The organism is Kitasatospora sp. NPDC050463 (assembly GCF_040655255.1).
Taxonomy (GTDB): domain Bacteria; phylum Actinomycetota; class Actinomycetes; order Streptomycetales; family Streptomycetaceae; genus Kitasatospora.
Genome location: NZ_JBFAJO010000035.1, coordinates 1 through 57232 on the forward strand (window position 1 = coordinate 1; position 57232 = coordinate 57232).

Here is a 57232-nt window from a genome sequence, read left to right on the forward strand (position 1 = left end):
CAAGCCGTTCACCTGGACCAAGACCGCCGATGAGATCCTCGACTCCCTCGCCCGCTTCTGCCGACGGATCTCCGGCGCAGGACACTAGTGCCGCGTCAGGCGACCGGTGCCCGTCGGGGCGAAGGCCGCCTGACGCGGCAGTAGTTCTGCTTGCCCGGCCGGGTGTGCGCCCGGCCGGGCGGGGACCGGCCCGTACCGGAGGCCGGAAGGACGGACAGCGGTGGGGCCGCGCTCGTCAGCGCAGGCTCCCACCGCTGTCCGCTGCCCGTTCCGTCAGCAGTTCACCGGGATCTCGGTGGTGACGGGGTTGGCGAGCCATCCGGCGGAGGCGACGGAGAACGAGGCGTGCACGGTCGAACCGCAGGCCACCGCTCCGTGGACGCCCTCGACCAGCACCGGCTGGCTCTGGAAGGTCAGCGTCTGCTGCGTCGTGCCGAGGGTGAGTCCGCCGGCGGCGCTGCCGGTCAGGACGACCTCGAGCTGCTGCGGCCGGGGGAGCGGGCTGCCGGGGCTCGGCGGGCCGGCCAGGCCGATGTGGCCGGTGAACTCGACGTTGTCTCCGCTCACCGTGGCGCAGATCTTGGTCGCCAGACCGGCCTGCAGGCCGTAGTTGTCGCAGATCACCGTGGGGGCGTCGGTGGCGCCGGAGGCGGTTGCCGCACCGGCCGGAGCCGCGACGACCAGAGCCGTTCCCAGGGCGACCGCAGCGGCGGCCGTCGTCAGGATCTTGCGAGTCATGGGGAGCCTTCTCCTGTGTGAAGGGGCCCTCCCGGTCCATCCGGGAGGTCGTTGCAATGTGATATTTCACTATGCTCCTTGACCTGAGGAGTCGTCAAATTGAACGCCACAAGACGAGTTGACAGAGGAATGTGGTCCTCCGACGGCGCGAACGGCTGCGGAGTGCAGGTGGGGCGGAAGTGAAAGAAGGGCGTGTACCGGACGCGGCACCGGCCGGAGTCCCGGGGGGCTCCGGCCGGTGCGCGCATTCCGGGCTCAGGTCGCGATGCCGCAGTACTGCTGCTGCTTGCCGATCGCGCGGTACATGCAGTCGGCCGTTTCCACCAGCCGCAGCACTGCCTCGCGGTTGCGGCTGGTCTCGCGCCCGATCACCTCGTCGGGCGGGTAGAAGCCGCTGCTGCCGTTCGGGCCGGGGTACATCTCGAAGGTGTAGGCGAAGATCCGGTGCGCGCCCCACAGCCAGTCGTCGATCGCGCCGTCGGTGATGTAGAGGTCACTCGACTGCTCGGGCGTGTAGCCGTTGGTGCCGGCCATGGTCTTGCCGAAGGTGGCGAAGGTGTTGTACTCGTCGGCGGTCATCCCGGTGGCGGTGTTGGCGGTGGTCCAGCCGAACGGCCAGAGCACCAGCTGGCTGTAGGTGTGGAAGTCGATGGCCGCGGTGATCTGCTGCTTGCCGCCGACCACCCGGGTGCGGACGAAGTCGGCGACCACCTTGGTCTCCCTGGCGGACTCGGGGGCGGTGCCCCGGTAGGTCTCGCTGGAGGTGGAGCCGGAGGAGCCGCCGCAGCAGCCCCACTTGTAGTCCCAGTTGCGGTTCAGGTCGGTGCCGGTGCTGCTGCTGCCGGCGTTGGGCTGGCGGTCCTTGCGCCAGCTCCGGTAGCGGCCGGTGGCGATGTCGTACTCGCCGCCGTCCGGGTTGACGTCGGGGACCACCCAGATCTCACGGCTGTTGACGGCGTTCGCGATCCGGCTGTCGGTGGCGTACTTGTCACCGAACTCGTGCAGCAGGTAGAGCGCCATCTCGACGGTGAGGTGCTCGCGGGCGTGCTGGTGGGCGGTGAACAGCACCTCGGGCTCGTTCTCGTCGGTGCCGACGTTGTCGCTGATCTTCACGGCGACGATCGCCCGGCCCTCGTAGGAGGTCCCGATGACGCGCTTGCTCATGATGTCGGGGTGCGCGGCCACGACGGCGTCGATGTCGGCGGTGGCCTCCGCGTAGTTGTGGTAGCCGGAGTCGGCGGACGGGAAGTCGTACACCGCTGCGCCGACGCTCTGTTCGCCGGCCCCGGCTCCGTACGTCGGGTCCGGCAGCGGGCTGGGGGACCAGCCGAGCGCGCGCAGGCGGTCGACCTCGGCGGCGGTGGCGGTGACCACCACCGAATCGGTCCGCACGGCGTCGACGGACGCGCCGGTGGCGGCGACGGCGGTGCGTTCGGCGACGGTGCGGGGGCCGTCGAGGACGTACTGCCGGACGGTGTCGGCCGCGGTGGCGGCCGTCGCGGCGGTGACCGGGTGGGCGATGGCCTGGGAGGTGAGGGGGGAGGCGAGTGCGAGGGCCAGCACGACGGCGGTGACCGCGGCGGGCTTCCCTCGGCGGGGCAGTCGCATGACTGTCCTCCTGTGGGGGATCCGTAGGGACGGAACGGGGGAGGAACTGCGGCGCGCGCGCCAGCATGATGGTCCGTCAGTGTCATGGATTCGTCAAGGAGGTGGGTGGTGGTGACCGCTGCCGTGGCCCCGGCGTCAGCCTGTCCCGCCGGCGGCGGCCCGGCGGTCGGGTGCCCGGTCTGCGCCGCACAGAGGCCGGCCCCACGATCTCTCCGTCGACCCCCGGACCCGCGCTGATCAGCGAAGACGGGGGTTCCGGTCGGCAGGCGGCGGTGGGTAGGTTGGTGGCCACCGACCGAGGAGTTGCCCCGTGCCCGCCCGCCCCAGCGTTCTCTTCGTGACCGATCTCGCCTACCAGGCCCGGGGCCGGCGGTACTGCGACGAGGACATCCGGCTGTCCGCCCGGCTCCGCGCGGACTTCGACATCGCCCTCTGCCACCCCTTGGACGCGGTCGCGCTGATGGACGGCTTCGACGCGGTGGTGGTCCGCAACAGCGGCCCGGTCCTGCACTACCAGGAGCAGTACGAGGCCTTCCGGACCGAGGCCGCGGCGCGTGGCACCCGGGTCTACAACCCGCTCTCCGGGCGGGGCGACATGGCCGGCAAGCAGTACCTGCTGGACCTGACCGCGGCCGGATACCCGGTGATCCCCACCGTCGACCGGGTCGAGGACCTCGGCCGGCTGCCCGTGTCGGCTCAGTACGCCGTCAAGCCGAAGGCCGGCGCGGACTCCATCGGCCTGACCTTCGTAGCCCCGGACCGGCTGGCCGGCCTCGCGTACGGCGACATCCTCGTCCAGCCGCGCGTCGACTTCCGCTACGAGGTGTCGTTCTACTTCGTCGACGAGGAGTTCCAGTACGCCCTCCACGCGCCCGATCCCGATCGGCGCTGGGTCCTGGAGCCGTACCGGCCCACCGACGCGGACCTCGGGTTCGCCCGGCGGTTCATCGAGTGGAACACCCTGGACCACGGCATCCAGCGGGTGGACGCCTGCCGCACCCGGGACGGTGACCTCCTCCTGGTCGAGCTGGAGGACCTCAACCCCTACCTGTCGCTGGACCGCGTCGCCGAGCCGGTCGGGGACGCCTTCGCCACCGCCGTGACGGCCTCGCTCCACCGGTTCCTGGCCACCCCGCTCGGAGGCTGAGGCGGCGGCCGCTCGGGGCCGGCCGGGGTCGAGCGGCCGTCCGGCCCCGGCCGGTCAGCGCCGGACCAGCCGCACGTCGCGGACTTCGAGCAGGCCGTCCAGCTCGACCCTGCCGACGGTCTGCGCCGGGTTCACCACGAGACCGTCCCGGCGCACGATGTCGAGGAGCCGTTCGGCCAGCGGCATCACCATGTGCCGCCCCCAGCAGCGCTCGTTCACATGGCCGAACGGGAGGTACCCGGGCTGGTCGTCGGGATCGAGGTCGCCCCAGCGTTCCGGGCGGAAGGCATCCGGGTCCTCCCAGAGGCTTGGGTCGCGATGGCTCAACAGCGGGAGTATCAGGAGGTCGTCCCGCGTGCCGATCCGGTCGTCCACGGCGGGGAACTCGGGGGAGGCCACCCGCAGGATGTTCCAGGACGGTGGCAGCAGCCGGAGCGCCTCCAGCAGGATGTCCCGGTTCGACTCACCGTCGTCGAAAGGCGATCCCAGCCAGAGCGCATTGGTGACGAGGGCGGACACGGTGAAACAGATCGGCGCGGCCACCCGCCGGTAGAGATACATCGCATAGCGCCGGTCGTCGTAACTCTCGGCATCCAGCACGCGGGCCGCCAGATTCGACAGCGGAACTTCCGTGCCGGGTTTTCCGAGCATGGCCGTCCCGGCCGCTACGGCCGCCCAGGTCAATTTCGGGGTGAGTTCCAGCCGGCGGTCCACGAGGACGCGGAACCGGAAACTCTCGCGGCCGAAAACGAGATCCCGGAGATAGACGTGGGCGACGTGCGGCCATTTCCCGGAGAGGTCGACCTCGTCGCCCAGGGGTTTCTTCAGGGCGGCTCGGACGTCGGCGGAGACGGCCTGCATGAGCGCGGACGCGTCCGTCCGGGAGACCGACCTGCCCTGGACGGGCTTGAAGGTCGGGCGCTCGGAATCGTTGGCGGGCCTGCCCCGGAGCAGGCTGTCCATCAGGTCGGCGCCGGCGACGCCGATGGTGTCGGGCTCCAGGCGGAAGAGGTCCGCCCCGCGGTACCGGCGGAGAAGTTCCTCGATCCGTGGTGCGAAGACGGTGGCCCGGGCGCTCCTGCCAGTGCTGGACATGGGCATCGGTGAACTCCAAGGGTGAAAGGCCCGTGCCCGGTGAGACGGGGCTCACCGGGCACGGACCCGGCAGGCGAACTACCCGATTAGATCCAGCCGTACCAGGAGTAGGCCTTCAGGCTCTTCTCCGGCATGACCTTCTTCACGAAGTGAACGAGCTTCATGACAGTACCTCCGTCTGACGATGAACCGGACAAGTCGTGCAATGACCCGACGGTTTGCGGTGGTTACTCGACAGAATTCTTCGATCCGCTTCCGTCGCCCAGCAGTGAAGCCCGGTGCGAAAAGAGCGTCAAGTGACGCAGCTCACTCGTCGAACGGGGGTGCCGGCAGGTTTCACGGCCGGCCGCCGCCCGATTGCCCGCGGAACGAACGAAATGGTCCGGCTTGGACGGATCGTGCTCATCGGGGCGGTTGTAAAGGCCGGCCGGTCGCGCGTCGGCGCTGGTCGGGGCCCCGTTCCGGGTGGCGGCCGAGTGAACGGAGCGCGTCCGGGGACCGGCGGTGGAGGGTCGGGGAGGTGCGACCGACGCCGACCGAACGTCAGGTCTGCCCGTTCGGGCACGGCGGGTGCCCTCACGGATCGGACCGCGGACCTCCCGGCCGAGGTGCACGGTCACGCCGTGGTCACCGGTGTGGGCGGGAGGTGGCCGGCCGCCCCGCGGCGGCTCACGCCCAGGGCAGCGCGGCGCGCGTGCGCCAGTACTCCTCGGCGGGCTCGGCGAGCGGGGCGAGCGCGGCCAGCTCCGCGGGAGCGAGGTCGATCCCGGCGGCGGTGAGGTTGGAGGCCAGCTGCCCGGGGGTGGCCGCCCCGGAGAGCACCACGTCGGCCCAGGGGTGGGCGGTGGCCGCGGCCAGGGCGAGCGCGTCGCAGGAGGCGCCGGTGCTGGCGGCCAGAGCGCGCAGCGCGGCGGTGCCGGGGCCGGTGGCGTTGCGGTCGGCGAGGCGCCCGTTGGCCATCCCCTCCTTCACCACCACCAGCCAACCCGCCGCGTGCGCCTCGGCCAGGGCCGGCCCGGCGGACGGCTCCAGCAGGTTCCAGGTGGACTGGACGGCGGTGAACAGCGGCCGGCCCGCCACCGTCACCTCCAGCGCGGTCCGGACGGTGGCGGCCTGCGCCGGGCCGCTGGTGGAAAGGCCGATCCGGACGCCCTCGGCGGCCAGCCCCGCCAGCCGCGCGTGCAGGGCGGGGTCGGTGAGCGCCGGGCTGTCGGGGGTGACCGAGTGCACCAGGTACACCTGCAGCCGCGTGCCCAGCAGCGCCCTGGTCTCCTCGATCTGACGGTCGAACACCGCCGTGGAGTGCTCCTTGACCTCGTGCACCGGTACCCCGGAGGTCTGCCAGTCGGCGGTGTAGGTGTAGCCCCACTTGCTGGCGACCACCACGTCGGAGGCGGCGGGCCGGGCCGCGAGCCACTGGCCGAGGAACTCCTCGGCCCGGCCGTACGACCGGGCGGTGTCGAAGTACCGCACCCCCGCCGCGTAGGCGGCGTCGAGCAGGGCGTGCGTCCGCTCCCGCAGCGCCTCGACGCTGCGCCCGGCCGGCAGGTCGAGGTCGCGCCCGAGCGTGATGTAGCCGGGCCGCCCGACGGCGGCGGTACCCAGGCCGAACCGCGCGAGCGACGGTCCGGCGGCGGGTCCGGTGACGGGTGCGGTCGGCATGGCGAGGGTCCCTTCGGCGGTACGGGCGCGGTGGCGGTGATCGTCCATCCGCATCCGAACCCTAGCTTCCGCCGGCGGACCAGCCCTGACCTGGCCCGACCCGTGCCCAGGCCGCCCGGCCCGCCCGGACCCGGCGGCGCGTGGCCCGCCCCCGGTCCCTCAGGGCCGGGGGCGTCAGCTGTACCAGGAGGCCTCGGACAGCCGTGCCCGGTGGGGCACGTCCCGGGCGGGCATGGGCAGGCGGGTGTCGCCGTCGACCAGGGTGGCGGCCGGGACGCCGCTGACCGCACCCGGCAGGTCCACCTCGACGGTGATCGGGAGCGGCGGGTCGGTGGGCAGCGTCGTGCTGATCGCACTCGGCTGGGCGTGATGGCCGTGGACCTGGCCGACCGCGACCTCCTTGCCGTCGACCAGCAGCTCCAGCTGCCGCGTTCCGGCCAGCCGGACGCCGACGGTGACCGAGCAGCCGGCGTACTCGCAGTGGAAGTGGTACTCGCGGCTCATGGGACCGCCTCCCTGTCGCGGCGGACGTGGATGACTCGTCTCCATCGTGGCACCGGTGGGTCGGCGAGGGCGGGCCCCGGGCGCCGGCGCCGGCCCGGCCCGCCGGCCCGGGCCGGTCGCGGTCGGTCAGGAGCCGAGCAGACGGGCCTTCTGTTCCGCGAACTCCGCCTCGGTGAGCAGACCTTGGTTCTTGAGCTCGCCGAGCTGCTTGAGCTGGTCGAGTTTGGCGGCCATGTCGTCGGGCGCGGCGGCCGGTGCCGCGGCGGGTGCGGGCTGGGGGGCGGGCTGCGCCGGAGCCTGCACGGCCTCCTGCTGGGCCCAGCGGCCGGCCTGCCGCCGGGAGACCCGGTTGGAGACCGCGGTCGCGGTCCCGGCGACGACGGCGGTACGGGCGACGCCGCGAAGAAGTCCTGGCATGGGAATCTCCTTGACTCTCGAGGTGGGCCGACTCCCGGGGCGGGCCTGCCGGCCGTCCGGCGGGTTCAGCTCCCGTCCTTGCCCTCGGCCGCTTCGAGGGAGGCGAGGATCGCCTGGACGGGGATGCGGCCGTCGGCGACCAGGCGTCCTCCACCGCGCCGGAGGGCGGCGGCGAGGGGACCGGCCCAGGCGTTCTCGTAGACGAGGATGCCGGCGGAGCTGCCGGGTGCGAGGACGGCGCCGGCGTTGGCGATGTCCTCCTCGTCGAGCAGCCCCGAGGAGGCGCCCTCGAAGACCGCGAGGTCAAGTTGGCCGTCACCGGTGAGGTCGGCGAGTTCGATCCCGGTGACCGAGCCGTCCGTCTCCTTGCGGATGAAGACCAGGTCGAGGATGCGGATGATGCCCCGGTCGACGAGGTCGACCAGCAGCGGCAGCCCCTCGCCGGTCATCCGGCTGCCGGGGAACTCCACGACGATGTAGTCGATCGGTCCGGTCTCGTTCAGCTCGTCGCTCACGTCGGCTCCTCTCCGGTCGACCGGACGGAGGTTGCCGGCCGACGCCGTGGCGGTGCGCGCCCGGGAGGGTGGCACGGGCGGGACCGCTCCCGCGGCTCCCACTCCTGCCATTCCAGCAGTGCCCGTACCACCGCGCATCTCGGCTCGGTGCCGGTGCCGACCCCGGTGGCGTCGGGCGCGGGGCGTTCAGGCGCCGGCCGGCGGACCGGTGCCGGAGACGCCGCCCGGGCCCGAGGAGGAACCGGAGGCGGCGGAGGGGGTGCCCGGGCCCGGGTCGGTGTCGAGGAAATCCCGGATCGGGAAGGCCGAACAGCACCTCGCGCAGGGCCCCACCATGCGGCGGCAGGCGGTGCGAATCGCGACGGCGGCTCTGGAGGGCCCGATCAGCAGCGCGCCCAGGGCCGTCACCACGGCCACCGCGAAGACCACCCTTCCTCTGGAGTCGAGCGCACGTGGCTGTAGCTCGCCGCCAGCAGAGCCGCGCTCGTCCCGGCCCACCAGCGGGAACAGCCGTACGACTGGTGGCCGGTGGCTGCGGGGCCCCGCACCCCGACGGTGCCCGGGCGAGCGAGCCGTCGGCCTCCCGGCACGGGGCGCGCGTCCGGCAGGGCTGTGGAACGCTGGAACGTGGAGCCGCTGTCGGGCCCGGACCGATGGGCCCGCGCGCTCCCCGAGAGTTCGGAGGCCCCCATGGCCGGAAACCTCAACCCCCCAGCCGCAGGCGCCAACCCGCCACCGTCCGCAGGCGTCGCCACCGGTTCCTCCGGGCACCTGCTGCGGTCCGGCTGGATCGTGCTCGCGGCGGTTCTCATGATCTTCGGCGGGACGATGGCGATCTTCGAAGGGATCGCGGCCATCGCCAAGGACGACCTGTTCGTCCGGACGAGCGACTACGTGTTCCGCTTCAACCTGACGGGTTGGGGCTGGATCCACCTGATTCTCGGCATCGTCATCGTGCTGGCCGGGGTCATGGTGTTCACCGGAGCCGTCTGGGCGCGCGCCGTCGGCGTCGTTCTCGCCGGGCTGAGCCTGATCGCCAACTTCCTGTGGCTGCCGTACTACCCGTTCTGGGCCATCGTCCTGATCGCCGTGAACATCTTCATCATCTGGGCCCTGTGCGCGGGGACGCTGCGAGGACGGGACGTGGTCTGACGCCGGGGCGCGGGGCGCGGGGCGCGGGGCGTCGGGCGTCGGGCAGCGGGGCGTCCGGCGTCCGGCGTCCGGCGTCCGGCGCCCGGTCCCGGGGGCGGCGGGTCGCGGGCCAACCGGCTGACATCGTGGTGCGTCGCGCGGCCGTGCTCCGCGGCCGCTGGGACGATGCCGCCCATGGCATCCAGAGCAGGCACTGACGGCGGGTCCGCCGCGACCGGGCTCGTCCTGCCGACCCTCGCGGCCGGGCAGTTCCTGATGGCGCTCGACAGCTCCGTCATGAACGTCTCGATCGCGACGGTGGCGGACGACGTGGGGACGACGGTCGCCGGGATCCAGGGCGCGATCACCGCGTACACGCTGGTGATGGCGATGTTCATGATCCCGGGAGGCAAGGTCGGGGCGCTGATCGGCCGCCGGCGGGCGTTCATGATCGGCTGCGTCATCTACGGCTGCGGATCCCTGACGACGGCGCTCGCACCCAATCTGCCCGTACTCCTGTTCGGCTGGTCCTTCCTGGAGGGGATCGGGGCGGCGCTCATCCTCCCGGCGATCGTGGCGCTGGTCGCCGGCAACTTCGCCGCCGAGCGCAGACCGGCCGCCTACGGGTTCGTCGCCGCGGCGGGAGCCGTGGCGATCGCGCTGGGGCCGCTCATCGGCGGTGTCGCGACGACGTACTTCTCCTGGCGCTGGGTCTTCGCCGGCGAGGTCGCCCTCGTGTTCGCCATCCTGGTGTTCGCCCGCCGGCTCGCCGACGCCCCGCCCGGCGATCGCGCCCGGATCGACCTGGTCGGCACCCTGCTCTCGGCACTCGGGCTCGGGCTCTTCGTCTACGGGGTGCTGCGCTCCAGTGCGTGGGGGTGGTTCCTGCCCAAGCCCGGCGCGCCCGCCTGGTTGGGCATCTCGCTCACCGTGTGGATGCTGCTGGCCGGTCTGCTGCTGATCCGGCTCTTCCTCCACTGGGAGGCCCGGGTGGTGGCGCGCCGCGGCGACCCGCTGGTCGATCCGGAACTGCTCCGCAACCGCCGGCTCACCGGCGGCCTGACGATGTTCTTCTTCCAGTACTTCATCCAGATGGGCGTGTTCTTCGTCGTCCCGCTCTACCTGTCCGTCGCCCTCGGCCTGTCCGCGCTGAAGACCGGCGCCCGTCTGCTGCCGCTGTCGCTGACCCTGTTGGCCGCCGCGATCCTGATCCCTCGTCTGTTCCCCGATGTCTCACCGCGCAGGGTGGTACGGCTGGGGATCCTCGCCCTGCTCGCGGGCGCCGTCGCCCTGCTGGCCGCGCTGGACGCGGACGCGGGTGCGGAGATCGTCACCGTGCCCCTGCTGCTGATCGGGCTCGGGATGGGCGCGCTGGCCTCCCAGCTCGGAGCCGTCACCGTGTCCGCCGTCCCGGACGAGAAGAGCGCGGAGGTCGGCGGCATCCAGAACGCCGTCACCAATCTCGGCTCCTCGATCGGTACCGCCCTCGCCGGCTCGATCATGATCGCCACCCTGACGAGCTCGTTCCTGACCTCGGTCGAGCAGAACCCGGCGGTTCCGGCCGAGGTCGCCGGCCAGGCGGCCGTCCAGTTGGAGAGCGGCGCGCCCTTCCTGTCGGACGTCCAGCTCCAGGCGGCGCTGGACGAGGCCGGTACCAGCCCGGAGGTCGCGCAGGCGGCCCTCGACGCGAACGCCGCCGCCCGTCTCGACGGTCTGCGCGCCGCCCTCGCCGTCCTCGCCCTGACCGCCCTCGTCGCCCTGTTCTTCACCCAGCGGATTCCGGACACCCAGCCCGGCGGCGACGCGGCGCCGGCGTAGGCACGGGGCCGCCCGGTCCTACGGCACGGGCGGTCCGGGTCCTACGGGCACGGTGCTGGGAGGCTGCCCGAGGACGCCCCGGTCGGCGGGGCTGTGGCCGCTCCGGCTCTGGTCGTGTGACATGTGAAATGGTAGTTTCTCCGTGAATCGGACCACGGTGATCGGAGACGAGTGGTGGAGCAGCAGGACCGGGCGCGCGGTACCGGGAGTCACGATCGCGCGGTGTCGACCGCGTTGGCCGACTGCCTCCAGCAGGGGTGGGCGGACACCGGTGTGACGCTGCCGCCCCTGCCCGGGGCGGCCTTCGCAGCCAAGCGACGCGCGGCGCTCTCCGAGCGGTTCCCCGGCGAGCGGATCGTCGTCCCCTCGGGCGGGCTCAAGGTCCGGAGCAACGACTTCGACTACACCTTCCGCCCGCACTCCGCGTTCGTCCACCTCACCGCCGAGCAGGGGACGCAGGCCGTCCCCGACAGCGTCCTCGTCTTCGAGCCCACCGGGAGCGGGCACGAGGTCACCCTGTTCACCCGGCCGCGCTCGCCGCGCGACGGCGGGCCGAACAGTGCGGAGTTCTACAGCAGCCGGCAGCACGGCGAGTTCTGGGTCGGGCGGCGCCGGACCCTGTCGGAGACCACCGACGCCGTCGGCGTCCAGGCCGCCGCGCGGGACGACCTGGAGCGGGCGCTCGCCGGGCACGTCCCGACCCGGGTGGTGCGCGGGGAGGACGCGCTCGTCGACTCGCTGGTCCGACCGGCCCGCGAGGCCGAGGCCGAACTGCTCACCTACCTCTCGGAGTCACGGCTGGTCAAGGACGAGTGGGAGGTCGAGCAGCTGCACACGGCCGTCCGGTCCACGGTGGCCGGCTTCCACGACGTCGTCGGCGAGCTGCGCCACGCCACGAGCCTCGCGCGGGGCGAGCGCTGGATCGAGGGCACCTTCAACCGCCGGGCCCGCCTCGACGGTTACGGCCTGGGGTTCGAGACCATCGCGGCGGCCGGCGCGCACGCCTGCGTCCTGCACTGGATGCACAACGACGGCCCGGTGCGGGAAGGCGACCTCCTCCTGCTGGACGCCGGCGTCGAGGCCGACTCCTTCTACACCGGCGACGTCACCCGGACGCTGCCGGTCGGCGGACGCTACACCGACGTCCAGCGCCGGGTGTACGACCTGGTCTTCGCCGCCCAGTCGGCGGGTATCGCCGCCCTGCGGCCCGGCGCCCGTTACGGCGCCTTCCACGACGCGGCGATGAGCGTGATCGCCGAGGGCCTCGACGCCTGGGGCCTGGCGCCCGACGGCGGGCAGTCCCTCGCCGAGTCCGGCCTGTACCGTCGGTTCACCGTCTGCGGTTCGGGCCACATGCTGGGCCTCGACTGCCACGACTGCGCCGGCGCCCGAAGCCAGACGTACCTGGACGGCGTCCTGGAGGCCGGCCACGTCCTGACCGTCGAGCCCGGCCTGTACTTCCAGCCCGACGATCTGACCATCCCCGAGGAGCTGCGCGGGATCGGTGTCCGGATCGAGGACGACTTCCTCATCACGGCCGACGGTGCGCAGTGGATGTCGTCGGGCCTGCCGCGCGAGGCGGACGAGGTCGAGGCCTGGATGGCGTCGCTGCGCTGACCTCGGGCGCCCGCCCGCCCGCCAGGGCGGGTGCCGGGCGGGGCGGGGCGGGTGCGGGCGGGTGCCGGGCTCAGGGCAGGAGGGCACCGCCGCCGCGGCTCGCGGGCGCGATCTCCTCCAGGACGTGCGCGGGCGTGGCGAAGACGCCGGACTCGCGCGGGTAGTGGACCACGAGCTCGGTGAAGCCCAGCTCCGCGCAGCGCCCCACGACGTCCTCGAAGGCCGCTGCCGACCGCATCGTCGGCAGCGGCGAGAACCCGGTCAGCAACGTGCGGCCCAGCGACTTCGGGTCGCGGCCCTCCTTCTCGCACGCCGCGTCGAGGCTCTCCAGCCGGTCCGCGAGCGCGGCCCAGGTCGAGGCCTCCGTCCGTTCGACGTCCTTCGGCACGTCGGCGTCGTCGGTGACGGCCCAGTCCGCGCCGTACCGCGCCACCGTCCGCATGCCGAGCGGGCCGCTCGCCGCCAACAGGAACGGCACCCGGGGCCGCTGGACGCACCCGGGCTCCAGCCGGGCGTCGATCGCATCGAAGTGCCGGCCGCGGAACGTGGTCCGCGTCCGGCCCTCGGGCGCCCCGGTCAGCAGCAGGTCCAGCAGCTCCACCGACTCGCGGAACCGGCCGCCGCGCTCCTTCACCGACCAGCCCCTGCCGGGTTCGCCCTGGCCGAGCACGATGCCGTCGGCGTCGGGCGCCCCGGCGCCGTAGCCGAGGACGAACCGGCCCCCGCTGATGGTGTCCAGCGTCATGACGTCCTGGGCGAGCGGCACCGGGTGGCGGTAGTTCGACGACGACACCAGGGTGCCGAGCCGGATCCGGGAGGTGGCCGTGGCGGCAGCCGCCAGCGTGGGCACGGCGCCGTACCAGGCGCCGTCCGGCAGCCCGCCCCAGCTGACGTGGTCGTAGGAGTAGGCGGCGTGGAAGCCCAACTCCTCGGCGTGGCGCCACATCGGGGCCGCCTCGGGAAACGGCCGGTCGGGCAGGATGCAGACGCTGATGCGCACGGTGGACTCCAGATCGTCGGTCGGTGCTTCGGTCCCGCTGCTCGACGACCTCGGCCTCGCCGTGCAGCCACGTGCGGGCCGCCTCGGCCTAGGGCCCGACGTAGCGAGACGGAAGGGGGCCGAGAAGAGTATCCCCGAGGATGCGCTCGCGCAGGGTGTCCTGGTCGGCATGGAGGACGAAGTGCCTCACTGGAGTGCCATGGTGGGAGAGGCCTGTGCTGATCTCGCGCCAGTACTGCTCGACAGGACGGTCATGGGCACCACCAGCGTGCCGCCGGTGAGTCGAGTACGCGGCGGGCGGTCTCGACCACAGGTGGCCGCCATGGCGGCCAGTACTGGAAGTTGTCCGTCGAGGGCAGCCCGGCTGCTTGCACCCTACGGTGAATTGCCGTTCACCCGGCGGGTGATGACCGCCGCGCACATCACCAGGGCACTACTCCAGCGTCTTCGAAGAACTTGCCGGTCGGGCCGTCGTCGGGCAGGGTCGCGAGTTTGATGGCGATCTCCGCGCCCTGTGCGGGGGAGCGCACGCCGCGGAAGCCGTTGAGGTCGGTCGCGACGTAGCCGGGGCAACCGACGTTGATCAGGATGTTCGTGTCGCTCAACTCCCGGACGTACTGGAGGGTGACGGCGTTCAGGAAGGTCTTCGACGGCGAGTACGCTGCGGCCACCGGCCCCGTCGTCAGCTCAGCGGCGGTTCCCGACTGCCGAGTCAGGGAGCCGACGCTGCTGGACATGTTCACGATCCGCGGTGAGGCGGAGCGGCGCAGCAGCGGCAACATCGCGTTGGTGACGCGGATGACGCCGATCACGTTGGTCTCCACGACCGTCCGGATGGTGGCGGGATCGACCTTGGTGGGCTCCTGCGGCATGCCGCCGGCGACGGCGGCGTTGTTGACGAGCACGTCGAGGCGCCCGGCCCTTTCTTCGATCAACCGTGCGGCGGCGCTCACGCTCGCGTCGTCGGTCACGTCCAGCGGTACGCCGAACGCCTCGACGCCGCACGCTCGCAGCTTCTCCACCGCGGCTGCACGGCGCTCGTCGTCGCGGGCGCCTACGCCGACTCGCCAGCCGAGGGCACCCAGGCCCACGGCGATCTCGTAACCGATTCCCTTGTTGGCGCCGGTGACCAGCGCAATCGTTCGTTCGCTCATGGGGACCATGCTGCCCTCGGGCCCCGGCGGGGGTCCAAGACCGATCGGGTGGCCGACGATACCGTCCGGGTATTGATCCGGGATAGCGTGGCGCCATGGAGACCCGGGAACTGCGATACTTCGTCGCCGTCGCTGAGGAACTGCACTTCGGGCGCGCCGCGCAGCGGCTCGGGATCGCGCAGCCGCCCTTGTCGCGGGCGATCCAGCAGCTCGAACGCCGAATCGGGGCGGCACTGCTGGACCGGACCAGCCGCACCGTCACGCTGACCGAGGCGGGCTCGGTGCTGTTGGTCGAGGGCCGGGCGGCCCTCGACGCGGTCGACGCCGCCGAGCGCCGGACCCGCCGCGCCGCCCTTTCCGCGACCGGCCGTCCCGGTCTGGCCCTGGTCGCGAAAGCCAGCGCGTCCCGCGAACTGCTGGCGAAACTGCTCGACGCCTACGCCACCGAACCCGACGCGGTCCCCGTCGACGTCATCCTGTGCGGCCCGGCCGAGCAGCAACGGCTCCTGCGCGACGGCCGGGCCGACGTGGCGCTGCTGCACCGGCCGTTCGACTCGACGGCCGGGTTCCACACCGAAGAACTCAGCACGGAGGGCCAGGTGCTGGTCCTGCCAGCCGGGCATCCGCTCACCGCCCGGGCCCATGTGCACATGGCCGACATCACCGGGCTGCCGGGCCTGCCCCTGCCACGCTGGCCCGACCCCGACGGCACCTACCCGCCCGGCCCCGGCCCGCAGGTCCGCGACCACGCGCAGTTGTTGCAGCTCGTCGCGCTCGGCCGTGCTTGCGCACTCTCACCGGAGTCGTGCCGAGCCCAACTGCACGGTGACCTCGCCGCCGTGCCCGTGCTGGATGCGCCGACGGTCACCACCGTGATCGCCTGGCCGCCGCACAGCCGGTCCAGAGCCGTCGCCGACCTCGTCCGGACTGCGACACGTCTCTAGTGGTTCCCACATGCCTGGCCGGGTTCCACCTGTCGCGTCCCGGCTCATTCGCCACTCGCCGTAACGAGACCGGCGAGCCGCCACCTGTCGGTTCCAACCGCCTATCAGTTCCAGTCACCGTCGTCGCCCCGGGAGGAGGAGGTAGGCAGTGCGGTTCGGAAAACAAGCAGGCGTGATTGCTTTTTCTTCGTCCCGGTGCCACGCTGCTGCCCGACGGCAAGCGTGGCAGGCGTTGGGCCACCGGTAGGGGAGGCGCACCTGTGGGGTCGCGTTCGGTACTGCGGATCGGCAACGCGTCGGGCTTCTACGGGGACCGCTTCTCGGCGGTTCGCGAGATGCTCACGGGTGGGCCGCTGGACGTTCTGACCGGGGACTACCTGGCCGAGCTGACCATGCTCATCCTGGCCCGGGACCGGCTCAAGGATCCCTCGCTCGGCTATGCGAGGACGTTCCTGCGGCAGATGGAGGAGTGCCTCGGCCTGGCGCTGGAGCGCGGGGTGCGGATCGTGGTCAACGCCGGCGGGCTCAATCCGGCCCGACTCGCGGACGCGATACGCGAGTTGGCGCGAAGTCAGGGACTGTCGCCCGCCGTCGCCCACGTCGAGGGGGACGACCTGCTGCCCCGCCGGGCCGAACTCGGGCTCCCCGAGGGCCTGCTGGCCGCCAATGCCTACCTCGGCGCCTTCGGCATCGCCGAGTGCCTCGCCGCCGGGGCCGACCTGGTCGTCACCGGCAGGGTCACCGACGCGGCGTTGGTCGTCGGCCCGGCGATCGCCCGATTCGGCTGGGGCCCGGGGGACTTGGACGCGCTCGCCGGTGCCGTGGTGGCCGGGCACGTACTGGAGTGCGGCGCGCAGGCGACCGGCGGCAACTACGCGTTCTTCCGCGAGCACGACGTCACCCGGCCCGGCTTCCCGATCGCCGAGCTCTCGGCGGACGGCTCCAGCGTCATCACCAAGCACCCGGGCACCGGCGGCGCCGTCACCACCGGGACCGTCACCGCCCAACTCCTCTACGAGACCGGCGACGCGCGTTACCTCGGTCCGGACGTCACGGCCCGGCTGGACACCGTGCGGCTCACCCAGGAGGGACCGGACCGGGTCCGGATCCACGGCGTGCGCGGCGAGGAGCCGCCGCCGACCCTCAAGGTCGGGCTGAACCGGCTCGGCGGCCACCGCAACGAGGTGGTGTTCGTCCTGACCGGGCTGGATGTCGAGGCCAAGGCCGCATTGGTGCGGCAGCAGTTGACCGACGCGCTGGCACCCCGGGATCGCCCCGCCGAGCTGCGCTGGACCCTCGCCCGCACCGACCACCCCGACGCCGCAACCGAGGAGAGCGCCTCCGCGCTGCTGCGGCTCACCGCCCGGGACCGCGACCCGGCCAAGGTGGGGCGAGAACTCGGTAAGGCCGCAGTGGAGTTGGGGCTGGCCGGCTATCCCGGGTTCCACCTCACCGCGCCGCCCGGGGCGGGCTCGCCCTACGGGGTGTTCACCGCCGCGTACCTCGACGCCAAGACGGTGGAGCACACCGCGGTACTGCCCGACGGGCGGCGGATTGTCGTGCCGCCCGCGCCGGTCACCGGCCCGGCCGAACCGCTGCCGGCGTCTCCGCACCCCGATCCGGCGTCACCGCACCCCGACCCGGCGCTGCCGGCGCCGCCGGAGGCCGGTCCGACCGTCCGGGCGCCGCTCGGCCGGGTGGTCGGAGCCCGCAGCGGCGACAAGGGCGGCGACGCCAACCTCGGTGTCTGGGCCCGCGACCCGGCCGGCTGGCGCTGGCTCGCCCACACCCTCACCGTCGAGCGGCTGCGCGAACTGCTCCCGGAGACAGCCGAGTTGCCGATCACCCGACAGCTGCTCCCGCATCTTCGCGCGGTCAACTTCACCATCACCGGCCTGCTCGGCGAGGGCGTCGCCGCCCAGCACCGGTTCGACCCGCAGGCCAAGGCGCTGGGGGAGTGGCTGCGCTCCCGCCACCTCGACATCCCGGAGGCGCTGCTGTGACCGTCCTGCCCACCCGCCTCGACCCGGCCGGCGCCGACTACGCCGAGCACCGTGCCGCGATGCTCGCCAGGCTCACCGAGCTGGACGCCGAACACGCCAAGGCGCTGGCCGGCGGCGGACCCAAGTACGTCGAACGACACCGCGGCAGGGGGAAGTTGCTGCCGCGTGAGCGGATCGAGCTGCTGATCGACCAGGACTCGCCGTTCCTGGAACTCTCCCCGCTCGCCGCCTGGGGCAGCGACCACCCGGTCGGTGCGGCGCTGGTCACCGGGATCGGTGTGATCGAGGGCGTCGAGTGCGTCGTCACCGCCAACGACCCCACCGTGCGCGGCGGGGCCAGCAACCCCTGGACGCTTCGCAAGGCCCTACGCGCCAACGAGATCGCCCTCGCCAACCGCCTCCCGGTGGTCAACCTGGTCGAGTCCGGCGGCGCCGACCTGCCCAGCCAGAAGGAGATCTTCATTCCCGGGGGCGCCCTCTTCCGCGACCTCACCCGGCTCTCCGCGGCCGGAATCCCCACCGTGGCGGTGGTGTTCGGCAACTCCACGGCCGGCGGCGCCTACGTGCCAGGGATGTCCGACCACACCGTGATGGTGAAGGAACGGGCCAAGGTCTTCCTGGGCGGTCCGCCGCTGGTCAGGATGGCCACCGGCGAGGAGTCCGACGACGAGTCGCTCGGCGGCGCCGAGATGCACGCCCGTACCTCCGGCCTGGCCGACCACTTCGCGGTGGACGAGCCGGACGCGCTGCGGCTGGCCCGGCGGATCGTCGCCCGGCTCAACCACCGCCGGCCGGGCCCCGGCCCGGACCCGCTCGCCGAGCCGCCGAAGTACGCCGAGGACGAGCTGCTCGGCATCGTCCCCGGCGATCTCAAGATCCCGTTCGACCCGCGCGAGGTGATCGCCCGGATCGTCGACGGCTCGGACTTCGACGAGTTCAAGCCGCTCTACGGCACCAGCCTCGCCACCGGCTGGGCCCGGCTGCACGGCTACCCGGTCGGCATCCTCGCCAACGCGCAGGGCGTGCTGTTCAGCCCGGAGTCGCAGAAGGCCGCGCAGTTCATCCAACTGGCCAACCAGCGCGACATCCCACTGCTGTTCCTGCACAACACCACCGGCTACATGGTCGGCAAGGACTACGAGCAGGGCGGCATCATCAAGCACGGCGCGATGATGATCAATGCCGTCGCCAACTCCACGGTGCCGCACCTGTCGGTACTGATGGGTGCCTCCTACGGCGCCGGTCACTACGGCATGTGCGGGCGGGCGTACGATCCGCGGTTCCTGTTCACCTGGCCGAGTGCCAAGTCGGCGGTGATGGGCCCGCAGCAGCTCGCCGGGGTGCTGTCGATCGTCGCCCGGCAGTCCGCAGCGGCCAAGGGGCAGCCGTACGACGAGGACGCCGACGCCGCGATCCGGGCGATGGTCGAGCAGCAGATCGAGGCGGAGTCGCTGCCCGTCTTCCTCTCCGGCCGGCTCTACGACGACGGGGTGATCGATCCCCGCGACACCCGGACCGTGCTCGGCCTCTGCCTCTCCGCGATCCACAACGCGCCCGTCGAGGGCGCGCGCGGCTACGGCGTCTTCCGCATGTGATCCGACTCTGAGAGGGACCGACGTGATCACCAACCTGCTGGTCGCCAACCGGGGCGAGATCGCCCGCCGGGTCTTCCGCACCTGCCGGAGCCTCGGGATCGCCACCACCGCCTTGTACGCCGACCCGGACGCCGACGCCCCGCACGCCCGGGAGGCCGACGCCGCCGTCCGTCTCCCCGGTGCGGCGCCCGCGGACACCTACCTGCGCGGCGACCTCATCGTCAAGGCCGCGCTGGCCGCCGGCGCCGACGCCGTCCATCCCGGCTACGGCTTCCTCTCCGAGAACGAGGAGTTCGCCCGGGCGGTGCTCGACGCCGGCCTCACCTGGATCGGTCCGCCCCCGGCCGCGATCGCCGCGATGGCCTCCAAGACCGCCGCGAAGCGCCTGATGGCCGCCGCCGGCGTGCCCGTCCTGGACGCCGTCGCCGACCCCGTCGAGGCCGATCTGCCGCTGCTGGTGAAGGCGGCCGCGGGCGGCGGCGGACGCGGCATGCGGGTGGTCCACCGGCTGGACGAACTCGTACCCCGGCTGGCCGAGGCCCGCGCCGAGGCGGCGAACAGCTTCGGGTCGGACGAGGTGTTCTGCGAGCGCTACCTGCCCACCGGCCGGCACGTCGAGGTCCAACTGCTCGCCGACGCCCACGGCACGGTGTGGGCGGTCGGCGAACGCGACTGCTCGCTGCAGCGCCGCCACCAGAAGGTCATCGAGGAGGCCCCCGCCCCCGGCCTCGACGCGGAGCTTCGCGCCGCCCTGCACGCGGCCGCCGTCGCCGCCGCCCGGGCGATCGGCTACACCGGCGCCGGCACCGCCGAGTTCCTGCTCGGCCCCGACGGCCGGTTCCACTTCCTGGAGATGAACACCCGCCTCCAGGTCGAGCACCCCGTCACCGAGTGCGTCACCGGGCTCGACCTGGTCGCCCTCCAACTGCGCGTCGCCGAGGGCGAACCGCTACCCGCCGCGCAGCCGCCCGCCCCGCGCGGCCACGCCATCGAGGCCCGCCTGTACGCCGAGGATCCGGCCCGCGACTGGCAGCCGCAGACCGGCCTCCTGCACCGCCTGGAACTCCCCGGCACCACCGCGGAGTTCACCACCGCGGACGGTGACACCGGGTTGCGTCTGGACTCCGGCGTCGAAGCCGGCAGCGTGATCGGCGTCCACTACGATCCGATGCTCGCCAAGGTCATCGCCTGGGCGCCCACCCGGGCCGCCGCCGCCCGCCGGCTCGCCGACGCGCTCACCCGCGCCCGGATCCACGGGCCGGTCACCAACCGGGGGCTGCTCGTCGCGGCGCTGCGCCACCCCGCCTTCCTGGCCGGCCGGGTGCACACCGCCTTCCTGACCGAGCACGCCGCCGACCTCGCCCCCGCCCCCGGCGGGGACGCACTGCCCGCCCTCGCCGCCGCGCTGGCCGACGCCGCCGAACGCCGCGGCGGTGCGGCGCTGCCCTCCGGCTGGCGCAACCTGCCCTCGCAGCCGCAGACCAAGCGCTACGCCGCCGCCGACGCCACCGTGTACGACGTCCGCTACCGGTTCGGTCGCGCCGGTCTCGCCGCCGAGGACCACCCGGGCACCACGCTCGTCTCCGCGACGCCCACCCGGGTGGTCCTCGACACCGACGGCATCCGGAACGGCTACGACATCGCGCGCTACGGCGACCGGGTCCACCTGGACACCCCGGCCGGAGCCACCGTGCTGACCGCGGTGGAGCGCTTCCCCGACCCGGCCTCCCAGGTCGACCCGGGTGCCCTGCTCGCCCCGATGCCCGGCACCGTCGTCCGAACCGCCGTCACCGTGGGCGACACCGTCACCGCCGGCCAGCCGCTGCTCTGGCTGGAGGCGATGAAGATGGAGCACCGGGTCACCGCCCCCGCCGACGGCGTCCTCACCGAACTGCGTGCCGCTCCCGGCCAGCAGGTGGAACTGGGCACCCTGCTCGCCGTCGTACAGCCGGCCTCCTGAGGCCCCCGCGCGCCGAATCCCGCTCGCGCCCTGAACCCCGCCCGCTCCCCGATCCGCCCGGAAGGACGTACCGCATGTCCGCACCGCGCACCACCACGCCCGGCAGCCCGCTGATCGAGACCCCCGAACGCCAGGCCCTGCGGCGCGCCGTCGCAGACCTCGGTCGGCGCTACGGCTCCGCGTACTACCTCGGCAAGGCCCGGGCCGGCCTCCCCGCCGACGAGCTCTGGGCCGAGGCCGGCAAGGCCGGCTACCTCGGGGTCAACCTGCCCGCCGAGTACGGCGGCGGGGGCGGCGGCATCACCGACCTCGCCATCGTCCTGGAGGAACTCGGCACCGCCGGCTGCCCGTTGCTGATGCTGATCGTCTCCCCGGCGATCTGCGGCACGGTGATCGCCCGCTACGGCACCGAGGAGCAGAAGCAGCAGTGGCTGCCCGGGCTCGCCGACGGCACCCGGAGGATGGCCTTCGGCATCACCGAACCGGACGCCGGCTCCAACTCCCACCGCATCTCCACCATCGCCCGCCGCGACGGCGAGGACTGGCTGCTCACCGGCCGCAAGGTGTTCGTCTCCGGCATCGACCACAGCGACGCCGTGCTGTTCGTCGCCCGCACCGAGGACGCCCGGACGGGCAAGCTCAGGCCCGCCCTGTTCGTCGTCCCGCGCGACGCCCCCGGCTTCGAGTACCACCCGATCCCGATGGAACTCGTCGCCCCCGAGAAGCAGTTCCAGGTCTTCCTGGACGACGTCCGGCTGCCCGCCGACGCTCTGGTCGGCGACGAGAACGCCGGGCTGCTCCAGCTCTTCGCCGGGCTCAACCCCGAGCGGATCATGACCGCCGCGTTCTCCCTCGGCCTCGCCCGCCAGGCGCTCGGCCGGGCCGTCGAGTACGCCAGGACCCGGACCGTCTGGTCGACCCCGATCGGTGCCCACCAGGGCCTGGCCCACCCGCTCGCCCAGTGCGCGGTGGAGATCGAGCTCGCCCGTCTGATGACCCAGAAGGCCGGACTGCTCTACGACGGGGGCGACGACCTCGCCGCGGGCGAGGCCGCCAACATGGCCAAGTACGCGGCCGGCGAGGCCGCCGCCCGCACCGTCGACCAGGCCGTCCAGACCCTCGGCGGCAACGGCCTCACCCAGGAGTACGGGCTCGGCGCGCTGCTCGCCGCCACCCGGGTCGGCCGGGTCGCCCCGGTCAGCCGGGAGATGGTGCTCAACTTCGTGGCCCAGCACACCCTCGGGCTGCCGAAGTCGTACTGACGACCACCGGGACGACGTCTCACCGGACGGAGGAGAGATGGGCGAACACCACGGTGTTGGACTCGTAACCGGTGCGCTGGTCGAACCTGCCGCCGCAGGTGATCACCCGCAGTTCCGGTCGGTCGGTCGCGCCGTACACCAGGGCGTCCGGGAACTCCTTCTTGGCGAACACCCGTACCTGGTCGACGGTGAACACCGCCGTCCGGCGGTCCTTGCGGACCACCTCGACGGTGTCACCCGCGCGCAGCAGGCCCAGCCGGTAGAAGACGGCCGGCCCGGTGCGGTCGTCGGCGTGCCCCACGGCGATCGCGTTGCCCGGTGCTCCGGGGGTGGCGCCGTCGCGGTACCAGCCCACCAGGTTGTGCTGGTTCATCGGCGGGGTGGCCAGGTGCTGGGCGGAGTCCAGCCCGAGGCCGACCACCGGGGCGTCCACCTTGACGGACGGAATCCTGATCCGGGTGGGCACCGACGCGGGCAGCGGCGCGGGCGCGGGCCGGGAGGGCACCGGTGAGGGCGTCGCGCCGCCCGGTGCCGTCCCCGGGGCCGGTGACGGCACCGGGGCGGCGGCCGGAGCCGGCGGCAGTGGCGGCCCGTCGCTGTTCGCGCTGCCGTCCCGCACCAGCCATGCCCCGGCGACCACCGCCACGGCGACGGCCCCGGCCGTCAGACGGCCGGGGCCACGCCGCGGGGCGCGGCGGTGCCGCCGGTCAGGACTCGGCATTGCGTCCGGCGCGCCGGCGCAGCGAGCGGACGCCGAACCACGCTGCCGTGGCGATCAGTGCCGAGCCGCCGAGCACCTCCGTACCGTTCGGTCTGGAGGTGCCACCACCGCCGGTGCCGACCCCGCCGTGCGGCCCGCCGGGCTTCGGCGAGCCGCTGGGCGGGCCACCGGGGGAGGCGCTGGGAGAGGCGCTGGGGGAGGCCGTGGGCGAGCCGGACGGCGACGGCGAGGAGGAGGCGCACTGCACCTCGAACACCTTGTGCTTGGCACTGCCGCTCTCGCCGACGAACGTCCAGTTGAGGCGGTAGTGGCCGGCCGGCAGGCTGTAGGTGGGCGTCGTCCCGCTGCCGTTGGCCAGCACCAGCGCCCCGGCCTGGACCAGCGCGTTTCCGGTCGGCGGCTGCTGTTCGATGGTCCAGTTGACCAGCGTGACGGTGTCGAAGTTGAACGCGTCCAGGTAGAACTGACAGACCTTCGGATCGTCGTTCTGGCTGTCCGGCGGGGTAGTGCTGTCGTGCACCTTGACGTCGCCGTTGTCGCCCGGTGCGGCGAGGGCGAGGGGTGCGGCGCCGAACGTCAGTGCGGGCCGCCGCAGTGGCGGCGAGCAGACGGCGGCGGGGAGGGCAGCTGGGCTGTGCTTCTCACGGTGAGGTGCTCCCTGGTCGGGGGCCGCCCTCCGGGGGCGGGGCGGTCCATGACTGACCGTCGGGCCGGTCCGCCGGGCGCGGCAAGCGTGCCACGCGCACGCCCCCGACGGTTGACCACAATGGCGCAACGCTCCGCCGCGGTCCTCCGGTTGATCCACCCCGTCCGGTGGGAAGGACAGGGACCGACCGTCCCGCTCGCGCGCGGCGTGGCACGCGGTGCCCCGTCGTTCGGGCCGCGGAGATCGGGAGTCGATGGCCGTATGCTCCTGGCCCGCGCGCCCGGCCAGCCGGCCATGCGGGGCCGTCGCCGGAGACTGACTGTGCGTCATTAACCCTTTTGGAGGCACACCTTGGTGTTCCGCAGCGAGTTCCCCGACGTCGGCATCGTCGATCTGCCGATCCACGAGGCGGTGCTCGGCGCCGCCGACCGGTACGGTGACCGGCCGGCCCTGATCGACGGGGTCACCGGGGAGTCGGTCAGCCATGCGCGGCTCGCCACGGCCGTCCGCCGGGCCGCCGCCGGCCTGGCCGAGGCAGGAGTGCGCCAGGGCGACGTGGTGGCGCTGTTCAGCCCCAACACGATCGCCTACCCGATGGCCTTCTACGGTGCCACCCGGGCCGGTGCCACCGTCACCATGGTCTCCTCCCTGGCCACCCCCGGCGAGCTGGCCGGCCAGCTCGCCGACAGCGGCGCCCGCTGGCTGGTCACCGTCTCGGCGTTCCTGGCCACCGCCCGGCAGGCCGCCGAGAAGCTCGCCGCCGAGGGCCGGGCGCTCGCCGAGATCATCGTGCTGGACGGTGCCGAGGGCCACCGCTCGCTGGCGGATCTGCTCGCCTCCGGCGGCGACGAGCCCGAGCCCGTGATCGACCCCGGTACCGACATCGCAGTCCTGCCCTATTCCAGCGGGACCACCGGCCTGCCCAAGGGCGTGATGCTCACCCACCGGTCGATCGCCACCAACCTCGCCCAGACGGACGCCCTGTACCGGCCGCCGGAGGGCGAGCGGATCCTCGCCGTCCTCCCCTTCTTCCACATCTACGGCCTCACCGCCCTGCTCAACCAGCCGCTTCGGTGCGGCGCCACCGTCGTCGTGCTGCCGCGCTTCGAGCTGGAGCAGTTCTGCCGCACCATCGAGGAGCAGCGCGTCCAGGCCCTGTTCGTGGCACCGCCGATCGCGCTCGCCCTGGCCAAGCACCCGGTGGTCGAGCGCTTCGACCTCTCCTCCGTGGAGTACCTGCTCTGCGCGGCCGCGCCGCTGGACACCGAACTGGCCGCCGCCTGCGCCCGCCGGATCGGTCTGCCGCACATCCTCCAGGGCTACGGCATGACCGAGCTGTCGCCGGTCTCGCACGTCGTCTGCCCGACCGAGACCGACCCCTCGCCGGGCTCGGTCGGCCGGATGGTGTCCTCGACCGAACTGCGGGTCGCCGCCCTGGACGGCAGCGGCACCGACCTCGGCCCGGGCGAGCCGGGCGAGCTGCTGATCCGCGGCCCGCAGGTGATGAAGGGCTACTTCGGCCGCCCCTCCGACACCGCCGCCACCATCGACGCCGACGGCTGGCTGCACACCGGCGACGTCGGCTACGTCGACGAACGCGGCTACCTCTACGTCGTCGACCGGGTCAAGGAGCTGATCAAGTACAAGGGCTACCAGGTCGCCCCCGCCGAGCTGGAGGCTCTGCTGCTCACCCACCCGCAGATCGCCGACGCCGCGGTGATCGGCGTCCTGGACGCGGAGGGCGCCGAGTACCCCAAGGCCTTCGTGGTCCGAGCCCCCGGCAGTGCGCTCACCGAGCAGGACGTCACCTCCTTCGTGGCGGGCCAGGTCGCCCCGTACAAGAAGGTCCGCGCGGTGGAGTTCCTGGACGCCGTCCCCAAGTCTGCCGCCGGCAAGATCCTGCGCCGGGAGCTGCGCGCCCGTGAGGCCGCCCGCTGAGCCGGGTCGCGGATCTGCGAGGATCGACCCCGCCCGGACACCGCACGGACAGGACCAGTCGCCGCCGATGACCGCCCACCCCGCCGCCCGTACCCCCCAGCAGGACCGCAGCCGCGCCACCCGGCAGCGGTTGCTGGCGGCGGCCGTCGACTGCCTGGCCGAGGTCGGCTGGAACGCCTCCACCGTCACCGTGGTCGCCGAACGCGCCGGCGTCTCCCGGGGCGCCGCCCAGCACCACTTCCCCACCCGCGAGGACCTCTTCACCGCGGCCGTCGAACACGTCACCGCCGAGCGGCTGGCAGCCGTCCGCGCCCATGCGGACGCGCTGCCGGCCGCCGGACCCGACCGCACCGTGGCCGTCGTCGACATGATCGTGCGCCTCTACACCGGGCCGCTCTTCCGCGCAGCCCTCCATCTGTGGGTCGCCGCCGCCACCGAGGAACCGCTGCGTGCGCGGATCGTCGCACTCGAGGGCCGGGTCGGCCGCGAGGCCCACCGGGCCGCCGTCGAGTTCCTGGACGCCGACGAAAGCCGGCCCGGAGTGCGCGAGACGGTGCAGGCGACCCTCGACATGGCACGCGGTCTCGGACTGGCCAATCTGCTGTCCGACGACAGCGCCAGACGATCCGGAGTGATCCGGCAGTGGGCGAGCCTTCTGGAGGGTACGCTGCGGCCGGTACGCCCATGACGCCCGTACACCAGGCCCGTCCGATGAACCTTTGACCAAGGGGTCGCCGGGCGGCCGATGTCCGTGCAGTCTGGAGAAGAACCCCGGCCGGCACGGACCGCGAGGCCCCGCCCGGCCGGGCACGAGCCGAACGCGGGGTGCTGCCTGATCATGCACGGACACGAATGGGACGCGACCGACGCCGCCGGTCCCGCACCGGGCGCAGCCTCCGTACGCCTGGACGGCCACCGCCTTGTCCCGCTCGCCACCGCGCTGCTCCAGGAGGACGGCCTCATCCTGCACTGGAGCGAGGACGCCGAGGCGCTGCTCGGCTACCCCGCCGACGAGGCCGTCGGCCGGTACGCCGCCCAGCTGCTCACCGCCCGGGACGGCCGCCCCGAGGTGCTCGCCCTGTTCGAGCGCATCATGAGCGGCAAGGGCTGGTCCGGTGTCTTCCCGGTCCACCACCGTGACGGCCACGTCGTCGAGCTGGAGTTCCGCACGTACCCGATCGCCGGCCCCGGCGGCACCCTGCTGCTGCTCGCCACCGCCTCGGACACCCAGGCCCTGCACCGGGTCGAGGCCGACCTCGCCGTCCTCGACGGCATCTTCGGCCAGTCCCCGATCGGCATGGCCGTCTACGACACCGACCTGCGCTACGTCCGGCTCAACGGGGCGCTGGCCCGGATGAACGGCGTCCCCGTCGAGGAGCACCTGGGACGCCGGATCAGCGTGGTCCTGCCCGGCATCAACAGCGCCGAGATAGAACAGACCATGAGACAGGTGCTCACCACCGGCCGGCCGGTGGTCGACGCCCGCTCGCACGGCCGGGTCCCCGGCGATCCGCGCCGCGACCGCGCCTGGTCCGCCTCCTACTTCCGGCTGGAGGACTCCACCGGCCGGGTCTTCGGCGTCTGTTCCTCCATCATCGACGTCACCGAGCGGTTCCAGGCCGAGGCCCGCGCCGCCCGCGCGCAGGAACGTCTCACCACCATCGCCGAGGCCACCGCCCGGATCGGCACCACCCTCGACCTCCAGCGCACCGCCGAGGAGCTGATCGAGGCCGTCGTCCCCCGGTTCGCCGACTTCGCCACCGTCGACCTGCTGGAGCCGGTGCTGCGCGGCGCCGAGCCCACCGCGATCCCGGAGGACCGCTCCGTCCAGCTGCGCGCCGTCGCCGTCGGCGAGTCGTACGAGTCCGGCCTGGTGCACGCCGTCGACACCGTCGGCGAGGTCTCCGAGTACGCCCCCGACCGCAGCTACACCCAGTGCCTGCGCAGCGGCCGCCCGCTGCTGCGCGCCCACGTCGACGAGGAGGTGCTGCGGGGCCTGGTCGCCACCGAGGAGCGGGTCGCACCCGGCATGGAGGCCGGCATCCACTCGTACCTGATGGTGCCGCTGACCGCCCGGGGCATGGTGCTCGGCGGCTCCGAGTTCATCCGGATGCGCAACTCCGAACCGTTCACCGCCGCCGATGTCGCGCTCGCCGAGGAACTGGTCGCGCGCACCGCCATCGCGATCGACAACGCCCGGCTCTACCGGCGCGAACGCGAGACCGCGCTCACCCTGCAGCGCAGCCTGTTGCCGCAGGAGATCCACCGCACGCTCGGTCTGGAGATCGCCTACCGCTACCTCCCCAGCAGCATGACCAGCGAGGTCGGCGGCGACTGGTTCGACGTCGTCCCGCTCTCCTGCGGCCGGGTCGCCCTGGTCGTCGGCGACGTGATGGGCCACGGCATCCGCGCCGCGGCCACGATGGGCCAGCTGCGCACCGTCGCCCGGACCCTGGCCACCCTGGACATGCCGCCCGAGCAGGTGCTCACCCGGCTGGACGAGACCGCCTCGGGGATCGGCGAGGGCCAGTTCGCCACCTGTATCTGCGCCGTCTACGACCCGCTGGAGCGGACCGTTCAGGTCGCCTCGGCCGGGCACCTGCCCCCGGTCTGGGTCGCTCCCGACGGCACCGCCCGCAGGATCGACGTCCCGCCCGGCGTGCCGCTCGGGGTGGGCGGCGTGGCCTTCGAGTCCATCGGGTTCACCCTCCCCGAGGGCGGCATGCTCACCCTCTACACCGACGGCCTGGTCGAGCGCCGCGGCCACGACCTCGACGACGGCATCGACCTGCTCGCCCGCACCCTGTCCGGCCCCGGTCGCACCCTGGAGGAGAGCTGCGACGCCGTCCTCGGCGCCCTGGTCACCGACGGCACCGACGACGACATCGCGATGATCATGGCCCGGGTGCTGCCGCTGCCCGCCGACCGGATCGCCACGCTCCCGCTCACCGGCGGCGGCCGACTGCCCGGCAAGGCCCGCCGCTTCACCCGCGCCACCCTGGACGGCTGGGGCCTGTCCGCGCTTTCCGACTACGCCGAGCTGCTGGTCAGTGAGCTGGTCACGAACGCCCTGCTGCACGCCGACGCCCCGCGTCGGCTCCGGCTCTTCCGCGACCGGGTGCTCACCGTCGAGGTCGCCGACTCCGGCGGCCAGACGCCGCAGCTGCGACCGTTCGCCGAGCAGGACGAGGGCGGGCGCGGGATGTTCCTGGTCAACGAGTTGGCCCAGCGCTGGGGCAGCCGGCTGACCAGGGACGGCAAGGTGGTCTGGGCCGAGCTGGAGCTGCCGTTCGGGGTCGTCTGACCGCGCAGGCGCGCGGGACCTCGCACCCCGGGGAAAGGGTACGAGGTCGCGCGCGTATGTGGGGGGCGGGGCTAGGCGGCGGCCTTCTCGTGGGCCGGCCGCTCCGGCCGCATCGGGCGCTCCGTCGGCCCGGCCTCGCCCGGGGCCGCCTTCGGCAGGCCCCGCAGCAGGCGCCAGGCGAGGGCGGACGCGGCCAGCAGCAGCGCGCCGGCCAGGATCGCGGCGACGTTCATGCCATGCACGAAGGCGTCGCGGGCGCTCTGCAGCAGCGGCCCGGCCAGCGTCTGCGGCAGGCCGTGGGCCGCTTCGACCGCGCCGCCCAGCGACTCGCCCGCCCGGGCGGCAGTGGCCTGGTCCGCCCCGGCCGGCACGGCCAGCCCGCCCGCATAGAGCGAGCCGACCACCGAGCCGACCAGGGCGATGCCGAGTGCCGTCCCCAGCTCGTACGCCGTCTCTGAGACCGCCGAGGCGGCGCCGGCCTTGTCGGCGGGTGCGGCGCTCAGCACCAGGTCGGCACCGAGCGTGTAGACCACGCCCTCGGCCGTGCCGACGATCAGGAACGCGGCGGCGAGCACCAGGTAGGTGGAGTCCTGCTGGACCCAGCCGAGCACGCCGATGCCGGTGCCCATGGCCAGCAGGCCCAGCGTCAGGGCGGCCCGGGCGCCCGCCCGCCGTGCCAGCCGGGCGGTCAGCAGACCGCCGACCACGGCTCCGGCGAAGGCCGGCAGCTCGGCCAGGCCCGCCTTCAGCGGCTCGTAGCCGCGCACCAGCTGCAGGTACTGGGAGGTCACGAAGACCACGCCGGAGAGCCCGATCAGCGCGGTGAGCGAGGCCAGCACCGCCGCGGTGAAGCGCCGGTCGGCGAAGAGCCGGACATCCAGCAGCGGGGTGGGCAGACGCAGCTGGCGGCGGACGAAGACGGTCAGGGCGGCGGCGCCCAGCACGGCCGCGACCGGGACGTCCCAGCGCAGCACTCCGTGGGCGGCGGCCTCCTTGATCGCGTAGACCACGCCGATCACACCGGTCAGCGAGAGCGCCACGCTCAGCACGTCCCAGCGGCCCGGTTTCGGGTCCCTGGACTCGGGCAGCAGCCAGGCGCCGAAGACCAGCAGCAGGACCAGGACCGGGATGTTCAGCAGGAACACCGAGCCCCACCAGAAGTGCTCCAGCAGCACCCCGCCGACGACCGGGCCGAGCGCGGCACCGGCGGTGGCGGCCGCGCCCCAGATACCGATCGCGGTGGCCCGCTCGCGGTCGTCCGGGAAGAGGCTGCGGATCAGCGACAGGGTGGACGGCATGATGGTCGCCCCGGCCACGCCGAGCAGCGCGCGGGCCAGGATCAGCCAGTCGGCGCTGGGCGCGTAGGCGGCCAGCAGCGAGGCGGCGCCGAACGCGGTGGAGCCGGCCAGCAGCAGCTTCTTGCGGCCGATCCGGTCGCTCAGCGAACCCATGCTGACCAGCAGGCCGGCCAGGACGAAGGAGTAGGCGTCGCCGATCCAGAGCAGCTGCGTGCCGCTGGGGCGCAGCGTCTCGCTGATCGACGGTATGGCCAGGGACAGGACGGTCGCGTCGACGGCGACCAGGGTGACGGCCAGGACGAGGACGGCGAGGCCGGTCCAGCGCTGGCGGGGGCGGACGGGGACGGTGCTGCTCATGGGTATCGGTTTCCGGCCGCCGTTACGAGGGCCTGTGGTCCGAGGTGCTGTGGTCCGAGGTGCTGTGGTCCGGGGTGCTGTGGTTCCGGGGTGCCGTGGTCCGAGGTGCTGTGGGGGCCTCAGCGCGGCTGCGGCGGTCGCAGCGCGCCGCCGAGGAAGAGTTCGGCGAGTGAGAAGGCTCCGTCGCGGGGTGCGAGCCGGCCGTCCTGGACGGCCCAGCCGACGCCGGCCACCAGGTCGAAGAAGGCCTCGCTGAGCCAGCCCGCGGACAGCTCGATGCGGAACACGCCCTGCTGCTGGCCGCGCAGGAAGAGTGCCTGCAGCCGGGCGATCTGCGAGTCCCAGAGCTCGTTGATGTCGTCGTCGTCGTAGAGCTGGTTCTCGCCGGCCAGGAATGCGCAGAGCGCGGCGTCCGGGACGATCAGGTCGACCAGGCGGCGCAGCGCGGCGTGCGCGTCGCCGTCCTCGATGGCGGCGGCGTCCAGGGCGGTGCCGAACGTGCGCAGTCCGAGCAGGCCGACCTCGCGGATCAGCGCCTCACGGCCCGGGAAGAGCCGGTGCAGGGTGGCGCGGCTGATGCCCGCGGCGCGGGCGATCTCGTCGAGATGGGCGGTCGGGCGGCGGGAGAGCACGCCCACGGCGGCTTCGAGGACGGAGTCGCGGTCGGTGGCCATGCGGCTAGTGTACGTCAGATGAGACATGGATGTCTCATTGCTTCCTCGCATGGTTCAGCTGAGGCTCGTTTGTCCTGCCGTGGACGATGGAGCGACCTGTCGTTCCGGGCGGGGCCGGCCGGGCCGATGACAGGGCAGGGCGGGGCAGGGCAGGGCAGGGCAGCAAAAAACCGGGGACGGCGGTGGCCGTCCCCGGTCGCGGGTCGCGTGCTGCCGAACGCGGCCCGGTCAGCTCTGGTTGTAGAACCCGGTCTCGTCCAGCGGTCGGTCGATCACCATCACCTCGACGTCCGCCGGCGTGAGCAGGAAGACCCGGCGGGCGATCCGCTCGATCCCGCCGCAGGTGCCGAAGATCAGCCCGGAGGCGAAGTCGACCATGCGCTTGGCCTCGGCCTCGTCCATCTCGGTGAGATCCATGACCACCGGGATGCTCGCCCGGATGTGCTCGCCGACCGTTCGCGCGGCCTCGAAGCCCGTCGGCCGCAGGGAGACGATCTTCGCGGGAGCGGGGGAGGACGGTACCGTCTCCTGCTCGATCCACTCGTCGTCGTACACCGCGGCCGGGTAGTGCCCGGAGGGCATCAGCCACCCGTTGTGGTGCTCGTCGCGAAGTGCTCCCATGCCGCGCCTCCCTGCCTCGTTCCGTACAGGTCCCCCGGTGCGCGTGTCCTTTTGACACGTCATCCACTCGTCGGAACTGTCCGAGTATCGCACTGATCACCGGTCCCGTGCCCGCTCGCGACCCCCGTACGAGTCGTGCCGCGCCGGAAACCCGGGTGAACCCGGGCAACAGTTGCGACGCAGCGGAACGGCGGACGGTTGCGCGCGTAGACCATATCGGTCGCGGTAACCGCCCAATTGACCTTCTGTCAACAATGTGGGAACGATTTCACTCGCCGGTGCCGCCCGTCGACGAGTTCGCGCAGAAGCGCGGCGTGATCGTCGTGCCGGGCGTCCGGTCGTTCGTCATGGCGGCCATCCTGGCGCAGGCGACGGGGAGAGGGCGACCGAATTGTCGTCGGCCGCCCGGGGCCGGCGGGGCCGCGCCGGGTGTTCAGGTCTGCGGGGCGCGGCGGCGGCGGACGGCGGCCCGCCCGAGCGAGACCAGGCTGCCCACGCCCAGGGCGACGATCGCGCCGGCCGACACCAGGAACGCCGCCGACCCCGGCTCCCCGGCGGTGGCCGCCGCCGTGACGTAGACCGCCGTGGTCGGTACCACCCCGATCGCGGTGGCGCTCAGGAACGGCAGGAACCGCACGCCGGAGAACGCGGCGCCGTAGTTGCCCGCCTGGAACGGCAGGCCGGGCAGCAGTCGCAGCAGCAGCACGCTGCGGAACCCCTGCTCGGTGAACCGCTTGTCCAGCGCGGTCATCAGGCGCCCGCGCAGATGGGGGCGGAGCGCGTCGCGGCCGAGCAGCCGGCCCAGCGCGAAGGCCATCGCCGCGCCCAGGGTGGTGCCGAGCACGGCCAGCAGGACGCCCTGCTGGATGCCGAGCAGCAGCCCCGCCGCCGCGTTGAGCGCCGGGCGGGGCACGAAGGCGAGCGTGCCCACCGCGTAGACCGCCGTGAACGCGGGTGCCAGCCAGTACGCCGGCACTCCGGCCGGGAGCCCGCCGGTGAGCAGCGCCGACGGGCTCCAGAGCAGCAGCGAGCCGGCCGCCGCCGCGAGGATCACCACCAGCAGGGCGAACCGCGGCCACGGCGAGCGCAGCCACCGCGCGTACGGGGCGCCGGCGGCGGGCCCGGGCGTCGGCCCGGTCGGCGCGGGCGACGGCGGGGCTGCGGGCGGCGCGATCGGCTCGGGCGGTGCGGGTGAAGGTGCGGGTGCGGGCACCGCCCGAGCCTAACCGTGCGGCCCGGTGGCCGGGGCGGCGGGTTCACCTCGGGCCCGGGCCGGGCCCGGTGCCGGGCGACGCCGGATCACCGGGGCGCCGTGGGGTGGCTGTCGCGGTGCGGGCTCGGTTCGGGCTCAGCTGTGCGGGCCGGGCGGCCAGGGGGAGTAGAGCCAGGCCTGGTTGAACCCGTTGTTGCGCCCCCACTGGGTGATCGGGGTGCCGTCGGCGCTGCTGAAGCCGGTGAGGTCCAGGACGAGGCCGCTGAAGCCGTTGTTCAGCGTGCGGATGCCGCTGTGGTGGACGACGGTCTCCGACCAGGCCTGGTTGAGCCCGCCGTTGCAGGTCCACTGGCCGGCCTGGACGCCCCAGGTGGTGCTGTAGCCGGGGATCTCCAGGCATGCTCCGCTGTGGACGTTGATCAGCTGGTCGGTGTCGGTCCAGACCCATTTCTGGTTGGCGCCGCCGGTGCAGGTCCACTGGCGGATGGGGGCGCCGTCGTCGGTGCGCCAGTCGGCGACCTCCAGGCACTTGTTGGTGATGGCGTTGCGGATCTCGAACGGGATGCTGGTGGTGGCGGCGGCCTGTGCCGAGGTCGGCACCGCCGCGGCGAGCACACCGGTGACGGCGAGCGCGGCGACGGCGGAGCCCAGGCGTCGGACCGGGGAGGTGCGGGGCGCGGTCATCGAGGTCCCCCTGGTGTCGGGTGGCTGAGCGCGTGCGGGTGGACGGTCAGGTGTGCGGCCGGGTGCGCGGTCCGGGCGGGACCGGCGGCCGGGCCGGGCCGGGTGGCCGGCTCCGGCCCGGCGGGCCGTCCTACAGGACCACGTTCGGGTTGAAGAACCAGCGCTGGTTGTACACGCCGGTCGGGTACCACTGGATCGCCGGGGTGCCGTTGTCGAAGCCCCCGCCGTTGATGTCCAGCACGAGGTCGCTGTCGAAGTTGACGATGGCCAGGGTGCCCTGGCTGACGTTGACGACTCCCCAGCGCTGGTTGACGCCCTTGTTGCAGGTCCACTGGGCGACCCGGGTGCCCGCAGCGGTGCTGTAGCCGGGGATCTCCAGGCACTTGCCGCTGTGGACGTTGACGGCGTAGCCGTCGGTGAACCGCCACTTCTGGTTGTCGCCGCCGGTGCAGGTCCACTGGCGGACCGGGGCGCCGTCGTCGGTGCTCCAGTCGGCCACCTCCAGGCACTTGTCGCTGGACTGCACCCGGACCTCGACGTCCTGGGCGATGTCGATCGGCTTGTAGAGGAAGGCGGCCGACGCGGGCGCGGCGGTCAGCAGCGCACCGCCGAGGCCGAGGGCGGCGACGGCGGCGGTGGAGGCGAGGCGTCGTCTCGCGGTGGATCGGGCGGTCATTGGTCCCCCTGTGGTGTGTACGTGGTGGTGGTCGCCGAGGTCAGGCCGGCCGGGGCCGGCCCGGAGCGGCGAGGAAGCTCAGCAGACGCTGCCAGGACGTCCTGGCAGCGTCGGAGTGTTCGACGGCGCCCTGCTCGAAAAAGTTGTGCGGAGCCCGCGGAGAAGTCATGAACTCGTGCGGACAGTCGGCCGCGGTCAGGGCCGCGTCGAAGGCGGCGACCGTGGCGGGCGGGATGTGCTCGTCGGCGCCGCCCCAGAAGGCGAGCACGGGGGCGGTCAGGCCGGCGGCGAGCTGGGTGGGGCCGGGGGCGCCGTTCAGGACGTCGGGGTAGCCGTAGTAGCCGACCACCCCGGCGAGACCGAACCGAGGCGCGGCGGCGCGGAACGCCTGGCGGCCGCCGAAGCAGAACCCGAGCGCGACGACGTCGGCGGCACCGGTCGCGCGCAGCCGGCCGATGGCGGCGGTGAGGTCGGCGTCGAGGCCGTCCGGGGTGAGGGCGAGCAGATGCGGCAGCAGGTTCGGGAGTTCGCCGAATTCCGGCGCGCGCTTCTGCGGGGCGGCTCCGGCGGTGCGGCCGAAATAGTCGAGCGCGAGCGCGGGGTGGCCCTGCTCGGCGAGCCGGACGGCGGTCTCGCGGTAGAAATCGGAGAGGCCGCGGTTGTCCGGCAGGACGAGCACGCCCGGGCCGGTCGGCCGGTCGGGCCGGGCCAGAAAGGCGGCGAACTCCGTACCGTCGCCCGAGCTGAGGGTCAGGGCGGCGGACTCGGCGACGGTGCCGGTGGCGGGGCTGAAGGCGGGGGGTGCGGAGTCGGCGTCGTAGCACACGGGGAATTCCTCCACTGGTCGCGGAACTGCCGGGCGCTCGGTGCACCCGGCAGTCGGCGATATTAGCGAAGAATTCGATTCTGAATTGCGATCATATCGCGCGGGAATTTCTTTTGTAAGGCTATTTCGATGACGGTGCGATCACATGATCGGTGGGTCGCCGGTCGGTGGCCGGCCGGCCCTCGACCGCCGGGTGGTCGGTGCCCGTCGAGTGGTCGGCGGCCGGTTCGGCCCGGCGCAGGGCGCCGGCGCTCAGCAGGAGGGCGAAGGTCAGCGCGGCGACGACGCCGAAGGAGACGGTGAGCGAGGTGGCCTGGGCGAGGGCCCCGATGACGGCCGGCGCCACCAGGCCCGAGGTGTAGGTGACGGTCGCGACGCCCGCGATGGCCTGGCTCGGGTTGGTGCCGATCCGGCCGGCGGCCGCGAAGGCGAGCGGGACGACGACGGCGATCCCGATGCCGATCAGCGCGAAGCCCGCGACGGCCATGGCCGGGTGGTCGGCGAGGACCACCAGCAGCCCGCCCGCGGTGGCGATCGCACCGCTGATCCTGGTCGCCCGGACGGCGCCGAGCCGGCGGATCGCGGCGTCGCCCGCCAGCCGGCTGACCGCCATGGTGAGCGCGAACGCGGTGTACGAGGCGGCCGCCACGGTGGCCGAGGCGCCGGTGACGTCCTTGAGGTAGACGCCGCTCCAGTCCATCGAGGCGCCCTCGGCGAACACCGCGCAGAAGCCGACCAGTCCGATCACGAGCGAGCTGCGCGGCGGCAGGGCGAAGCGCGGCGGGGCCTGGTCGTCCTCGGCGGCCCGCAGGTCGGGCAGGCCTCGGCAGATCGGCTGCGCCAGGCCGAGCAGCACCAGGGCGGTGACGGCCAACTGGAGGCGGGCGTCCAGGTCCTGGTGGGCGGCGAGGATGCCGAAGGCGGAGGCCAGCAGGCCGCCCGCGCTCCACATCCCGTGCAGTCCGGACATGATCGAGCGGCCCAGTCGCTGTTCGACCTCCACGCCCTGGGCGTTCATCGCCACGTCCGCCATGCCCGCCGTCGCGCCGTAGCCGAGCAGGATCACGCAGAGCAGCGGCAGCGAGGGGGCGAGGGCGGGCAGGGTCAGTGCCAGGCACCAGAGCGAGATCAGCCCGCGCACCGCGGCCCGCCCGCCGTAGCGGTGGACGAACCGGCCGGCCAGCGGCATCGCGAGGGAGGAGCCGATCGCGGGCATCACCAGGGCCAGGCCGAGCTGGCCGGGGGAGAGGTCCAGGCGGTCCTGGATCCAGGGGATGCGGGTGACGAAGCTGCCGCTGACGGCGCCGTGCACGGCGAACACCAGGCTGATGCTCACCCTGGCCCGGCGCGGCCGTTCCAGGATGCCGGCGGCGGGCCGGTCGAGGGGTGGTCCTGTGGTCAGGCTGTCGGTCATCCGGTGTTCCCTCCCGGCCGCGCGGTGGCGCGACGGTGCCCTGTGGGTGGTTCCTGTTGATGGATGCCCGCACGGGCCGTGGTTCGCGCGTCGGCCGCGGCATCCTTCGATAAATTATCAGGAAGGGACCCTGATAGAAACACTCTGGAAGGATGACGCCCATGACCACCGTGCGTACGGCCACGCCGAGCACCGCCCGGGCGATCAACGACCGGCTGGCGCTCAACCTGCTGCTCGAACAGGGGCCACTGACCGCGACCGAGCTCCGCGAACTCACCGGGCTCTCCCGACCCACCGTCGCCGACCTGCTGGAACGGCTGCAGCGGACCGGCCTGGTCGCCGTGGTCGGCGAGCGCGGCGAACAACGGCGCGGCCCCAACGCCAGGCTGTACGCCCTGGTCGCCTCGCGGGCCCACCTCGCCGCCGTCGACGTCCGCTCCGGCGGCGTCAGCCTGGTCGTCGCCGACCTCGCCGGGCACACCCTGGCCGGCGCCGAACTGGCGGTCGAGGGCCGGGGTGACGCCGGTACGGCCGAACGGATCGTCCGCACCCTGCGCGAGACCGCGGACCGGGCCGGCGTCGAGCGGCTGCACACCGTCGCCGTCGGCGCCCCCGGCCTGGTCGCCCCCGCCACCGGCCGGCTCTACAGCACCGGCGCGCTGCCCGGCTGGCACGCCGAACTGCTCACCGCCCTGGAGGCGCTGCCCGGCACCGACGTGATCCTGGAGAACGAGGTCAACCTGGCCGGCCGCGCCGAGTACCGGATCGGCGCCGCCCGGGGCAGGGAGACCTTCGTCCTGATCTGGCTCGGCCACAGCGTCGGCGCCGCCGTCATCCTCGACGGCCGGCTGCGCCGCGGCGCCTCCGGCGGCACCGGCGAGATCTGCTTCCTGCCCGTCCCAGGCGCCCCCGGCCTGCCCAGCGCCACCGGGTGCGAGGGAGGCTTCCACGGGCTGGTCGGCAGCGCCGCCGTCTGCGAGCTGGCCCGCGCCCACGGCCTGCCCGCCGATCCCGCCGACGACGCGGCAGCCGCCGAGGCGGTCGTCCGGGCCGCGCTCGACGCCTGTGGGGAGGGGCAGCCGGGCGGGCCGTTCCTCGACGAGCTGGCCGAGCGGATCGCCATCGGCGCCTCCGCCGTCTGCGTCGTGCTCGACCCGGGCTGCGTCGTCCTCGGCGGCGAGATCGGCCGGGCCGGCGGGGACGAACTCGCCGGGCGGGTCGAGCGCCGCCTCGCCGGGTTCTCCCCGCTGCGCACCGAAGTCCGGGCCGGCACGGCGGGTGGCGGCGCGGTGCTCGCCGGCGCCGTCCTCACCGCCGGCGACGCCGTGCGGCGGGACCTCTTCGGCGAGCCGTAGGACCGGGCCCTCCCCGGGGCTCCGCCTCGCCCGGCGGGCGGCCGGTACGGCAGGATGGCGGGGACGGCCGGACCAGCGCCGCCGTCGCCCGCCGGGAGACCGGGCGTCATGCCGAACATGAACCGAACCACCGTCAGGAGTCGCACATGGGCCAGTCCGACGCGCCGGTCAACCCGTACCGGATCGGCGAGGCCGCGGCGATGCTCGGCGTCAGCGCCGACACCATGCGGCGCTGGGTGGACGCCGGCCGGGTCGCCGCCGTGCGGGACGAGCACGGCCACCGGATCATCCCCGGTGCCCGACTGGCCGCCTTCGCCCGGGAGCTCGCCCGTCCGGAGAACGCCGAGGCCGAGGGGCGGCCGTCCTCGGCCCGCAACCGCTTCCCGGGCATCGTCACCGGCGTGGTGCTCGGCGACGTGGCGGCGCAGGTGGAGATCCAGGCCGGGCCGTTCCGGGTGGTCTCGCTGATCAGCCGGGAGTCGGCGGAGGAACTCAAGCTGGTCGCCGGCACACCCGCGACGGCCGTCATCAAGTCGACCAATGTGATGGTCGAACTGCGTTGACCGCACACCGGAGCGGACCTCCGGTGCCCGCAGTACGGACCCGCAGGGCCCTACCGCCCCGCACGACCTGTAGAGATCGCCGACGAGAGGACCGCCACCCGATGCCCCACCCGCCGTTGCCGTCCACCCAGAGCGCCGTGTTCGCGATCGAGGCGATGGCCGCACGGCACGGCCGCGAGGTGCGCGCCGCCCACGACATCGGCCGCGACCAGACCTTCGCCGGACTGGTCGGCGGCCACGACGTGGGTGACGGACTCGACGCGATACCCCACGAGGCCCTGCTGGAGATCGGCGGCCGCCCCGAGATCACCGTCCGCCTCTTCGTCCACGACGAGGTGGTGGTCGCCGTCGACAACATCGCCTTCGACGTGCCGCGCGACAGCGTGCCCGCCTTCCTCGACGCGGTCTGGAGCGGACAGGTCCAGGTGCGGCGGCGGACCTTCCCGCCCTCCTGCACGCTGATCGTCACCGTGCCCGGTGAGCCCGGCTACCGTGAGGCCGTCGCCCACCACCAGCTGTCCCCGTGGCTCGCGGGGCTGATCCGTTGAGTGCGCCGATGAACGCCCCTGCCGGCTCGAACGCCGTCCGCCGCCCGGTGCTCGCCGTCGCCCACCGCGGCGACCCCTACCGGTACCGGGAGAACACCCTGCCCTCGGTCGAGTCCGCGCTGGCCGCCGGCGCCGACGCGGTGGAGGTCGACGTCCGGCTCACCCGCGACGCCGTGCCCGTCCTGCTGCACGACGAGACCCTCGAACGCCTCTGGGGTGACCCGCGCCCCCTCCGCCGGGTGACCCTCGACCAGCTCGACGAGGTGCGCGACGGAGCCCTCGCCGTGCCCACGCTCGCCGAGGCGGTCAAGGCCGTGGCCGCCACCCCGGCCGCCCGGCTGCTGATCGACCTGGACGACCCGCACCCCGCCGCCGCCACCTGGGCGGCCGTCACCGGACTCGGCGCCGAGCGCCGGGTCGCCTTCTGCGGCCCCGCCACCGCGATGCTCGCCGTCCGCGCCCTCACCCCGGACGCCGAGATCGCGCTGACCTGGAAGCAGCCGCGGCTGCCCGCCCGCGCCCTGCTGGACGACCTGCGCCCGCGCTTCCTCAACCCGCCGTTCGGCCTGGCCACCCCGGAGTTCGTCGCCACCGCCCACGACGCCGGCCTCGCCGTCTCCACCTGGACCGCCGACCTGCGCCGCACCATGCGCCGGCTGCGCGCCGCCGGGGTGGACTCGATCACCACCAACCGGATCGGCGTGCTGCGCTCGGTGCTGGACGGCCGTCGGTGACCGAACCTCCCGTCCTGGGCGCCCGCGCGCTCGGCCGCGCTCTGCTGGCCCGTCAGCACCTGCTCGCCCGGAGCGCCATGACGCCGGCCGCGATGGTCCGCCACCTCGGCGGGCTCCAGGCCCAGGCCGTGCCGCAGCCGCCCTACCTCGGGCTGCTCAGCCGGCTGGAGGGCTTCACCCCCGAGCCGCTCAGCGAGCTGATCGAGCGTCGCGAGGCGGTGCGGATCGCCCTGCACCGCGGCACCATCCACCTGGTGACGGCGGACGACTGCCTGATGCTGCGCCCGCTCCTCCAGCCGGTGCTCGACCAGGGCCTGCGCACCACCTTCGGCAAGCGGCTGGCCGGGGTGGACCTCACCGCGCTCGCCGCCGAGGCCCGGACCCTGCTGGAGGAACGGCCGCTGACCTTCCAGCGACTCGGCGCGCTGCTCGCCGAGACCCGGCCCGGCCGCGATCCGGCCGCGCTGGCCCAGGCCGCGCGCTGCCTGCTGCCGCTCGTCCAGGTGCCGCCGCGCGGTGTCTGGGGCCGGAGCGGGGCCGCGGCGCACACCACCGCCGAGTCCTGGCTGGGTCGCCCGCTGGACCGGGCCGCCTCGCTCGACGGGCTGGCTCTGCGTTACCTCGCCGCCTTCGGCCCGGCGACCGTCGCCGACCTGCAGAAGTGGAGCGGCCTCAGCCGGCTCGGCGCCGTGCTGGGGAGGCTCGCACCGGAGCTGGTGACCTTCCGCGACGAGCACGGCCGGCTGCTGTACGACCTGCCGCAGGCGCCCCGGCCCGACCCGGCCGTCCCGGCGCCCGTCCGGCTGCTGGCTCCCTTCGACAACCTGCTGCTCTCGCACGCCGACCGTACCCGGGTGCTGCCCGAGGAGTACCGGCCGCGGGTGATGACGCAGAACGGCATCGTGCTCGGCACCCTGCTGGTCGACGGCCTGGTCGCCGGGAGCTGGCAGCTGACCGGGAGTCGGGCCGGCGACCGTGCGGTGGTGCTCCGCCCGTTCGCGGCGCTGGGCCGGGGCGACCGGCAGGAGGCGCGGACGGAGGCCGAGCGGGTGCTGACGTTCGCCGGCGGGGGCGGGGAGGTCCGCTTCGAGGAGGTCGGGTAGCTCCGGCGTTCGATCGGGGAACGGCTGCACGGGACGCCGTTCCCGATGGAGTGAGGCTCCGCGATTCCTCCGTGCACGGCCGGGTTGCCGCCGGTTGAATCGGCTCACCCAATGGTCAGCGGCGTCCGCGCGGCGCCGCGTCGCAGAGTGGAGCCGACCGTGGCACCCGTACCCAATGGCGTCTACGCCATCAGCAAGCCGTACGAGCAGCTGATCACGCTGCTGGAGCCCAAGGACCTCGCCGTCGTGCTGCCGCCGACCGGGCAGCCGGGCGAGCAGGAGTGGCAGCTGGAGGGGCTCGACGACGGCACCGTCCAGCTGCGCAACCTGCGGCACCAGACGTTCCTGACCTACGACGACCAGCCGGGCCTCAACGAGATGATCATGGGGTCCACCGAGCCCCGTGCGTGGGCGCTCTACCAGGCCGCCGAGCCGTACACCTTCCACGTGGTCGTGCCGGGCGGCCCGATCGACGGGGTCGAGCTGGCGCTGGACCTGAGCCTGCTGAGGATCTTCCCGCCACGGCTCGCGCTGCGCCCGCTGGACGTCAACGACCAGCGGCAGGCGTGGAGCTTCGAGTTCCGCGAGTAGGGGTGCGCGGCAGGGCGCCCGGGCCGGTGGCGGCCGGCCCGGGTACGCCGGGGTCCGGCATAACAGGCAGTTGATCAGATCATCTGCTGAGATGGGGCGATGGGGTCGGTCGATCCAGGCGGAGGTGGACATGTCGGGGGAACTTCCGTCCGGCAGGGCTCCTGACGAGCGGCGGCCGGACCACCGCAGGCCGTACCTGATGCTGCCGCCCCCGGTCCGGGCGGCCGCCGCCTGGTCGGCCGCCGTCATCCTCCTGATCACCGTCGCCTCGCTGGTCGTCTTCGCCCTGGTAGAACTGCGCGCGGCGACCGTCCCGGTCATCCTGGCGCTGCTGGGCACCTCGCTGCTCTACCCCGTGATGCCGTGGATGGTCGGCCGTGGTCTCGGCCGTGGTCCGGCCGCCGGGCTGACCTGCGCCCTCCTGGTCGCCGCCGTCGGCGGGGTGATCGCCCTGCTGGTCAACTCGCTGGTGCACAGCGCCCCGCAGATCGCCGAGTCGCTCCAGCAGGCCGGTGACCGGCTCGCCGCCTGGCTCGGACCGGTCGGCGAGAAGATCCGGCACGCGCTGGACAACGCCTCGGGCGAGACCAGTTCGCTGATCTCCACGGTGACCAACGGCGTGCTCTCCGGTCTCGGCCTCGCCACCCAGATCCTCACCGGTGCCGTGCTCGCGCTCGCCCTGGTCTTCTTCTTCCTCCGTGACGGTCACCGCACCCCGCAGGCCCTCCGCGCGCACCTCCCGGCCGGCAGTGCCGAGACGGTCATCGCGTGCGCCGACCGGGCGTTCGAGGCGATGGCCGGATTCATGCGCGGCACCACCCTGATCGCCCTGATCGACGCCTTCTTCATCACCGTCGGTCTGCTCCTGCTCGACATCCCCGGTGCGCCCGGGCTCGGCGCGCTGGTCTTCATGGGCGCCTACATCCCGTTCGTCGGGGCCTTCCTCTCCGGGACGGTCGCCGTCCTGGTCGCGCTGGCCGACGGGGGCCTGGGGACGGCACTCTGGGCACTCGGCATCGTGCTCGCCGTCCAGGCCATCGAGGGGAACATCCTCCAGCCCGTGATCCAGAGCCGTACCGTCGAGCTGCACCCGGCCACCATCATGGTCGCCGTGGTGGCGGGCGCCGGTATCGCCGGCATCCTGGGCGCGCTGCTGGCCGTGCCGATCTGCGCCGCCGGTGTGGGCGTGGTCTCCGTCCTGCGCGGCACCGCCGACCCGGCCCACCGCGGGCAGCCGGGGCCGCAGGACGCCGAGCGGGTCGACGATGACGGCGTGACCTCGGGTCAGGAGTAGCGGACCGGCCGCGCCGGCTCGGCTCCCGGCCGACCGCCTCGGCCGCCGGGCCGAGGACCTCCTCGTCGAGCCGGGCGTCGGCGGCCACGCTCACCGGACAGATCCCCGTGAACGGGACGGTGGACGAAGCCACCGACCGTGCCCGGTGGGCGGGTGGCGGAGTGTGCGAGAGTGTTAATGCGATTCAAGTCGCTATAGGGGAGGGTGCGGATGCGCGGGACGATCGAACGGTTCCAGGTGTCGGACGGCGGGAGCGGGCCGTACGGCGTCGCGGTGGGGCCGGACGGCGGCGTCTGGTTCACGCTGGTGCACGCCGGGGAGGTCGGGCGGCTGGCGGCGGACGGGTCGGTGCGGCGCTTCGGGCCGCCGGCGGCGGAATCCGGGCCGGCGGTGATCACGGCAGGGCCGGACGGCGCGCTCTGGTTCACCCGGATGCGGGACCACCGGATCGGGCGGATCGACACCGACGGGCGGCAGCGGTCGTTCGGGCTGCCGACGGACGCGGCCGGGCCGTTCGGGATCGCGGCCGGACCGGACGGCGCGCTCTGGTTCACCGAGCTGAACGCGGACCGGATCGGACGGATCACCGTGGACGGCCGGGTGACGGAGTATCCGCTGCCCATGGCCGGCGCCTTCCCGTCGATGATCACGGCCGGGGCGGACGGCGCACTCTGGTTCACCCTCAACCAGACCGGCGCCGTCGGCCGGATCACCGTCGAGGGGGAGATCACGCTCCACCCGCTGCCGACCGAGGGCGCCGCGCCCGTCGGCATCGCCGCCGGCGGCGACGGCGCGCTCTGGTTCGTCGAGATCGGCGCCGGGCAGGTCGGCCGGATCACGGTGGACGGCCGGGTGACCGAGTACCCGCTGCCCGACCGGGCCGCGCGCCCGCACGCCGTCGCAGCGGCTCCCGACGGTCGGCTCTGGTTCACCGAATGGGCGGGCAACCGGATCGGCTCGCTCACCCCCGACGGCCGCTACGAGGGGTACCAGCTGCCCGTTCCGTCCGCCGAACCGCACGGCGTCGCGGTGGGGCCGGACGGCGTGGTGTACGCGGCCCTGGAGGTCGGCGAGATCGTCCGGCTGACCCCCTGAGGCGAGGGGCCGCCGGGCACCGCGGTCGCCCCGGCGCGGACGTCCCTCAGGCGACCGGTGCCGAGGACGGGCCCCGGCTCCGGTCCTGGGGTTCGGGGCAGAGCTCGGCGGCGAGCTCGCAGAGGGCCGCGCGGTCCGGACGGCCGGTCTTGGCGAGCAGGTTGGCCACGTGCTTCTCCACCGTGCGGGGGGAGATGGAGAGCTGCCGGGCCAGCTGCTGATTGCCCGGGCGGTCGGTGAGCAGGGCGAAGACCTCGTACTCGCGCAGCGTCACACCGCAGGTGCGCAGCCCGGCCGGGATGGCGTCGCGTCCGCCGCGGTGCTGGGCCACGCTGGCGCCCGCCCGGCGCAGCAGGGTCCGGCAGGCGGCGGCGACCGGCTGGATCCCGGCCTCGTGGAAGTACTCCTCGGCGGTGCGCAGCCAGCCCACCGGATCGCCCCAGCCGTCGGTGAGGGCGGCTTCGGCGGTGAGCCGCAGTGCCAGGTGGTGGGCGAGCGGAAACGGCGCCGCCGCCGCGCGGGCCCGTTCGACGGCGCGGGCGGCGTCCTGTGGGCGGCTCTCGCGGCCGAGCAGTACGGCTTCGGCGAAGCCCAGGAACTGGCGGTTCCAGGCGAGTTGAGTGGCCGGCGCGGCCATGGCCCGGGTGAGGTCGGCGCGCTGCCAGGTGCCCTCGGCCACCTCCAGCAGCGGGTGCAGCCCGTGCCGGCCGGCCAGGTAGAAGACGTTGGGGTGCTCCTGCTCCCAGGCGAGGCCGGCGGCCAGCTCGGCGCGGGCCCCCGCGCGGTCCTCGGCGAGCAGCGCGCCGATGGCGCGGCAGAGGCCGTGGCGCAGGGGCATCAGGAAGGACTCCTCGCCGCCGGCCTGGCGGAACCGGGCCAGTTCGCGCTCCATCTCGCGGCCCCGGCCGCGGTGGGCGGCGAGGGTCGCGGAGCCGAGCAGCAGGTAGCGGTGGGCGGGGACGTTGTTCAGCCGGGCGGTGGCGTCCAGGCAGCGGTCGACGATCTCGCGGGCGGTCCGCCACTCGCCGCGCAGCACGGCGTTCATGGCGAGCAGGCCGTCCAGGGTCTGGGTGAGCACGATCGCGCCGAGGCCGGCGGCGGCCTCCCGGGCGCGTTCGAGGCGGGTGCCGTCGCCGGTGCGCATGAAGGCGTTGGCGCCCAGCCGGAGCAGCGCCTCCACCCGCCAGACGGGCAGGGCGTGGGCCTCGGCCACCGCGAGCATGCGTTCCAGACAGGCGTCGGCGTCGTCGAAGCCGCGTTCACGGGCCAGCAGGGCGAGCAACTGCCAGGCCTGGCAGGCGATCACCGGCTGCCCGGAGCGTTCGGCCACCTCGGCGGCCCGGCGGGCGAGGACTTCGGTCCGGGCGAGGCGGGCCCGCCCCGGGTGCTCGTCGCCGTGGTCGTGGCCGGTGCGGTCGCTGCCGGTGCGGTCGCTGCCGGGTTCGTCGCCGGGTTCGTGGTCGCGGGCATGGTCGGGAGCGGGGGCGGGCCCCGGCACATGGTCGGGCAGGAGCGCCAGATGGCCCTCGACGACGACCAGTGCGGCGTCCTGCTCGGGGCGCGGGTGCGCGCCGGAGAGGGCGCGGGCGGCGGCGACCTGGGCGGCGGCCTCGGTGGTGCGCTCGGCCATCACGGCAGCCCAGGCGAGCCGGGTGTGCAGGTCGACCCGGCGGTCGACGGCCGGGGTGCGGGTGGTCGGGTCGCGGACGGCCGTGGGCTCCGGCCGGACCGGGGGCAGTGTGCGGACCAGCTCGAACGCGCGGTCGAGCTGGCCGGCCTCGGCCAGGGCCGGCAGCAACTGTTCGGTGACGGCGGCCCGTTCGGCGTCCCCGGCGAGCTCGTGCGCCCGCTCCAGCAGCACCACCGCCGACCCGGCGGCACCGGCCTCCAGGACGCGCCGCCCGGCCTCGGCGAAATGCCCGGCGGCGCCCCTCCGGTCCCCGCCGGCCAGCAGCAGGGAGGCGACCAATTGGCGGCGCTCGTCGGCGAGTTCCGGGTCGGCTCGGAGGATCGCCCGGGCCGCCCGGCGGGCCACCGCGGCGCGCTCGGCGGGGGCCAGGGCGGCGGTGACCGCGTCGGCGGTGAGGGCGTGGCGAAAGGCGTACCGGTCCGGAGCGGCGCCGTCGGGCACGATGACGTTGGCCTCGGAGGCCGACCGCAGATGGCTGAAGAGGGTGCGGTCGTCGTAACCGGTGATCAGCTGGACGGTGGCGACCGAGAACCGGCTGCCCAGGGTGGCGGCGGTGAGCAGGAGTTCGCGCACGGGCGGGTCCAGCTGGTCGATCCGCCGGCCCCAGCTGCGGACGATGGTGCCGGGTACGCCGGTACGGAGGCCGCCGGCCACCTCCCAGCGACCGCCGGCGCGGTGCAGTGTGCCGCCGGCCAGCATGTCCGCGAGCAGTTCCTCGATCAGGTAGGGGCAGCCGTCACCGCGTTCGGCCAGCGTCTCCAGGACGGCCGCCGGCACGTCGGCGGCCTCGCTCCCCAGGACGGCGGCGGCCATCGCCCGGACGTCGGCCGGCGCCAGCGGGCGCAGTTCGGTGACGCCGGCGGCGCGTCGGCGCTCGGCGGCCCGGACCAGGTCCAGCGCCGGGCCCGGCTCCGCCCGCAGGGTGGCGACCAGCAGGACGGGCAGGTCGGCCAGGTTGTCGACCAGGTACTCCAGCACGGCGACCGTCTCCGCGTCGGTGTCGTGCAGGTCCTCCAGCAGCAGGACGCACCCGTGCTCCCGGCCGAGGACGGCGAGCAGCCGCAGCAGCGCCTCGGCCAGCTCGACCACCGTCTCGGGGTACACGCCGGCCCCGGCCGCCGCCCCGCGCCACTCGGGCACCAGCCGGGCGAGGGCGGGCCGGTACGGGTCGAGTTCGGGGTCGGTGGGCGGGCCGGCGGCCCGGAAGCGGGAGGAGAGCGCCTCGATCAGCGGCCGGAACGGGGTGACCGTCCCGGTGGAGCTGCCGCGGCCGCGCAGTACCGGCAGCCCGAGCCCGTACGCCTGGTAGGCGCACTCGCCGGCCAGCCGGGACTTGCCGATCCCGGCCTCGCCGAGCAGGAAGAGCGCCTGTCCGGACCGCTGCCGGGCGGCGGCGAGGGCGCTGCCGAGCAGGCTGAGCTCGGCTGCCCGGCCGACGGTGATCGACGAAGTGGTCCGCATGGCCGCAGGCTACTTGACGACCTGTCCGATCTGTAGGTGGTGAATCGGCCACGAAGTTACCACGGCTCCGGCACGGGGTGATTACCTTACGGCCACATCGGCGAGACGCCCGTCCGGTCCGCCACCGGGGCGCTGCCCGGTCCCCGGTGGCGGCCGCCGGGCCGGCCGCGGCCTCGCGGGCGCGTCGTCCGGCGTCGGTGTCGAGGTCGGTTCCAGTCTCGGTTTCAGTGTCGGTGTCGGTGTCGGTGTCGTCCGACGGTGGAGTGGTGCCCGGCGCCCCGGTGCGGTCAGATCGGGACGGTCATGGTGGGGAACTCGAAGGCCGGTGCCGCGGCGCCGCCGGCGGCGGACAGCAGCTGCGAACGCAGGCCCAGCCCGCCGCCGGCCCGCAGCCGGATGTCCCCGGCGGGGTGGTCCACCGCCTCGTCGGGCCGGGCCTCCGGCTGCTTCCAGGTCAGTGCCAGATCGGTGTCGTTCATGCGGTGCGTACTCCCGTTCGTCGTTGGAGCGAGTCATGGCGTGGGTGGAGCCCGGGCGAGCGGTGCTCGCCCGCCGCGCCGCTGCGGTCGTCGAGGACGTGAACGGCGGTGCGGTCAGGGGACCGGCCGATCGGCCGGGTGGCGGGGGCGGAGCAGCAGGGCCGGGGGCACCTGCTCGGGGAAGCCCAGCCGGAGCAGCCCGTGGCCGATCCCGGCCAGGCCGGTGAGCAGGCCCGGGTGCGGCACGGACCCGGGGGCGCCGGAGCGCGGGCCGTCCTGGTCGACGCCGGCCAGCAGCGCGCCCGCCCGGCGCACCCAGGGCGTCCGCCCGGCGGTCGGGCCGCTGCGGCCGAGCAGCTCCAGGACGCCCGACTCGCCGTGGCACAGGCTCTGGTCGGCCGACGGGGCGGCACGCGCGGTGTTGCGGACGGCGCGCTGGGCCCACTCGGTGAGCCGGCGGTCCGCGCGGGCGAGCGGGCTGTCGACCACCGCGAGGGCGATGCCGGGTCGGCCCCGGCACCAGGAGGACTCCCGGGCGCGGGCGCTCGTGGCGGCGTGCAGGGCGGCGAGGCCCGCCCGGTGGTGCGGGCCGTCGGCGGGTTCCCCGACGGCCTCCGCGTAGCGCAGCAGCGCCCAGCCGGTGCCCGCCGAACCGTGGGCGAAGCCGGTACCGGCGGGCACCGGGGCGGCGGCGAGCCGGTCGGCGCAGTCCGCCGCGGCGGACAGGGCCTCGGGCCGGCCGGTGGCGGTGTGCACGGCGAGCAGCGCCGCCAGCCCGCCGGCGGTGCCGCTGTGCACACCGGAGTCGGCCTCCCGGGCGGCGGCGGCCGAGGTGAGCGCGACGGCCGGGCCGGTCCACTGCCGGATCAGCGGGTCGTCCAGGGTGCGGCCGATCTCGGTGAGCGCGTAGGCGATCCCGCCGAGGCCGGCGAAGGCGCCCGAGCCGACGGCGGCCGGCCGGTCGGGGTGCGCGCCGAGGGTGTCGAGCAGGCCGGGAACGGGCGCGAGTGCCCGCCGGGCCACCTCGGCGTAGCGGTCGGAGCCGGTGAGGGCGGCCAGCTGGGCGAGGAACAGCGCGGTGCCGGTGTACCCGCCCGCCAGGTCGGCGCCGAGCGGCCGGACCCGCCAGTAGCGGTCGGCGAGCAGCTCCAGGCCGAGCCAGTTGGTGCACGAGCGGCCCCGGTACGCGGCCGCGACCAGCCGGTCGCCCACGCCCCGGGCGGCGGCCAGGAGTTGCTCCGGTTCGGGCGCGGTGGCCCAGACGTTCTCCGGCGCCGGCCGGCCGGGGCGGTGTGCGGGAGCCGCGGCGGTGCCCGCCATCGCCGCCCGGACGATCCACTCCTGGTCCTTGCGGTCGACCTCGCCGAGCGCCGCCAGCTTGGCCTCGACGCGGGCCAGGCCGGTCGCGGCGAGCTCGCCGGGGAGCCGGCGTCCTGCGGAGGTCCACAGGTCGCGGCTGCCGGGGCGGGTGGTGAAGAGCGGGACGTCGCCGCGGTGGAGGTCGGCGAGCTCGTGGTCGGCCAGTTCCGGGCGCCCCGGGTCGGCGACGGCGTCGGTGCGCAGCAGCTCCAGGACCGCGCCCCGGGCGGCGGCGTCGCGCAGCACGTCCGGGTGGGTCGACTCGTCCAGCAGCCGCGCGTACACCCGGGTGGCACGCGGCACCACCCGGACCTCGTCCTCTGCGAAGGATCGCAAGAGCCCTCGGGGGCCCACGAGTTGGTCGCGCCCTGCGGTGACGGCGGTGTAGCCGGCGCGGAAGCCGGCCACCAGTGCCTCGGTGTGGTCGGCCGGGTCGGCGGGCGCGCCGTCCAGCCAGGGCCGGTTGCGGGCCTCGGCGAGCGGGCGGGTGCGCCGCACCAGCCGCATCTCGTCGGTGCCGGCGTTCGCCCAGTCCACCCCCTCGACCGGGGAGGTGGCCCGCCGGCCACCGCCGCCGATGCCGGAGACGTCCACGGCGCCGTCGTCACCGAGCAGCCACTGCGGCAGCAGACCGACCCGGTGGACCGATTCCTCCAGCGCCCGGGCTGCCGGGTCCTGCGCCCGACAGGCCCGGGCCGGCGGATGGAACAACGTCTCCACGTCCACCAGCACCGGCTGGTCCCCGGCGGCGACGAGGTTCTCGTAGTGCAGGTCGGTGCCGTCCAGGGCGTGCAGCAGCGCCAGCAGTGCGCCTTGGCGCCGGTAGAACCGTTCGACCTCGTAGGCGGTCAGGCAGGGGCGGGCCTCGGCGAACTCGGTCCAGCCGTAGCCACCCCGGTCCAGCAGGCCGAGCGTGCGCAGCCGGGGCACACCGGGCTGTGCGGCGAGCCAGTCCAGCAGGGTGTTGAAGTGCCGGTGGGCGGCGGGCGGGCGAGGGCGGTGGACGACGGCGGCGCCGCTCGCGAAGCGCAGCACCGCGACGGCGCGGCCGCGCCGGTGGCGGTCGCCGGCGTCGGACTCGACGGCCAGCAGCGGCCCGGGGTCGGCGCCGCGCAGCAGGCCGGCGACCAGCAGTGGCCGGTCGGCGGCGAAGCGGTTGAGCAGTTCGGCGTGCGCGTCGGCGGCGTCCAGACAGGCCCGGGCGAGCAGCCGGGCCAGGACGGGGTACTCGCGCAGCAGCGCGGCGAGGCCGTCGCGGCGGGCGGTGAGGGCGAGGAAGGAGCGGAACCGCTCCTGCGCGGTGCTGCCGGCGAGCCGCCCGCCGGCCCGCGCGGTGTGCAGCTCCAGCACCAGGGTGCGGGCGGCGATCCGGCCGAGTCGCTCGGCGAGGCGGGCGGTGAAGTCGGCCCGCAGGGCGGGGACGTCCAGGTGGCCGGACCGGTGGACGGCCGGGTCGAGGGCGGCCTGCAGCCGGACGAGGGCGCGTTCGGCGAACGGCGCGAGGATCAGGACGAAACCGGTCAGACCCGGGTAGGCGGCGCGCGGGACGATCGGCCGCACGGGTGCTGCGGCGACGGCGGCCTCGGTGAAGGCGGCCCAGTCGGGCCGGCCGGCGGGTCGGGGCAGGCCGGGGGTCAGCGCCCGCTCCCACCACGCGGGCCGGTCCGTCGGGGCCCGCCGGGTCAGGGCCGGCCGAGTGGCCGGTCGGGTGCCGGGAGCTGGCGCCGGTGCGGGTGCGACCGTGCTGACCCGGACCGGAGCATCGCCGGGCATCGGAGGGTGCGGCGTCGTGGCGGCTTTGCCGGACGCCGGTGCGACCGGGCCCTGAACCGGTGCGCCGCCCCCGTCGGGGTGCGCTCTGCGCACGGCGTCCACCTCTGCCACCACCGCACCTCCGATGCCGCGAGAGGGCCGCGTCGCCGTCGAAGCCGCCGCCCTCGGTGCTGATCCTTGCTCTGGCGTGGCCACCGGGGCATGGGGGACGGGCCCCCATCTTTGTGGCGCTCCGCCCGCATGATCCGGCGGCGGACGGGTGGTCGCCGGCCCGGGCGGGGGTCGGTTCGGCGCCGGCCGGAGTCGCTCGTCGCGCCGGGCGGGTGCGAGGCCGGGCCGGGCGGCGGGCGCCGACGGGCCGTTCGGCCCTTGCCGGTGCCGCGCGGCACCGGGATCGTGAGCGCCGCACGGGTGTGCGGGGCGCACCGGTGGGCAGACGTGACGGGACGGCGAACGGCGTGACTGGACAGGAGAGGCCTGAGGTGGGCGAGTTGGTCGCGATACAGGTGGACGAGGGGCTGTCGCGAGGCGTCGCGATCGACACCAGAGCCCGGATCGCCGCGGTGGTGAGCGGGGCGGACGCCCTGGTCGAGGCGGTCCGGGTGCGGATCCGGCCGGTCGGCGCGGTGACCGTGCTCGCGCAGGTCAACGCCGAGGTGGACGGCCGGCGGATCCGCGTCCAGGAGGCCGCCACCGACCGGGCCGCGGCCCTGGACCGGCTGGCCGAGGGGCTGCGCGCCCGGATCGCGGCCGTCACCACCGGCTGGACGCCGCTGCCGTGGCCGCGCCGGGCGGGCGGGCGGGGCCTGCTCTCGGCCGTTCCCGCGCAGGGCGGGGCGTCGCGCGCCGGCCGGGCGCCGGCGTCCGCCGGGGCGTCGCCCTTCGGCGCGCACCCGTGCACCGGCCTCCCGCGTGCCGGCGTCCTGCGTACCGCCCTCCCGTCCTCGGCCGGGCCGCGCCACATCGTGCGGCGCAAGGAGGCCCACCTGGTCTGGTGCTCGCCCGACGCGGCGGCCCGGACCATGGACGCGATGGACTTCGACATCCACCTGTTCACCGACCCCGCCACCGAGACCGACGCCGTCGTCTACCGGACCGGCCCCACCGGCTACCGGCTCGCGCGCACCGCCGCCGCCGGGCCGCCCACCCGCCCGGTCGTCCCGTTCACCCTCAGCCCCGTCGGCGCGCCCGAACTGACGGAGGTGCGGGCCGTCGACCGGCTCTGCGCCGCCGACCTGCCGTTCCTGTTCTTCACCCAGCCCGGGACGCGGCGCGGTCGGGTGCTCTACCGCCGGTTCGACGGCCTGCTCGGCCTGATCGCGGCCGCACCCTGAGCGACGAGGCCGTCCGCCATCGGCTGCGGACGGGGCGGCTGTCCGGCCACCGTCGGCCGTCCTCCGCCGGGGCGCCGCCGCGCCGGCTGGTGCCGATCGGACGGGCGGCGGCGCTGCGGCTGTCGGGCAGCGCGCCGTACACACCCGGCGGGACTTCCGGCCCTGGCCGGAGGGCCCGTCGGCCCCTGGTCCCCACCCACCCCCGCCGCGAGAGTGGGGGAGCGACGGTGCGTCAGGAAGCGCCGCCCGACAGCAGCGGTTCGTGATCCGCAGGGGAAGGAAGAACCAGTCCCGTCGCAGCCCGAGTTCGCGGAGCTTGAAGAGCTGGAGACGAAGGCGCTCTCCGTCGCGCTCACCGGGTGGCGCGAGCAGTACCCGGGGACGGACCTCGTCGAGCAGGTCGGCCTCGGTGTCGCCCGCACGCTGGTGGCGGCCTCCGGGGTGGCGGATCTGGTGGTGGTCGGGCGGCGCCACCGCCCGCACGACCTCGGCCGGCGGCTCGGCCGGGTCGCCCACGCCGTCCTGCACCACGCGGACGCCCCGGTCGCGGTGGTGCCGCACCGCTGAGGGCGGCGGCCCGACCGGGCCGCCGCCGCCCGGACTCAGTCGGTGCGCCGCCCGCCGGGTGGCACGACCTCGGCCTTCAGCCGCAGGTCCGGGCTGTTGCGGAAGCTGAGGGTGAACTCCACCCATTGCCCGGCCCGCAGGCCCGGCGGGTCGACGATCATCAGGTCGGCGTCCTCCGGTGACATCACCAGCTCGCCGCGCCCCGGCACGGGCAGCGCGGCGACCGGCTCCCACCGACCCGCCGCGCCCTGGTGCCGATGCCGCTTCAGGGTGACCAGGCCACCGAACTCCCAGCTCGCACCGGTGAGTTCGTCCGGGACGTCGCCGGGGTTGCGGATCGTGAAGAACGCGGCCGTGGCGGTCGCCCGGCCGGTCGTCGGCAGCAGCACCCAGCCCGCCCCGGCCTTCACCGGGCGCTGCCGCCCGGCCCCGCCGACCGCCGTCCAGCCGGAGAGCAGGGCCAGCGCCACCGCGGCCGCCGCCACCGGCGGTCCGACCACCCGCAGCCGGTCGGCCGTCCGGCTGCCGAACCGGGCGCTCACCCGGTCACCCCCGGGGCGGTCCGCCGCCCACGCCCCGCCGTGCCACGGCCCGGACCGGTCCCGTCTCCGCGCCGGCGGGCGGCCCCGCCACCCCGCCCCGGCCGCCACGTCCGCAGCCGAAGGCTGTTGCCCACCACGAGCAGCGAACTCAGCGACATGGCCACCGCCGCCAGCATCGGGTTCAGCAGCCCGACCGCGGCCAGCGGGATCAGCACCACGTTGTAGCCGAACGCCCAGAGCAGATTGACCCGGATGGTGGCCAGCGTTCGCCGGGCCAACCGGACGGCGTCCACCACCGCCTCGATGTCACCCCGCACCAGGGTGAGCCCGGCCGCCCCGATCGCGGCGTCGCTGCCCGAGGCGAGTGCCACTCCGAGGTCCGCCGAGGCCAGCGCGACGGCGTCGTTGACGCCGTCGCCGACCACCGCCGTGGTCCGGCCGGCCGCCCTCAGCTCGGCGACCACCTCGGCCTTGCGCGCCGGTGAGGCCGAGAAGTGCACCTGTTCGATGCCCAGCTCGCGGGCCACCGCGCGGGCGGCGCCGGGGCCGTCGCCGGTCAGCAGGACGGTCTCCAACCCCAGCGCGCGCAGCCGGTGCAGCGCCCGCCAGCTGCCGGAGCGCAGCGTGTCTCCGACCGCGAGCAGCGCCACCGCCCGCCCGTCCAGTTCCACCAGCACCGGCGTGCGGCCGGCCGCCCCGGCCCGGGCCAGCGCCCCGGCCAGCGCGGCGGGCAGCGCGGCGGGCAGCGGTCCGGCCGCGTCGTCCGGCCGGACCACCCGGACCGGCCGCCCCTCGACGGTGCCCGAGACGCCGACCCCGGTGGTGGCCGTGAAGCCGGCCACGGCCGGGAGGGAACCGCACCGGGCACGGGCCGCCGCCACGACGGCCCGTCCGACGGGGTGCTCCGAGTGGTGCTCGACCGCGCCCGCGAGTCGCAGCACCTCGTCCGCGTCCACGCCGTCCACGCCGTCCACGACGGTGAGGTCGGTGAGCTCCGTGCGGCCGGTCGTCAGCGTCCCGGTCTTGTCCAGGACCACGGTGTCGATCCGGCGCAGGCTCTCCAGCACCTCCGGCCCGCGCACCAGGACACCCAGTTCCGCGCCCCGGCCGGTCGCCGCCAGCAGCGCGGTCGGCGTGGCCAGGCCCAGCGCGCAGGGGCAGGCCACCACCAGCACCGCGACCGCGGCCGTCACCGCCGCCTGCGGATCGGCGCCCGCGCCCAGCCAGAAGCCGAGCACGGCGACCGCCACCGCCAGCACGCACGGCACGAACACTCCGGCCACCGTGTCCGCGAGCCGCTGGGCCCGGGCCTTGCCGGCCTGCGCGTCCGCCACCAGTGCGGTGATCCGGGCCAGTTGGGTGTCCGCGCCGACGACGGTGGCACGGACCACCAGCGCACCGCCGACGTTCACCGTGGCGCCCGCCACGGTGTCCCCGGGGCCGACCTCCACCGGCGCGCTCTCCCCGGTCAGCAGGCTGAGGTCCAGGGCCGAGCCGCCGTCCACCACCACCCCGTCGGTGGCCACCCGCTCGCCCGGCCGGACCACGAACTCCCGGCCGGGCAGCAGCTGTTCGATCGGGATCAACCGCTCCAGCCCGGACTGCGGATCACGGACGCACACCTCCTTGGCGCCCAGCTCGGCAAGCGCCCGCAGCGCCGAACCGCTGCGCCGCCGCACCCGCCCCTCCACCAGCCGCCCGGCCAGCACGAACAGCGGCACCCCCACGGCCGCCTCCAGATAGACGTGCGCGGCGCCTCCGCCGTCCGCGGTGAGCGAGAACGGCATCCGCATGCCGATCGTGCCCGCCCCGCCGAACAGCAGCGCGTACGCGGACCAGCCGAAGGACGCCACCACACCGAGGCTGACCAGGGTGTCCATGGTCGCCGTGCCGTGCCGCAGGCCCTGCCGGGCCCGCCGGTGGAACCCGGCCGAGCCCCACGTCACCACCGGGACGGCCAGCCCGAAGCAGACCCACTGCCAGGCCGGGAACTGCAGCGGCGGCACCATCGACAGCACCACCACCGGCACCGCCGCCAGTGCCGTCACCAGCAGCTGTCGGCGCTGCGCCGGCTCCTCCTCGCGCTCCGTCGGTGGCTGCCCGGCCCCGGCCGGCTCGGCCGTGTACCCGGCCCGCTCGACCGCGGCGATCAGCTCCTCGACGCCCACCCCGGCCGGGTGCAGCACCCGGGCCCGCCCGGTGGCGAGGTTGACACCGGCCGTGACCCCGTCGATCCGCGCCAGCCGCTTCTCCACCCGGCCGACGCAGGCCGCGCAGGTCATCCCGCCGACCGCCAGATCGGTACTGACCAGTGCCCCGGCCCGCGCATCCGCGACGGCGCTCACCGGCCCACCCCCATGTCGTGCCCGCTCATCCCCGGCGCCCACCCGCCGCCGCTGCCGGGCGTCAGGCCCGGCGACACCGGTCCTGCGCCGCGCCCCAGCGTGAACGCCGCCACGAACACCACCACCAACAGCAGGGCGAACCCCGTCACCACACTCCACGGCCGGCCATCCGGCGACATCACACTCACCCCCCAGCAGTCGGCCCGCCACCCCCGCTGGTTCCCGTACGGTGCGAATCGCCCCACCGGAACACGAAAGGGCCGGAGCCGCAGGTGCGGCCCCGGCCCCGGCGGCGGACCTGCGACGGTCAGCGGCGGGCCGCCCGGTGGTCGAGGTGGGCGATCACCGCGGTGTGGAACCGTTCGACGGCGGCGTCGACGCTGCGGATGAAGCCCGACTCGGCATTGCCCCGGGTGCTGCCCATGGTCTTCGAGAGGGAGAGCCGGAACCCGGTGATCTTCGAGGAGTCCTTCGGCAGCAGGTCACCGGGCTCGGGGCGGAGTTTCTCCAGGGTGCCCCGGGGCCCGGCCGCGGTGCCGTCCGTCAGGGTCTCGATGTGCAGGTCCGCCGGTGCCTCGGCGAGCTGGCGGACCAGGCGCTTGACCCAACTGAGCGGGTAGCCCTGCTCCGGGGCCGGGACCTCGATGGAGGTGCGCAGCTTTCCGACCCGCAGGTCGGCCGTCAGCTCGAAGCTGCCGACGGTGTCGTCGACCCTGATCTCGGCGACGAGCCGGCCGTCCGTGCAGAGGCGGTCGGCGAGCGCGGTCCGCCGGGTCAGCGGGTCGTCGCCGCGCCGGGCCCGCTGGACGGGCAGCACCTTGACCCCGAGTTCGCCGCCGAGCTGGAGGCAGACCTGGCGGATGAGCCGCTCCCAGCTCTCGACGACCTGGACGGCGCGCTCGTCCCCCGGGGTGAGCGTCTCGTCGTCGAGGCCGTTGCGCACCGGCACCCAGGCCGGGCCCATGTTCTGGAACCCGTGGCAGCCCGAGTTCTCGTGCTGGAGGTAGTGCAGGAGCTCCTCCAGCAGCCACCGGTGGGCGGGGTTGGCGAGGTCGTCGTGGTGGAGCAGCATCTTCGCCTGGTTGGTGACGTCGGCCCAGGAGAGGTGGCAGAGCAGCACCTTGTGCTTGCGGCGGCCGTCGATCTTGACGGTGACGAGCGGGCTGCCCTCCAGTGCGACGTCGTTGGAGAGCGTGATGACCGCCTCGTAGCCGCGCCGGGCGGCGATGTCCATGTAGTCCTGGACCTGCTCGGCCTTCAGCGGGTTGCCGTTGGTCTTGCTCTCGATCAGGGCCGTCCAGAGCCGCCCGGCCCGCTCCACCCGGATCACGCCGTCGGGGCGCTTGGGGGAGTCGCCGTGCGGCAGCGAGACCTCGGTGAAGGTCTCCATCCGGCCGGCGGGCGCGCCGAACGCCGCGGTGAGCCGGCGGCCGAACGCGGGGACCTGCGCCATCACGGACAGCAGGACGGAGGTGGCCCGGACCTCGCGCTCGCGGTCGTTCTTGAGGCTGGTCGCGGGGAAGAGCCGGGCCGAGCGCCAGGCGTCGTTCTCGGCCAGTGACGGCCTGGGGGTCTTCGGGCGGGCCACCCGCTTCTTGGCGGTGCGCAGGCGCTTGGGCGCGGCCGGCGCGGTGGGCGTGGCCTCGGGCGCCCGGGCCTGGGCCGGTACCAGCGCCTTGGCGGCGGGTGCGCCGGCGGAGGCGGAGGCGTCGGCGGGCGTGGACGCCGGGGCCGGGGCTTCCTCCGCGTCGGAACCGGAAGCGACCTCGTCCGCGGGCGCGCTCCCGTCGCCCGCGTCGTCGTCGATGTCGATGCCGAAGTCGGTGGCCAGCCCGGCCAGGCCGGTGTCGTACCCCT

The 57232-nt window shown here is 74.4% G+C and carries 50 protein-coding genes and 1 pseudogene (1 of these 51 cut by a window edge); 22 read left to right on the top strand and 29 right to left on the bottom strand.

Annotation, left to right across the window (positions count from 1 at the left end):
* Window positions 1-273 precede the first annotated feature (273 nt).
* A complete protein-coding gene (locus AB0J08_RS22170; protein WP_360636789.1) occupies window positions 274-738 on the bottom strand; it encodes a hypothetical protein in 465 nt (154 codons plus the stop codon).
* Window positions 739-993: 255 nt separating this feature from the next.
* Complete coding sequence (locus tag AB0J08_RS22175) at window positions 994-2346, bottom strand: M14 family metallopeptidase (RefSeq protein ID WP_360636791.1); 1353 nt, start codon at window positions 2344-2346, stop codon at window positions 994-996.
* 310 nt (window positions 2347-2656) lie between these two features.
* Here AB0J08_RS22175 and AB0J08_RS22180 point away from each other — a divergent pair, with 310 nt between their 5' ends.
* The gene (locus AB0J08_RS22180; RefSeq protein ID WP_360636794.1) at window positions 2657-3493 is read left to right on the top strand and encodes a hypothetical protein; all 837 of its coding nucleotides are present in this window, start codon (window positions 2657-2659) and stop codon (window positions 3491-3493) included.
* 54 nt (window positions 3494-3547) lie between these two features.
* Here AB0J08_RS22180 and AB0J08_RS22185 read toward each other — a convergent pair whose 3' ends face one another.
* From AB0J08_RS22185 to AB0J08_RS22215, 7 genes are all read right to left on the bottom strand, one after another.
* On the bottom strand, window positions 3548-4594 hold the full coding sequence (locus AB0J08_RS22185) for a cytochrome P450 (RefSeq protein WP_360636797.1): 1047 nt from the start codon (window positions 4592-4594) through the stop codon (window positions 3548-3550).
* 80 nt (window positions 4595-4674) lie between these two features.
* Window positions 4675-4752 carry a tryptorubin family RiPP precursor gene (locus tag AB0J08_RS22190; protein WP_360637024.1) on the bottom strand — a complete coding sequence of 26 codons (78 nt, stop codon included), beginning with the start codon at window positions 4750-4752 and terminating at the stop codon, window positions 4675-4677.
* A 505-nt stretch (window positions 4753-5257) separates the two neighbouring features.
* Window positions 5258-6250 carry an aldo/keto reductase gene (locus tag AB0J08_RS22195; protein WP_360637027.1) on the bottom strand — a complete coding sequence of 331 codons (993 nt, stop codon included), beginning with the start codon at window positions 6248-6250 and terminating at the stop codon, window positions 5258-5260.
* A gap of 174 nt (window positions 6251-6424) precedes the next feature.
* A complete protein-coding gene (locus tag AB0J08_RS22200) occupies window positions 6425-6754 on the bottom strand; it encodes a hypothetical protein (protein ID WP_360636800.1) in 330 nt (109 codons plus the stop codon).
* A gap of 126 nt (window positions 6755-6880) precedes the next feature.
* Entirely contained in the window at window positions 6881-7171 is a 291-nt protein-coding gene (locus AB0J08_RS22205; RefSeq protein WP_360636803.1) for an SHOCT domain-containing protein, read from the bottom strand.
* Window positions 7172-7236: 65 nt separating this feature from the next.
* Window positions 7237-7686 carry a DUF6325 family protein gene (locus tag AB0J08_RS22210; protein ID WP_360636806.1) on the bottom strand — a complete coding sequence of 150 codons (450 nt, stop codon included), beginning with the start codon at window positions 7684-7686 and terminating at the stop codon, window positions 7237-7239.
* A gap of 186 nt (window positions 7687-7872) precedes the next feature.
* Window positions 7873-8115, bottom strand: coding sequence for a hypothetical protein (locus AB0J08_RS22215; protein ID WP_360636809.1), 243 nt, complete (start codon window positions 8113-8115; stop codon window positions 7873-7875).
* A gap of 381 nt (window positions 8116-8496) precedes the next feature.
* Between AB0J08_RS22215 and AB0J08_RS22220 the strand changes: the two genes are divergently transcribed.
* The 3 genes from AB0J08_RS22220 to AB0J08_RS22230 all read left to right on the top strand — a co-directional run bounded on the left by AB0J08_RS22220 (window position 8497) and on the right by AB0J08_RS22230 (window position 12252).
* The gene (locus tag AB0J08_RS22220) at window positions 8497-8838 is read left to right on the top strand and encodes a hypothetical protein (RefSeq protein WP_360637030.1); all 342 of its coding nucleotides are present in this window, start codon (window positions 8497-8499) and stop codon (window positions 8836-8838) included.
* Window positions 8839-9012: 174 nt separating this feature from the next.
* The gene (locus AB0J08_RS22225) at window positions 9013-10635 is read left to right on the top strand and encodes an MFS transporter (protein WP_360636812.1); all 1623 of its coding nucleotides are present in this window, start codon (window positions 9013-9015) and stop codon (window positions 10633-10635) included.
* A 273-nt stretch (window positions 10636-10908) separates the two neighbouring features.
* On the top strand, window positions 10909-12252 hold the full coding sequence (locus AB0J08_RS22230; RefSeq protein WP_360637033.1) for an aminopeptidase P family protein: 1344 nt from the start codon (window positions 10909-10911) through the stop codon (window positions 12250-12252).
* Window positions 12253-12322: 70 nt separating this feature from the next.
* Here the strand turns inward: AB0J08_RS22230 and AB0J08_RS22235 are convergent, their stop codons facing one another.
* The 3 genes and pseudogenes from AB0J08_RS22235 to AB0J08_RS22245 form a co-directional block, all read right to left on the bottom strand.
* On the bottom strand, window positions 12323-13252 hold the full coding sequence (locus AB0J08_RS22235; RefSeq protein ID WP_360636815.1) for an LLM class flavin-dependent oxidoreductase: 930 nt from the start codon (window positions 13250-13252) through the stop codon (window positions 12323-12325).
* Window positions 13253-13343: 91 nt separating this feature from the next.
* Window positions 13344-13614 (bottom strand): annotated as a pseudogene (locus AB0J08_RS22240) (ATP-binding protein); the annotation flags it as partial.
* Window positions 13615-13674: 60 nt separating this feature from the next.
* Window positions 13675-14406 (bottom strand): SDR family oxidoreductase, encoded by a 732-nt coding sequence (locus tag AB0J08_RS22245; protein WP_360636818.1) that lies wholly within the window; start codon window positions 14404-14406, stop codon window positions 13675-13677.
* 95 nt (window positions 14407-14501) lie between these two features.
* Here AB0J08_RS22245 and AB0J08_RS22250 point away from each other — a divergent pair, with 95 nt between their 5' ends.
* The 5 genes from AB0J08_RS22250 (at window position 14502) to AB0J08_RS22270 (ending at window position 22170) form a co-directional block, all read left to right on the top strand.
* Complete coding sequence (locus tag AB0J08_RS22250; RefSeq protein WP_360636821.1) at window positions 14502-15350, top strand: LysR family transcriptional regulator; 849 nt, start codon at window positions 14502-14504, stop codon at window positions 15348-15350.
* Window positions 15351-15610: 260 nt separating this feature from the next.
* Window positions 15611-17353, top strand: coding sequence for an acyclic terpene utilization AtuA family protein (locus AB0J08_RS22255; RefSeq protein WP_360636824.1), 1743 nt, complete (start codon window positions 15611-15613; stop codon window positions 17351-17353).
* On the top strand, window positions 17350-18948 hold the full coding sequence (locus AB0J08_RS22260; protein WP_360636827.1) for a carboxyl transferase domain-containing protein: 1599 nt from the start codon (window positions 17350-17352) through the stop codon (window positions 18946-18948). Before AB0J08_RS22255 ends, AB0J08_RS22260 begins: the two co-directional genes overlap by 4 nt.
* A gap of 22 nt (window positions 18949-18970) precedes the next feature.
* Complete coding sequence (locus AB0J08_RS22265) at window positions 18971-20908, top strand: biotin carboxylase N-terminal domain-containing protein (RefSeq protein WP_360636830.1); 1938 nt, start codon at window positions 18971-18973, stop codon at window positions 20906-20908.
* A gap of 74 nt (window positions 20909-20982) precedes the next feature.
* Window positions 20983-22170 (top strand): acyl-CoA dehydrogenase, encoded by a 1188-nt coding sequence (locus AB0J08_RS22270; RefSeq protein WP_360636833.1) that lies wholly within the window; start codon window positions 20983-20985, stop codon window positions 22168-22170.
* Window positions 22171-22189: 19 nt separating this feature from the next.
* Here the strand turns inward: AB0J08_RS22270 and AB0J08_RS22275 are convergent, their stop codons facing one another.
* Both AB0J08_RS22275 and AB0J08_RS22280 read right to left on the bottom strand, forming a co-directional pair.
* Complete coding sequence (locus AB0J08_RS22275; RefSeq protein WP_360636836.1) at window positions 22190-22891, bottom strand: class F sortase; 702 nt, start codon at window positions 22889-22891, stop codon at window positions 22190-22192.
* Window positions 22878-23411 (bottom strand): hypothetical protein, encoded by a 534-nt coding sequence (locus AB0J08_RS22280; RefSeq protein WP_360636839.1) that lies wholly within the window; start codon window positions 23409-23411, stop codon window positions 22878-22880. Before AB0J08_RS22280 ends, AB0J08_RS22275 begins: the two co-directional genes overlap by 14 nt.
* A 477-nt stretch (window positions 23412-23888) precedes the next feature.
* On the opposite strand from AB0J08_RS22280, the gene AB0J08_RS22285 reads away from it, so the two are divergent.
* The 3 genes from AB0J08_RS22285 (at window position 23889) to AB0J08_RS22295 (ending at window position 28779) form a co-directional block, all read left to right on the top strand.
* Window positions 23889-25475: a 4-coumarate--CoA ligase family protein gene (locus AB0J08_RS22285; RefSeq protein ID WP_360636842.1), complete on the top strand. Its 1587-nt coding sequence runs from the start codon at window positions 23889-23891 to the stop codon at window positions 25473-25475.
* A 67-nt stretch (window positions 25476-25542) separates the two neighbouring features.
* Window positions 25543-26163 carry a TetR/AcrR family transcriptional regulator gene (locus AB0J08_RS22290; protein ID WP_360636845.1) on the top strand — a complete coding sequence of 207 codons (621 nt, stop codon included), beginning with the start codon at window positions 25543-25545 and terminating at the stop codon, window positions 26161-26163.
* Window positions 26164-26313: 150 nt separating this feature from the next.
* Entirely contained in the window at window positions 26314-28779 is a 2466-nt protein-coding gene (locus tag AB0J08_RS22295) for a SpoIIE family protein phosphatase (protein WP_360636848.1), read from the top strand.
* A 71-nt stretch (window positions 28780-28850) separates the two neighbouring features.
* Here the strand turns inward: AB0J08_RS22295 and AB0J08_RS22300 are convergent, their stop codons facing one another.
* The 8 genes from AB0J08_RS22300 to AB0J08_RS22335 form a co-directional block, all read right to left on the bottom strand.
* The gene (locus AB0J08_RS22300) at window positions 28851-30434 is read right to left on the bottom strand and encodes an MFS transporter (RefSeq protein ID WP_360636851.1); all 1584 of its coding nucleotides are present in this window, start codon (window positions 30432-30434) and stop codon (window positions 28851-28853) included.
* 119 nt (window positions 30435-30553) lie between these two features.
* The gene (locus AB0J08_RS22305) at window positions 30554-31108 is read right to left on the bottom strand and encodes a helix-turn-helix domain-containing protein (RefSeq protein ID WP_360636854.1); all 555 of its coding nucleotides are present in this window, start codon (window positions 31106-31108) and stop codon (window positions 30554-30556) included.
* Between the two features lie 228 nt (window positions 31109-31336).
* Window positions 31337-31729, bottom strand: a complete 393-nt coding sequence (locus AB0J08_RS22310; RefSeq protein ID WP_360636857.1) for a cell division protein SepF — start codon at window positions 31727-31729, stop codon at window positions 31337-31339.
* A 433-nt stretch (window positions 31730-32162) separates the two neighbouring features.
* Entirely contained in the window at window positions 32163-32942 is a 780-nt protein-coding gene (locus tag AB0J08_RS22315) for a VTT domain-containing protein (protein ID WP_360636860.1), read from the bottom strand.
* 135 nt (window positions 32943-33077) lie between these two features.
* Window positions 33078-33626, bottom strand: a complete 549-nt coding sequence (locus AB0J08_RS22320; RefSeq protein WP_360636863.1) for an RICIN domain-containing protein — start codon at window positions 33624-33626, stop codon at window positions 33078-33080.
* Between the two features lie 130 nt (window positions 33627-33756).
* The gene (locus AB0J08_RS22325; RefSeq protein ID WP_360636866.1) at window positions 33757-34302 is read right to left on the bottom strand and encodes an RICIN domain-containing protein; all 546 of its coding nucleotides are present in this window, start codon (window positions 34300-34302) and stop codon (window positions 33757-33759) included.
* A gap of 40 nt (window positions 34303-34342) precedes the next feature.
* Window positions 34343-35128: a dienelactone hydrolase family protein gene (locus AB0J08_RS22330; protein ID WP_360636869.1), complete on the bottom strand. Its 786-nt coding sequence runs from the start codon at window positions 35126-35128 to the stop codon at window positions 34343-34345.
* A gap of 121 nt (window positions 35129-35249) precedes the next feature.
* A complete protein-coding gene (locus tag AB0J08_RS22335) occupies window positions 35250-36542 on the bottom strand; it encodes an MFS transporter (RefSeq protein WP_360636872.1) in 1293 nt (430 codons plus the stop codon).
* A 161-nt stretch (window positions 36543-36703) separates the two neighbouring features.
* On the opposite strand from AB0J08_RS22335, the gene AB0J08_RS22340 reads away from it, so the two are divergent.
* From AB0J08_RS22340 to AB0J08_RS22375, 8 genes are all read left to right on the top strand, one after another.
* Window positions 36704-37897 carry an ROK family transcriptional regulator gene (locus tag AB0J08_RS22340; protein ID WP_360636875.1) on the top strand — a complete coding sequence of 398 codons (1194 nt, stop codon included), beginning with the start codon at window positions 36704-36706 and terminating at the stop codon, window positions 37895-37897.
* A 146-nt stretch (window positions 37898-38043) separates the two neighbouring features.
* Window positions 38044-38460 carry a TOBE domain-containing protein gene (locus AB0J08_RS22345; RefSeq protein ID WP_360636878.1) on the top strand — a complete coding sequence of 139 codons (417 nt, stop codon included), beginning with the start codon at window positions 38044-38046 and terminating at the stop codon, window positions 38458-38460.
* Window positions 38461-38561: 101 nt separating this feature from the next.
* Window positions 38562-39008 (top strand): hypothetical protein, encoded by a 447-nt coding sequence (locus tag AB0J08_RS22350; RefSeq protein WP_360636881.1) that lies wholly within the window; start codon window positions 38562-38564, stop codon window positions 39006-39008.
* A gap of 8 nt (window positions 39009-39016) precedes the next feature.
* Window positions 39017-39742, top strand: coding sequence for a glycerophosphodiester phosphodiesterase (locus tag AB0J08_RS22355; RefSeq protein ID WP_360636884.1), 726 nt, complete (start codon window positions 39017-39019; stop codon window positions 39740-39742).
* Entirely contained in the window at window positions 39739-40845 is a 1107-nt protein-coding gene (locus AB0J08_RS22360; RefSeq protein ID WP_360636887.1) for a winged helix DNA-binding domain-containing protein, read from the top strand. The genes AB0J08_RS22355 and AB0J08_RS22360 overlap by 4 nt, the downstream gene beginning before the upstream one ends.
* A gap of 159 nt (window positions 40846-41004) precedes the next feature.
* Complete coding sequence (locus AB0J08_RS22365; protein ID WP_360636890.1) at window positions 41005-41436, top strand: hypothetical protein; 432 nt, start codon at window positions 41005-41007, stop codon at window positions 41434-41436.
* Window positions 41437-41566: 130 nt separating this feature from the next.
* Window positions 41567-42730 (top strand): AI-2E family transporter, encoded by a 1164-nt coding sequence (locus AB0J08_RS22370; RefSeq protein WP_360636893.1) that lies wholly within the window; start codon window positions 41567-41569, stop codon window positions 42728-42730.
* Between the two features lie 210 nt (window positions 42731-42940).
* Window positions 42941-43825, top strand: coding sequence for a virginiamycin B lyase (locus AB0J08_RS22375; RefSeq protein WP_360636896.1), 885 nt, complete (start codon window positions 42941-42943; stop codon window positions 43823-43825).
* Window positions 43826-43871: 46 nt separating this feature from the next.
* Here the strand turns inward: AB0J08_RS22375 and AB0J08_RS22380 are convergent, their stop codons facing one another.
* The 3 genes from AB0J08_RS22380 to AB0J08_RS22390 all read right to left on the bottom strand — a co-directional run bounded on the left by AB0J08_RS22380 (window position 43872) and on the right by AB0J08_RS22390 (window position 50587).
* Window positions 43872-46976, bottom strand: a complete 3105-nt coding sequence (locus AB0J08_RS22380; protein ID WP_360636899.1) for an AAA family ATPase — start codon at window positions 46974-46976, stop codon at window positions 43872-43874.
* A 287-nt stretch (window positions 46977-47263) separates the two neighbouring features.
* On the bottom strand, window positions 47264-47455 hold the full coding sequence (locus tag AB0J08_RS22385) for a hypothetical protein (RefSeq protein ID WP_360636902.1): 192 nt from the start codon (window positions 47453-47455) through the stop codon (window positions 47264-47266).
* Between the two features lie 114 nt (window positions 47456-47569).
* The gene (locus AB0J08_RS22390) at window positions 47570-50587 is read right to left on the bottom strand and encodes a type 2 lanthipeptide synthetase LanM family protein (RefSeq protein ID WP_360636905.1); all 3018 of its coding nucleotides are present in this window, start codon (window positions 50585-50587) and stop codon (window positions 47570-47572) included.
* 482 nt (window positions 50588-51069) lie between these two features.
* Here AB0J08_RS22390 and AB0J08_RS22395 point away from each other — a divergent pair, with 482 nt between their 5' ends.
* Both AB0J08_RS22395 and AB0J08_RS22400 read left to right on the top strand, forming a co-directional pair.
* Window positions 51070-51921, top strand: a complete 852-nt coding sequence (locus AB0J08_RS22395; protein ID WP_360636908.1) for a sigma 54 modulation/S30EA ribosomal C-terminal domain-containing protein — start codon at window positions 51070-51072, stop codon at window positions 51919-51921.
* Window positions 51922-52134: 213 nt separating this feature from the next.
* Window positions 52135-52488, top strand: a complete 354-nt coding sequence (locus AB0J08_RS22400) for a universal stress protein (protein ID WP_360636911.1) — start codon at window positions 52135-52137, stop codon at window positions 52486-52488.
* A gap of 35 nt (window positions 52489-52523) precedes the next feature.
* Here AB0J08_RS22400 and AB0J08_RS22405 read toward each other — a convergent pair whose 3' ends face one another.
* From AB0J08_RS22405 to AB0J08_RS22420, 4 genes are all read right to left on the bottom strand, one after another.
* Entirely contained in the window at window positions 52524-53030 is a 507-nt protein-coding gene (locus AB0J08_RS22405) for a copper chaperone PCu(A)C (RefSeq protein ID WP_360636914.1), read from the bottom strand.
* Window positions 53027-55375 (bottom strand): heavy metal translocating P-type ATPase, encoded by a 2349-nt coding sequence (locus AB0J08_RS22410; protein WP_360636917.1) that lies wholly within the window; start codon window positions 55373-55375, stop codon window positions 53027-53029. The genes AB0J08_RS22405 and AB0J08_RS22410 overlap by 4 nt, the downstream gene beginning before the upstream one ends.
* Entirely contained in the window at window positions 55372-55524 is a 153-nt protein-coding gene (locus AB0J08_RS22415) for a hypothetical protein (RefSeq protein ID WP_360636920.1), read from the bottom strand. The genes AB0J08_RS22410 and AB0J08_RS22415 overlap by 4 nt, the downstream gene beginning before the upstream one ends.
* A 158-nt stretch (window positions 55525-55682) precedes the next feature.
* Window positions 55683-57232, bottom strand: partial view of a TerD family protein gene (locus AB0J08_RS22420; RefSeq protein WP_360637036.1) — the 3' portion only. The gene runs 475 nt beyond the window's last position; only the last 1550 of its 2025 coding nucleotides appear in the window; its start codon lies off the right edge, out of view; its stop codon occupies window positions 55683-55685.

Excerpts from the sequence above, each read along its gene's own strand:
- AB0J08_RS22350 (WP_360636881.1), top strand. The coding sequence starts at position 38,562 with ATGCCCCACCCGCCGTTGCCGTCCACCCAGAGCGCCGTGTTCGCGATC.
- AB0J08_RS22295 (WP_360636848.1), top strand. The coding sequence starts at position 26,314 with ATGCACGGACACGAATGGGACGCGACCGACGCCGCCGGTCCCGCACCG.
- AB0J08_RS22275 (WP_360636836.1), bottom strand. The coding sequence starts at position 22,891 with ATGCCGAGTCCTGACCGGCGGCACCGCCGCGCCCCGCGGCGTGGCCCC.
- AB0J08_RS22335 (WP_360636872.1), bottom strand. The coding sequence starts at position 36,542 with ATGACCGACAGCCTGACCACAGGACCACCCCTCGACCGGCCCGCCGCC.
- AB0J08_RS22345 (WP_360636878.1), top strand. The coding sequence starts at position 38,044 with ATGGGCCAGTCCGACGCGCCGGTCAACCCGTACCGGATCGGCGAGGCC.
- AB0J08_RS22185 (WP_360636797.1), bottom strand. The coding sequence starts at position 4,594 with ATGCCCATGTCCAGCACTGGCAGGAGCGCCCGGGCCACCGTCTTCGCA.
- AB0J08_RS22370 (WP_360636893.1), top strand. The coding sequence starts at position 41,567 with ATGTCGGGGGAACTTCCGTCCGGCAGGGCTCCTGACGAGCGGCGGCCG.
- AB0J08_RS22375 (WP_360636896.1), top strand. The coding sequence starts at position 42,941 with ATGCGCGGGACGATCGAACGGTTCCAGGTGTCGGACGGCGGGAGCGGG.
- AB0J08_RS22170 (WP_360636789.1), bottom strand. The coding sequence starts at position 738 with ATGACTCGCAAGATCCTGACGACGGCCGCCGCTGCGGTCGCCCTGGGA.
- AB0J08_RS22250 (WP_360636821.1), top strand. The coding sequence starts at position 14,502 with ATGGAGACCCGGGAACTGCGATACTTCGTCGCCGTCGCTGAGGAACTG.
- AB0J08_RS22385 (WP_360636902.1), bottom strand. The coding sequence starts at position 47,455 with ATGAACGACACCGATCTGGCACTGACCTGGAAGCAGCCGGAGGCCCGG.
- AB0J08_RS22305 (WP_360636854.1), bottom strand. The coding sequence starts at position 31,108 with ATGGCCACCGACCGCGACTCCGTCCTCGAAGCCGCCGTGGGCGTGCTC.
- AB0J08_RS22195 (WP_360637027.1), bottom strand. The coding sequence starts at position 6,250 with ATGCCGACCGCACCCGTCACCGGACCCGCCGCCGGACCGTCGCTCGCG.
- AB0J08_RS22290 (WP_360636845.1), top strand. The coding sequence starts at position 25,543 with ATGACCGCCCACCCCGCCGCCCGTACCCCCCAGCAGGACCGCAGCCGC.
- AB0J08_RS22325 (WP_360636866.1), bottom strand. The coding sequence starts at position 34,302 with ATGACCGCCCGATCCACCGCGAGACGACGCCTCGCCTCCACCGCCGCC.
- AB0J08_RS22245 (WP_360636818.1), bottom strand. The coding sequence starts at position 14,406 with ATGAGCGAACGAACGATTGCGCTGGTCACCGGCGCCAACAAGGGAATC.
- AB0J08_RS22320 (WP_360636863.1), bottom strand. The coding sequence starts at position 33,626 with ATGACCGCGCCCCGCACCTCCCCGGTCCGACGCCTGGGCTCCGCCGTC.
- AB0J08_RS22270 (WP_360636833.1), top strand. The coding sequence starts at position 20,983 with ATGTCCGCACCGCGCACCACCACGCCCGGCAGCCCGCTGATCGAGACC.
- AB0J08_RS22175 (WP_360636791.1), bottom strand. The coding sequence starts at position 2,346 with ATGCGACTGCCCCGCCGAGGGAAGCCCGCCGCGGTCACCGCCGTCGTG.
- AB0J08_RS22190 (WP_360637024.1), bottom strand. The coding sequence starts at position 4,752 with ATGAAGCTCGTTCACTTCGTGAAGAAGGTCATGCCGGAGAAGAGCCTG.
- AB0J08_RS22390 (WP_360636905.1), bottom strand. The coding sequence starts at position 50,587 with ATGCCCGGCGATGCTCCGGTCCGGGTCAGCACGGTCGCACCCGCACCG.
- AB0J08_RS22310 (WP_360636857.1), bottom strand. The coding sequence starts at position 31,729 with ATGGGAGCACTTCGCGACGAGCACCACAACGGGTGGCTGATGCCCTCC.
- AB0J08_RS22205 (WP_360636803.1), bottom strand. The coding sequence starts at position 7,171 with ATGCCAGGACTTCTTCGCGGCGTCGCCCGTACCGCCGTCGTCGCCGGG.
- AB0J08_RS22225 (WP_360636812.1), top strand. The coding sequence starts at position 9,013 with ATGGCATCCAGAGCAGGCACTGACGGCGGGTCCGCCGCGACCGGGCTC.
- AB0J08_RS22300 (WP_360636851.1), bottom strand. The coding sequence starts at position 30,434 with ATGAGCAGCACCGTCCCCGTCCGCCCCCGCCAGCGCTGGACCGGCCTC.
- AB0J08_RS22340 (WP_360636875.1), top strand. The coding sequence starts at position 36,704 with ATGACCACCGTGCGTACGGCCACGCCGAGCACCGCCCGGGCGATCAAC.
- AB0J08_RS22380 (WP_360636899.1), bottom strand. The coding sequence starts at position 46,976 with ATGCGGACCACTTCGTCGATCACCGTCGGCCGGGCAGCCGAGCTCAGC.
- AB0J08_RS22355 (WP_360636884.1), top strand. The coding sequence starts at position 39,017 with ATGAACGCCCCTGCCGGCTCGAACGCCGTCCGCCGCCCGGTGCTCGCC.
- AB0J08_RS22220 (WP_360637030.1), top strand. The coding sequence starts at position 8,497 with ATGATCTTCGGCGGGACGATGGCGATCTTCGAAGGGATCGCGGCCATC.
- AB0J08_RS22200 (WP_360636800.1), bottom strand. The coding sequence starts at position 6,754 with ATGAGCCGCGAGTACCACTTCCACTGCGAGTACGCCGGCTGCTCGGTC.